We start from the raw sequence: 57,671 nt of genomic DNA, 5'->3' as shown, positions 1-57,671 counted from the left end.
TCCTTCGCCGGCGGCGCATCCTGCTTCTTCTTCAGATCCTCAGTGGTCTTCGCCTGCGCGGCCTGGAGATCGAGAAGCGTCTTCTGCAGGCCGGCGATGGCTGTCTTCAGCGCATCGATCTGGCGATTGGCAACATCCAGCTTTTGCTGATGGTCGAGGCTGAGCTTGGTGATCGTCTTCTGCAGGAAGTCGACATTGCTCTGGAGGCAGCTGGTGCGGCGCTCCATGGTTTTCTCGACCGTGCAGATCTCGATGCCGGGCACGTCCTGCGCGAGCACCGGCAGAGGCGCCAGCGTGGCGAGCAGCAACATTGCGAAACAAATTCCGGCGTTTCGAAGCAGCATGAAAGTTCCTCGGCCAGTCGATCACATCAATGTGCGCTGTTTGCGCGCTGCAGCGTGAGGCTACCACACTCGCACCGCATTCTCGCGTTGAGCTTGGGCCCGTTCCCCTGGGACGGGGAGCAGTGAACCGCATGCGGGAGAAGTGGGCGCTCTCCGCGGCTTTGTTTAGGGGAGATTTTTGGAATGGCAACGCGCGATAGACGTTTGGCGGAATTCGACGGCGCCGGAGAACCACCGCCGGGCCTGCCACTTGAAGTGCTGTGCGAGGATCACAGCGGGACGTATCAACTGCCGTTCGCCTGCCGCTATGTCGAAGGACGCTGGCAAAACCACGAGGCCGGGATTGCGGTGGAAGCAACCGTGATCGGCTGGCGCCTGCCGCGCCTGAAGCAGCGCGGGGCCGCCTGAAGGCGGTGTCTGTTTCAAAATGCGACGGGGCCGCGCTGCGCTTTAACCTTCGGAACGCGGCCCGAACGAATCACGTCCGAATCAGCCGAAGCGCCTTGTACGCACCTGTTCACGGCTAGATCTCGCTGCGGTTCGGCAGGCGCGCACAATATCTGCGCAGCCGGCCGGATCGCAGGCGCCTGTCGCCGGGTCCAAAGGTTAATTGTTGCAAGGGCATAGCGCCGCGGTCCGCAGCGGAGGGCCGCCGCCCTCGAAACAGGCAGGCCGTGCAACGCCTGCCTAATATTCGACCTCGAGCTCCTCGATCTCGGCCGGCTCCTCCTTCGCCGCCGCGACCCATTCCTGCATCTCGGGCATGGCCATGATGGTGTCGGCATAGGCCTTGAGCGGCGGTGCGAGCTTGACGTCATAGGTCACGAAGCGCGTTACGACGGGAGCGTACATCGCATCCGCCATGGTGCGCTTCTCGCCAAACAGGAAGGGACCGCCCGATTTCTCCAGGCAGTCGCGCCAGATGAACCAGACCCGGTCGATATCGGCCTGCGCCCGCGACCAGATCTTGAAGCCGGGAAAGTGCCCCTTCAGGTTGACCGGCAGCGAGGCGCGCAGCGTGGTGAAGCCGGAATGGATTTCGCCCGAGATCGAGCGGCAATGGGCGCGCTGGATGCGGTCGGCCGGCAACAGGCCGGCGTCCGGCATGACCTCGTTGAGATATTCGGCAATCGCCAGCGTGTCCCAGACCACGGCGCTCTCGTGCCGCAGGCACGGCACCAGGATCGAGGACGACAGCAGCAGGATCTCCGCACGCGCCGACGGATCGTCCGGCGCGGTGACGATCTCCTCGAAATCGAGCCCGGAGAATTTCGTCAGCAGCCAGCCACGCAGCGACCAGGACGAGTAGTTCTTGCTGCTGATGGTCAGTGTCGCCTTCGCCATAGAGCCCTTCCCTCACGCCTGGGCAACGCACCGCCGCGCGTGCGTGCCCGTGATCTGTGCCTACCCGACGGGGCGCAGCAAGCGACATGCCAATTTTCCGGGCGGTCCGGCTCCCGTCTGGCTTCGATATTGCATCACGACAGGAGGCAAGTGGGCGCTTCAGTATGATGTCGATGTATTATCAGGCTTTTCAGAACCACATGGACCTGACGGCGCCATGGCGCGCGGGGGCTTCGTCCGCACTCAAATTCCTCAATCTGGTGCCTCAGGGCTCATCGGACCAAGTGGTCGGCCGGCTTTCGGCCGCGCTGGAGCTGATCTCGCGCTCCACCCTCACCTATGACCGTCCCGCCTACGGCATCGACAGAGTCATGGTGGGCAACCGCGAGGTCGCGGTCAGCGAGGAGATCGCCTACGCGACGCCGTTCGGTTCGCTGCTGCACTTCAGGAAACACGGCGTGGCCGAGCAGCCGCGCATGCTGCTGGTTGCGCCGATGTCCGGACACTTCGCCACGCTCCTGCGCGGCACCGTGAAGACGCTGCTGCAGGACCACGACGTCTACATCACCGACTGGCACAATCCGCGCGACATCCCGCGCAGCGAGGGCCGCTTCGGGCTCGACGACTACACCGAGCACCTGATCGACTTCCTCGGGCAGCTCGGGCCGCGCCCGCACATGGTGGCGATCTGCCAGCCGTCCGTCTCCGCGCTCGCGGCCGCCGCGATCATGTGCGAGGACAACCATCCCTCGCGCCCGGCGACGCTGACGCTGATGGCCGGCCCGATCGACACACGGATCCAGCCGACCAGGGTCAACGAATTCGCCAAGAGCAAGCCGATCGAATGGTTCGAGCGCAATCTGATCAACTACGTGCCGGTGCAGTGCCGCGGCGCTCTGCGCAAGGTCTATCCCGGCTTCGTGCAGCTCACCGCCTTCGTCTCGATGAATCTCGAGCGCCACATCAAGCAGCATCTCGACCTCGCCAACCACATCGCCAAGGGCGAGAAGGAGAAGGCCGCGACCATCAAGACCTTCTACGACGAATATTTCGCCGTGATGGATCTGCCGGCCGAATTCTACATCGAGACCGTGCGCGACGTGTTCCAGGAGCATCTCCTGCCGCAAGGCAAGCTGATGCATCGCGGCCGTCCGGTGAACACCAGGGCGGTCAGCCGCATGGGGCTGATGACGGTCGAGGGCGAGAAGGACGACATCTGCTCGATCGGCCAGACGCTCGCCGCCCAGGACCTCTGCACCGGCGTACGCGCCTATCGCCGCGTCCACCACATGCAGGCCGGCGTCGGCCATTACGGCGTGTTCTCCGGCAAGCGCTGGAACAACGAGATCTATCCGCTGCTGCGGGATTTCGTGCACGTGAATTCGTGAGGCGCACGCCGCGGCGCACGAGAGCTACTCTTCAAGCTCGTATCGCGCTGGGCCACGCGATGATTTGCCCTGACATCACAAGGCGGTTGCGCCCGCTCTCCTTGGCGGCGTAGAGCGCCTTATCCGCGGCCGCTATCAACGACGTGAAATCAGCATTATCGCCGAACGACATATGTGTGGCGCCACCAATACTGAGGGTGACCTGCTTGGATGGCGGGTTGAGCGCGTGCAGGATGCCGAGGTCTTGAATCGCTTGCCGGATTCGCTCGCCGACCTGCTCGCACCCTCCCGTGTCCGTATTTGGTAGCAGCAAGGCGAATTCCTCACCACCATACCGAGCGGCCAAGTCTGCTGGTCGCCGGGCCTGTTCTGCCAGGACCCCGGCGACCGAGCGGAGACATGCATCGCCCGCCTGATGCCCGTACTGATCATTGAAACTCTTGAAATGATCGACATCCATCAGCAACAGTGACAGAGGCCTTCCTTCGCGCCTGGCTCGGTCCCATTCCGCCTCTAGCCGCTCGTCGAAGTGTCTGCGGTTTGCCAAGTCCGTCAGGCCATCCGAACTGGCGAGAGCCGCCAGCTTATCCTCCAGGTCCTTACGTTCGGTCATGTCGCGCGAGATCGCCACCACGCCGTTGATGTCTCCACTCTGCGCACTCCTGGCGACGCGCAGCGCGGTTTCGATCCAGACCTCGCCTTTCTCGCGATGCCGAGTGCGATAAGTGATTCTCGCCTCCTCGGCTTCGCCGTTCATCAACGCGGAGATCGTCTCCTCAACCCGCGCCAGATCCGCCGGATTTATGCCGGCGAGGGCCGACGTATCCACCAATTCGTTCGGAGCCCAGCCAAGGACTCGCGCGCTGGACGGCGACGTATAGAGAATCCGTCCATCGGCCGCTATACGCATGACCATGTCTCCCGACTGCTCCGCGAGGAGACGAAAATCCGCCTCCTTGGCGATCAGAGCAGCGGCCATCTTCTGCCGCATGTGCAACTGGCGCACCAGCCAAACCCCCGCAACAGCGAGCCCTCCTATCAGTCCCAGCACCGCAACCACGCGCGTCAGCGCCGCTTTGCGCCAGGGGGCCAAGACGTCGTCTTCCGATTCCGTCGCAACCACGACAACAGGGTAGCGACTGCTGAGTTGATAAAAGCTCAGACGCCGAACGCCGTCGAGAGGCGACGTGAAGTAGTAGACGTCCGCACTTGGCCGCTCGCGGAAATTCCTAAAAAGCGGTGCATTCGACAGATCGCGACCCGTATATCCGTTGTCCGGGCTACGCGCGAGGACAACGCCCTTCGCGGTCGCCAGTGCAATTGAGCCGTTCTGGCCAACGTCGAATCCGCGATAGAATTGTAAAAAATAGTCGACATCGATCGTGGTAAGAGCCACTCCGGCAAAACTGCCGTCAGGATGATCGAAGCGCCTTGACGCAGTGATGATCCATTGCCCCCCCGATCTGCTCCTCACTGGACCCCCAATGAAGGTTCCTCGCTCAGCCACGGCGCGATGATGCTGGAAATACTCGCGGTCGCTGTTGTTGAGTCCGGCGAAATCCACGGGCTCGCTGGTTGCCAGCCAGCGGCCGGTCTCGTCATAGACGAACACAGCTCGAATGCGGTTCGCGGCTTTGCGCCGGGAAAGAAAGGTCTGAATCTTCGCGATCGCCGCCGGGCTGGTCCCCTCGAGTTCGAGTTGGCCGACCAACACATTGAGAACGGTGTCCGCGAGTTCGAACGTATCGTCCGCGTGTTGCGTCACCGACCGGGCCAGATTGGCCACGTCTGTTTCGGAGCCCTTCAGCAGCGTCTGTCGCTGGGACCACTCCCGCCAGCCGCTGAGCGCGACAATCGCCAAGCAAGCGACCGCCACGAATGCGGAGGCCCAGAGCGTCAGACGCCCCTTCCGAAGATCGCTGCGGTGATCGATCAAGAGATGCTCCCTGCACCCTCAACCCCGTAAACGCCTTGGGCTAAAGGATGGTTGCTCGTTCCGCTTGTGATTTTTTGGGAGAACACCGGAAGGAGATTGACGGCATCGATGAGCGGCTTGACCGTCGATCGATAGCGCATGGACTGGTCCGGCGAGAAGGACAACACAGCAATCAACTCGGCGCGACGGCTTCGATTACTGTGCCGGCCACTCGGCCAAGGCCAGGTTCAGTAAAACTCGTCGGATGCAGGCTTCGAGCTCCGGCAAGAAGTGCAAAATCGTCTGTCCGCGGTTGAGGCCGAATGACCATGCTCTCTGCCGGCAGACGCTCGGTCGGCGAGACCGACGCGGGCTTCGCGCCGCCTGCAACAATGTGGGGCAACGGTGCGGCCATCAACCAGATGTTCTTAAGCATCGCCCTATTCACCGAGCACGCGACGACACCTTTCCGCTTCAGACGGGCGACGGTAAAGAGCTTGCGGATCAGCAGGTCTCGTTCAAGCGACTGCGGCAATTTGAACTGCACCCCGATGAGCCGGCCCCTTTGTTGCGCAATCACCGCATCGACCCATCCGACCTGCATGATGTGCACGCGCAGCGGTTCTCCGGCGCGAGGAAAGTCAATACCGGAGCCAAGCAGAACGCCGGCGCCAGAGAGGGAGATGTTGCTCACGCGTCCAGAAAGCTGCTCGCCGGTCGCGGTCTGGATCAAGATAGTTTCGTCGATGTCGAAACGCTCCTCGGTACGTCCCATCCGCGCCTGCAGCGAGGTCATGCAGACGAAGAAAAGCACGACGATGTTCACGACCGACCAGAAGGCGACCATCGGTAGAGCCGCCGGATGATCGATGATGCGCCATTCCGGGATCGTGTTCAGAACCACACCGACAACCGTCAACGCCATCAAGACCGCCGACGGCCAGAATATCTCCGCAGCGTAACTTGCGCGCCGCGCGGCAGCGCCCTTCGGCGTCACCCTGAACGCATGTCCCGCCGGCTTGACGAGAGTCCCCAGCACCGTCGGCAATATCTTGAAGCTCTGGATCGTCGCCGACACCTGAGCGGCGAGCGGAAAATGCACGTGCGGCGCGAACCAGGAGATGCCGCCGTTGAGCGCCAGGATCGCGGGGAACAAGTAGTAGAACACCGATTCGGGGGTGACATCGACGACAGGCGCCAAGCCGGTCCACATGAACACGATCGGAACCACCACGACCATGAGCGCCCGCAAGCCCAATGAGAGCCAATGCGTCGGAAAGAAGAGGAGCCGATGCATCAAGCCCAGTCCGGGGCCGAGCGGACCGGCGGCGAGGTACAGCGTCTGAATCGCGCCACGCGCCCAGCGTTGCCGCTGCACGAAAAAGGCATCAAGGCTTTCCGGCGCCAGTCCAATCGCCAGCGGCTCGCAGAGATAGCGGGTGACGTATCCCTTGCGCAGCAGGACGAGCGTCAGCAGGATGTCTTCCGTAATGGACTGGGTCGGCAAGGCATCGCCTACCGCGCGGAGTGCTGCGCGACGCGTGACGGAGTTGGACCCGCAACAAAAGGCACCATCCCAGCCGTCGCGCGCGGGCATGATGGAATCGAAGAAGAACCGTTGCTCGTCCGGCAGTCCCCTGTGCAGGCCGAGATTCGCCTGCATCGGGTCCTCATTGTAGAAGGCGTGCGGGATCTGAACGATTCCGACCTTTGGATCAGCGAAGAAGCCCATCGTGCGCATCAGGAAATTGCGCTGCGGCACGAAATCCGCATCAAAGATCGCGAAGAACTCGCCGCTCGTCTTGGTCAGGGCATGATTGATATTGCCCGCCTTGGCATTCAAATTGTCGGCGCGCGTGAGATAGCCGGCGCCCTTTTGCGTGCAGAGTGCCCTGAGCCAAGGCCTGCGACCATCATCCAAGACCCACACCTGGACGTTCGGATAGTCCAGGCACAGCGCGCCGGTGATCGTCTTTTCCAGCACCTCGAATGGCTCGTCGTAGGTCGGAATAAAGACGTCGACCGAGGGCAGCTCATCATCCGGCAGGCTGCGAAGCCGACGCTCGTGCTGATCTGCTTCGCTTCGGCGATCGGTCCTGCGAAGGAACGTCAGATAGAGAATGAACTGATCTGTGAAAGTCAGAAGCTCGACGAACAGACAGAACCAGATCCAGCCGACCTGATACCAGGTCCCGCTTGCCGGCAGCACTGTGGTGAAAATACGCCATTCGAGATAGTGGGCAACCACAAGCCAAACCACAACAAAGACCGCAAGACGCGCCCAAGGGCGCGCGACCGGAAAGGTCGGCGCCAACAGATACATCGCAGCAAAGATGCCCAGCATCGGCGCGAACAGCTGAGAGAGAGGCAGAGTCATGGCTTGCATGGAACATCTCGCTCACAGGAGCGATTGGTCGAGTTCCAGGCGAGCGGTCAGCCATTTCAACTTCGAGCTGACCAATCGTAGCAGGCCGTCGGCTCTGCGCTCGAAGCGCACCTCAGCCAATCGTCCGATATCGCAGGAGCCGTTGCGGTCGGCCGACGTCTCATTGGGCGGAAGCGATATCTCAATGGTAATGTTGCCCGGATCAGGCCGCGGCACCCGAGCCGCAAGCAGCCGATCATCGCCGTACGCGGCCGATCCGCGGACCTGCCGGATCTGGCCGCTCTTCCATTCGCGACTCCCAATCAGACGGACGGTAGCCGCATCTCCGGCCTTGATCTTCTCGAAATCGCGCTCGGGTAGTTCAACGACGATAAACCGGCGTTTGCAATCTGCGAAATCGAAGACCGACTGCCCTTCCGTGACCATCGAGCCCGGGCTGGCCGCGACCGACCAGACCACATGGGCTGCGGGCAAGGACAGATCGTAGTGATCGAGACGATCAAGTCGAGTGCGTTCCTCTGCAATTTCCGCGGCCAACTGCGCGGCACGTGAGCTGTTCTGCAACAGGTCTGTCTCGAGCTCCTGGCGGCGGAGGACAAGCCGCTCGCGCTGCTGCTGAGAATAGGGCACGTCGTTGGCATCGCCACGAAGATAAATGCCCTTGTCGGCCGCCCCCAATTCCGTCTTGAGGCGCCGCAGGCGTTCATCGGCCATCTGGCACCGCGTTGCGGTTGCCTCCTGCGAGGCCTGGGCCTCACCGGAGCGGATCTGCGAACTGATGCCGAGCTTCACGAGCCGCTCCATCCGGCCCGCGACATCGTTCCGCTGCCGCGCCTCAGCGAGACAGCCGCCTTTTTCAACTTCCGTTTCACCTATCTCGTGGCGCAGGCGCGCTACCATCCCCGAACGATAGTCCTCGCTTCGCTCGCGGAGCTTGCGATCGAGCTCGGCGATTTCCTCGAGTTGCCGGCGTGCGAGCTCGGCGCGTTTGGTGGACATGGCCAGCTGCTGATCAAGGTCCATGAGGTGCCGGCGATCCGGCGAACGCGCCTCGACCAGCGGCACCATCCGGGTGTGCTCGAAATATTCGCCCTTGCGTGGAAGATCTGACGAGAGCTGACCCGCCATCGGCGCAGTCACCCGCATGAGCTCGGCATTGACATAGGCGGAGGGGGCGATTCGGTAGGTCACATACGGCAACAGGGCCCATCCGCTGAGAGCGATGATCCCGAGCGCCAGGGACCGCCGAGCGATCCGGCTGCGAATGAAACGTTCGACATGCAGGCGAACCACGACTGGATCTCCAAATGGGCTTTGGTCGCTCCGCCTGCCCTTGCGAAGGCAAGCCTATCACCGCATGGCCCAGGTGTTTGCATGAAGCCTGCGCCTTGAGACAATGAGCAATCCGACAACAGCTGCTTGCCGAAATCAGGATTCGCCGCCGCAGCAGACTCCCCCTCGCAACCACGAGAAGCATATCTAGCTTTCACCACAGCAGGTTAAGACGTGTCAAAACCGGAGAACTACGGCTCGGGAATCGAGAACAAGATGCCGACCTATTCTGGCTTGAAGTCGGCGCGGCACTTGTACTGATCGAATGGCGGCGCGGCTAACGCCCATTCCTAAGCAGCTCTTTCGCTTCCGCGAATTCGGGAAGTCCATGCTCCGCCTCGAATTGAGCCACCACGGGCGCAAGCACTTCGGATAGCGTACGCGCTCGGCCATTTGTCTTGTACAGGCGTGCAAGTTCAAGAGCGCTGCGCAGCTCAAAGGTCTTGGTCTGCTGATGTTGTGCGATGTCCAGCGCCCGCTTGAGGGCGTCTTCGGCACTGGATTCGTCCGAAGGATTATGGCGCGATAAGAGTTTACCGCGGACACGATGCAGCTCGGCATCAAGCCAATGCTGGCCGGATTGTCCCGTCCCGGCGATCAATTCGTCCAGGATTTCCAGCCCGGTCTCGACGTCGCCTAAATCTGCAATCGCCAGGGCGACATGCATCCCCCAGAACGGTTCGCAGAGGTAGCAATCGTTCTCGTGCAGGAAGGTCCAGCCGTGACGCATGTCCGCCAGTCCGGTCATTCGGTCTCCCGCACGCCACTTGGCGAGGCCGTTCAGGTAGGTGCCGGCGGCCACGTACAGCGGCATCGTGTGGTCGCGCGCGAGACCGAGCGCCAGGATCGTCTCTGTCTGCTGCAACATGCCCCCGCATACTCCGTCGAACACAGCGCGATGAACCAGCGCATTGGCCTGGGACAGCGCCCGTTTTTCTCCCGGAGTACCCACCGCTTCCGCGGCGAGCTTGCGCGCACGAGCGATGTCGCCGAGCGGCCAGAGCACCAAAGCGAGAAATCGCATGATCACGAACGGGAGATCCAGCGCCGAAGCCCTGAAGGTCGCGGGATCCGGTTCGGCCCGATAGATCGCCAGCGCCCGCTCAAGATGCGTACGCGCGTTCAAATACTCGCCGGCGAACCAGCAGGTCACGCCCCCAGTCCAATGGGCCACGACGGCGGCCACCGGCGAGTCCGGCCGTCGCTCAGCGGCGCTCCTGATGGCATCCGCCAGATCCCGCATCGGAGCAAGTTCGCCATGGGTCAGGCAGGCATTGAAGAGGCCGGAATGGACCGGCGCAAGTTCAACGGGATCATCGATACCGGCTGCGAATTGTCGCGCGCGCGTCCATGCGGCGACCGTTTCCGGAGCGCTGTGGCCGAGGCTGCCCCGCAAGGCACGGCCATATGCGATTTGAAGATGCAGCCTGCTCATCATCCGGTGGGGCTCGCCAGGCAATTGATCGGCGATCGCGATGGCCTTGCCGAGATGCGCGATCGCCTCGGAATAGGCCGAGCGTTTCAACGCCTGCTGGCCCGCCTTGCGCCACCATTCGAGGGCGATCTCGCTCAGCCCCGCCTCGGTGAAGTGGTGCGCGAGAACTTCCGGCTCGGTCTCGGCGACGATTGGAAACTTGTCGCGCAGGACATCGCCAATCCGCGTGTGAAGCACCTGCCGTTTGCTCTTGAGCAGGCTCTCGTAGGCCGCTTCTTGAACAAGGGCATGCTTGAAACTGTAATTTGCTTCGGGCGGTGTCCCACGACGCAGCAGCAGTTCGGCCTCTTCAAGTTGTCCCAGCGCCGCGCCCAGCGTCAGATCGTCGCGTCCCGCCACGGTTTTCAGCAGCGCGTACGAGAAGTCGCGGCCAATGGCGGCTCCTATCTGGGCCACCTCCTTGACCGGAGCGAGCCGATCAAGCCGCGCCATCAGCGAATCCTGCAGCGTCGCAGGGATAGCAAGCGGCGGCAGCGGATTATTCAGGCGGTAGCGCCCGGCATCCTCAACGAGCAGCCCGGACTCCAGCACCATCTTGGTCAATTCCTCGACGAATAGCGGAATGCCATCGGTCTTGTCGATGATCTGCTCCATCATCTCGCGTGGCAGCTGGCGACCGACGACAATCTGCTCGACGAGCGCGCGCGTGTCCTGCCGATCGAGCCGGTCGAGCCGCAACAGACTGACGTTGGCGAGGCCCGACCAGGAGGGCTCGAACTCCGGCCGGGACGTCAAGAGCACAAGTATCGGCAGTCCCCTGATCCGATCGACCGCGAGATCGAACAGTTCAAGTGTCGTGGCGTCGGCCCAATGCATATCCTCGCAGATGATCAGCAGCGGCTGGCCTCGCGCCAGTCCCTCAAGCTGATCGAGAAGGGCGGCAAAAGTCTGCCGCCGCTGCTGCGCCGGGCTCAAGCCGAGGGGCGGGCAATGGTCGCCGGTGGGAATCGAAAGCAGAGCCGCAATGAGCGGTGTTGCCCGGGCGACCTGCTGGGTTCCTATTGCGAGCATTGCCTCGAGCTTGTCGAGTTTTTGATCCGCCGTGTCGTGCGAGCGAATTCCGGCGGCGCGCTCGAGCTGCGCGACGAAGGGATGAAGCGCACTATTGGTGTGGTAAGGCGAACACTGATATCGCACGCGACGGTGCAACCCCAACGAGGGGCTTTCCGACAGCGTTGCCACAATACGGGACTTGCCGATGCCCGCTTCGCCGGAAATCAATACGAACTGGCCCCGCCCCTGCCATGCCTCCCGCTGGCGCGAGAGGATGAACTCGATCTCGTTCTTGCGGCCGACAAAACCGATCGAGCGCGCGGCACGAACTGCCTCGAAGCGACTCTCGGATGCAGTCGCGCCTTCCACCGCCCAGACCGCGATGGGGTCTGCCATTCCCTTGACCTCCCGACGGCCGAGATTGCGCAGGGAGAACAGATCGCCAAGCAGCCGGCGCGTCGATGAAGCAACGACGACGACCCCCGGCTCCGCCAGACTCTGGAGCCGGGCGGCGAGGTTTGGTGTGTCGCCGATGGTTGCGTGCTCCTCCGACGCATCTCCGCTGATGAGGTCGCCGACCACCACAAGTCCGGTCGCAATTGCGATCCGCAGTTCAGCTTGTTCGTCGGTCCCTGTCTTGAGCTGGCGTATCGCGGAGATCATGTCGAGGCCGGCGCGCACCGCGCGCTCGGCATCATCTTCGTGGGCGCGCGGATAGCCGAAATAGACGAGTATTCCATCGCCGACGAATCTGGCTATCCTGCCATCATAAGCAGCAATCACGCTCGCGCAGGCAGCGCGATAGGCCCGGATCACCTCCCACATATCCTCGGGATCGAGACGCGCCGAGAGCGCAGTCGAGCCGACCAGATCGCAAAACATGACCGTGAGATGACGCCGCTCGGCGTCCTGAGGACGAGCGGGAGATGCGATCAACGCGGCCGGATCGAGGTCAGCGATAGCACGCAGCATCTTGCGGCGATGGCCGAGCAGGACTCCGAGCTTATCGAAGTCCTCATCCATCAGTTCGGGAAGGACGCCTATGTCGATCCCATTTTGGGCAAAGCGCTCCGCGTATTGCGCAAGCCCCAGCTTCTCGAGCCACTCCGCAATCTGCATTGGCTCCACCGATCGTGTGGTTAGCGGTTAGCAGAAGTTTTGGACCACGGCGCGCGGGGACAATATACCAACACCACCATGATGGCACGTCTTGTTTGTTGCGCGACAACTTAGGTTTCTCATTGCCGATATCACTTTCAAGTGGTGACGCTGCTCGATGCGAACGGCTTTGCTACCAAACATCGTCGGCACGCAGCATTGGACGGCGGAGGTTGCGATGAGTCGTGGCGGTCATTTCGAACCGAAACTGAACCAACACTGCGGCTTGTGCCGAACGGACGTTTTCCGCGACAGCGGCTCCTTCATTGCTCGCTGATTGGCGCTTCGTAGCTGCGAGCCATCGTGCCCGCCGCAACCTGCAGCGAAGAACCAATTACCCAGCAGCCGGCAACAAAGCCGATCAGGCCGTTTGGCAGATTCTGATCAAGGACAAGGATGCTGACGGACAGAGTTGCAGCGATTGCCGCGCCGAACGTGCCGGCCGCACTCATGATCTCTATCGGCTCGGAACCGTTCCACTCTTCCGAGATGCTCGATGTCGACCTCTGCGCGGGGGCATTGCCCGACAAATCAATCCCCATGTAATAGCCAAGAGCTCCGTAAGCCATCGTTATTAGGACGATCCAACCGCTTTCAAACAGACCGGCCTTCTGACGTAACAGGGTTGCTCCAACATAGAGGCCGCCAGAGGCCCCGACGGAGGCCAGCCCGATTCTTTCAAGAAGATGGGCCGATTTGATCAGACTGGAACGGGCGATCCGAAGATTGCCGACGCGCCTTGTTGCAGAAAAGGCGCTGAAAATTGCGCTGCTTATCTTCATAGGAGCTCCTTCTGAGTAAGTAGCAGCCTACCGGCCGACCCCGAACAGAAGCTGCGTGAGTTGCGCGATGCGCTTTCATTCCAATTTCTGAAGAATCTTTGCTGAGTGATGGGACTGGTTTTGCTCGTGAGCGAGACGGAACCAATCCAAAGCTGCGAGCATGTGGCTGCGCAGGCATTGCATCTCACCCGTGTTTCAAATGATCCAGGTGCGGCAATTTTCGTTGCGAGAGTGGTAATTCAGAAAGAGAGCGAGCGCGTATGAAGCGGTTCACACACGGTCCTCCCTGTCGCTCTATTCGGTCACAATTTCCGAAGGACGCATCTCATTTCGCGATAACGGACGGCGAACATGCTGGATCTGCAACGCGCGGTTGGTCAGCACGCTGCCCGCGTCTGGCCGAAATCAAAGATACGCGCATGGTTTCGTGAAGCTCGCAGCCTCAGCCCGACCACTCCTCGCCCCAGACCTGCACGACGTGGCCGGGCGACACTTCGCGATAGTGCCGCACCGGCGGCTGATAATCCGGCGCGCGGACCGGGCTTCTGATCTCGTCGTTGGAGGCTGGTCGCTGCGTGCCGCGGCGCGACGGATCGGGCACCGGCACGGCGGCCATCAGCTTCCTGGTGTAGGGATGCTGCGGATTGCCGAACACCGACGCGCGCGGGCCGATCTCGACGATCTCGCCGAGATACATCACGGCGACGCGGTGGCTCATGCGCTCGACCACGGCGATGTCGTGGGAAATGAAGAGATAGGCAAGGCCCATGCTGGCCTGGAGGTCGAGCATCAGGTTGACGACCTGCGCCTTGACCGAGACATCGAGCGCGGAGACTGCTTCGTCCGCGACGATCAGTTTCGGGCCGAGTGCGAGCGCGCGCGCGATGCAGATGCGCTGGCGCTGGCCACCGGAGAATTCGTGCGGGAAACGCGCCGCCATGTCGGCGGAGAGGCCGACGCGGACGAGCAGGTCGGCGACCTTGTCGCGCGCCTGCGACGCCGTCGCGAGCCCGTTGGCGAGCAGTGGCGCAGCGATCGCCGTTCCCACCGACATGCGCGGATTGAGGCTCGCGAACGGATCCTGAAACACGATTTGCATGTGCTTGCGGACATCGCGCAAAGCCCGGCCGTTCATGGCCAGCACATCCTGGCCATCGATCAGGACCGTACCGCTGTCCGGCTGCGTCAGCTTCAGGATGGAGCGTCCGGTGGTCGACTTGCCGCAGCCGGATTCGCCGACCAGCGCCAGTGTCTCGCCGGCGCGCAAGGTGAAGGAGACGTTCTCGACCGCATGGACGCGGCCCGAGACCTTGCCGAACAGGCCCGAGCGGATCGGAAAGCGCGTCGTGAGGTTTGAGACTTCCAGCAGAGGCCGCTCGGCGGGCGAGACCGTATCGGGCGTCTCGGCCGGCTCGTCCGACGTGCCCGTCACCTTGTCGACGATCGGAAACCGCATCGGCCGCATCCGCCCGTCCATCGAGCCGAGCCGCGGCACGGCCGCGAGCAGCGCGCGCGTATAGGGATGCGCGGGCGCGGCAAAAATGCGCGCGGTGGCGTCCGTCTCCACCGCCTGCCCGCCATACATCACCACGGTGCGGTCCGCGATCTCGGCGACCACGCCCATGTCGTGGGTGATGAAGAGGATCGACATGCCCTCCTCCTGCTGAAGTTCTTTGAGCAGTTCCAGGATCTGGGCCTGGATGGTGACGTCGAGCGCGGTGGTCGGCTCGTCCGCGATCAGAAGCTTCGGCTTGCAGGCCAGCGCCATCGCGATCATCACGCGCTGGCGCATGCCGCCGGAGAAGCGATGCGGGTGCTCGTGGAAGCGCGACGCCGCCGCAGGGATGCGGACGCGATCGAGCAGGCGGACGGTCTCCGCCTCTGCCGCCGCGCGCGACAGGCCGCGATGCTGGATCAGCGCCTCCGCGATCTGGAAGCCGATGGTGAGCACCGGATTGAGGCTCGTCATCGGCTCCTGGAAGATCATGGCGACGTCATTGCCGCGGATATCCTTCATATCAGCCTCGGGCAGCGCGAGCAGATCGCGCCCCGCCAGCATGACGCGCCCCTCGACCCGGCCGATCTCGCTCGGAATGAGCCGCATGATCGACAGCGCGGTGACGCTCTTGCCCGAACCGGACTCGCCGACGATCGCGACGGTTTCGCGGGCTGCGATGTCGAACGAGACCTTGCGAACGACGGGAATCCATTGCCGCTCGAGCATGAAGGAGGTGGTGAGGCTGGAGACGGAGAGTACCGCTGCCTGTGCTTCGGCAACGGCCTGATCAGATCTTTTTGTGCCGATGCTCATGCGATTGCCCTAATAGCCCCGCCTGCGATCGACCAGACCCGGCAGCTCCTCGCCCCGACGATGCCGCGCGATCACGTCGAGCACGAAATCGACGGCCGTATCGGGCGTGGTCATGCTGGCGTTGTGCGGCGTCAGCAGGATGCGCGGATGGCTCCAGAACGGGTGGCCTGCCGGCAGCGGCTCGGGATCGGTGACGTCGAGCACCGCACCTGATAGCGCGCCGCTGTCGAGGGCTGCGAGGAGATCGGCCTCGACGAGATGCGGGCCGCGTCCGACATTGACGAGCCCTGCCCCGCGCGGCAGGCGCGCGAACAGCTCGGCATTGAGAATGCCGCGCGTTTGATCCGTCAGCGGCAGCAGGCAGACGAGAATGTCGGCCTGCGCCAGAAATTCTGGCAAGGCATCGGCCCCCGCATAGCAGGTGACGCCTTCGATCTCGCGCGGCGAACGATTCCACCCAAGAAGCGGAAAGCCGAACGCCTTGAGCCGCTCCAGCACGGCCTGGCCGAGCTGGCCGAGCCCCATCACGCCGACGTGCCGGCGCCTGGCCGGCGTGATCCGGATCTCGCGCCAGACCTGCTGCCTCTGCTGGCTGATGAAATCGAGGAGATCGCGATGCAGGGCAAGCACGGCCATGGTGACGTATTCGACCATGGTCTCGGCAATGCCGGGCTCCAGCATGCGGACCAGCGGGATGTGCGCCGGGACTGTCGTGGTGTCGAACTGATCGACGCCCGCGCCCACCGAGAAGACCAGCTCGAGATTGGGAAAGGTCGTCGTGATGTCATCCGGCGGCACCCAGGCCACTAGATAACGCACCGCGGCGGGATCGCCGATGTCGGGCCAGAGCCGGAACGGCACATCAGGCGCGCGCTCCGCGAAGAAGCGCGCCCACTCGGCGCCGCGCACCATATTGGCCTTGTAGAGAACCGTCATGCCGCCCTCAGAACGGGCTGACTGGCGCGAGCCGGCGGCCGTCGATCATGCGCTTGTGGCTGTAGGCGGCCGGATCGACAAGCGGCGTCGCGCCGGTCACGAGGTCGGCGGCGAGCTTGCCGGCGGCGGGACCGATGCCGAAACCGTGGCCGGAGAAGCCGGTCGCGAGGAAGAAACCCGGCAGCGCGTGGACCGGCGAGATCACCGGAATCGTATCGGGCGTGCAGTCGATGGTGCCGCCCCAGGCTTCGGCGATCTCGATGTCCTTCAATTCCGGATTCGACTTGATCAGCGCCGCCAGCGCCGCATTGACCAGCGACATGTCGGGCGCGGGATCGCGCACGCGCTCGACCTCGAACGGCGATGGCTTGTCGAAACTCCAGCTGGTGCCGCGCATGAGCTGATCGAAGAACGATTTGCCGAACGAAAGCTTCAATCCGTTCTTGCGATGCTGATAGGTCGGCCAGAACGTGCGCGCGTAACGGAACAGGTCCGGCGACAGCTCGACCGTGCCGCGGTTGCGCAGCGCCAGCGTGAAGCCGCCGTCGAGGCGGCGGCGGATGCAGTAGAAATCGGTGCCAAGCGCGCCGGAGGTGATCTCCGGTCCCGGCGTGGTCCGGCACGCGGTGGCGTTGACGAGTCCGATCGGCAGCTCGATGCCGTGGCGGCGGCAGAACAGCGACGACCACGCGCCGCCCGCCAGCAGCACGGATTGCGTGCGGATGGTGCCCTTCTCGGTGACGACGGCGCTGACGCGCCCGCCAGTCGTCTCCAGCCCGCGCGCGGCGCAGCCCTGGTGGATGGTGACGCCGTGCTTGCGTGCGGCGGTGGCGAGCGCAGGGACGGCCATCGACGGCTCGGCGCGGCCATCGCTCGGCGTGTGCAGGCCGCCGACCCATGTGTCGGCGTTGCCGGGCATGCGCTCGGCGACCTCGGTCGGCGTCAGCACGGTGGAGTGAACCTGCATCTCGCGCGCGACCGCGGCCCAGCGCTCCCAGCTGGCGAGTTCGTCCTTGCTCTTGGTCAGGAACAACACCCCGGTTCGCCGGAAGCCGGCATCGACGCCGGCATCGTTCTGCATGTCCTCCCACAGAAGCAGCGCCTCGCGCGCGAGCGGGATCTCCTCGCGTGCGCGGCCTTGCTGGCGGCACCAGCCCCAATTGCGGCTCGACTGCTCGCCGCCGACATGGCCCTTCTCGACCAGCGCGACGGAGTGCCCCTTCTTCGCCAGATGATAGGCGGCCGAGACGCCGATGACGCCGCCGCCGATGACGACGACATCTACCTGCGCCGGCAGGCGTTCGTCGCTGTTGATGCGGTTGAGCGGCGGGGACATGGGGCACTCCTGGAGTTCAGTTCGAGCTCTTGCGCGTCAGAGGTCTTGCGCGTCACGGGATGTTCATTCGCGGATCGAGCGCATCGCGCAGGCCGTCACCGAGAAAGTTGAAGCTGGTCACCGCGAGCGTGATGGCGACGCCCGGCGCGATCGCGAGCCAGGGCGCGCTGGTGAGATAGATCTGCGCATTGTTGAGCATGTTGCCCCAGCTCGCCGCCGGCGGCTGGATGCCGTAGCCGAGATAGCTGACATAGGATTCGAGCAGGATCGCCTTGGCGACGTTGAGCGTCGCGGCAACCACTATCGGCGCGATCGCGTTGGGCACGAGCTCGCGGAACATGATGCGCAGGTTCGACGAGCCGAAGGCGAGCGCGGCGACCGCAAACTCACGCTCGCGCAGCGAACGCACCTGGGCTTCGACCACGCGGGCCACCGCCATCCAGGCCGTGGCGGCGATCAATATGGTGGTGGTGACGAGACCGGGCTCGGTCAGCGCTGCGAGGGCCAGCAGCAGGAAGATGGTCGGAAAGCACAGCACGGCGTCGACGAGCCGCATCAACACCGCGCCGACCGCGCCGCCATAGAACCCGGCAAAGGCGCCGACGACAATGCCGACCGCCATCGCGATCACCATCGCGACGATGCCGATCGAGAGCGAGACCCGCCCGCCCATCATCAACCGTGCCAGCACGTCGCGGCCGAGCTCGTCGGTGCCGAGAATATGCGCGCCGGAGAGCGGCGGCGCGAACCGCTTCATGATGTCGATGTAGGTGTCGTCGAACGGCAGCAGGTAGGGGCCGAACGTCGAACCGAGCACGAGCACGAGGATGATCAAGGCGCCCGCGAGCGCCAACCGATGCCGGCGAAAGCGCCGCCACGCGGCCTGGCCGGGCGCGAGCTGAACGGTGGAGAGGGCTGCGGTCGCCATCGCTTCAGCCCACCCGGATGCGCGGATCGACGACGGCATAGAGGATGTCTGCCAGCAGCGAGCCGATCAGCACCATCGTCGCCGAGAACATCAGGATGCCCATCACCACGGGATAGTCGCGGTAACCAATCGAATCCAGGAACAGGCGGCCCATGCCCGGCCAGGTGAACACGGTCTCCGCCACCAGCGCACCGCCCAGCAGCGTCGGAAACTGCAGGCCGGCGACCGTGATCATCGGCAGCAGCGCGTTGCGAAGCGCGTGCACCGTGAGAATGCGCCATTCCGGCATGCCCTTGGCGCGTGCAGTGCGGATGTAGTCCTGGTTGATGACCTCGAGCATCGAGGAGCGCATGAAACGGCCCCACATCGCGGTCTCGACCAGCGCCAGCACCATGGCCGGCGCGATCAGATGATGCAGCAGGTCGAGGAAGGAGCCGTCGCCAATGGTGTGCCGGTTGCCCGCCGGCAACCAGCCGAGCTTGACCGAGAAGACGTAGATGGTGACGAGGCCGAACCAGAAGGTCGGGATCGACAGCGCGATCATGGCGCCGACGGTGGCAAGCGTATCGAACAGCGAGTAGCGGCGTAGCGCGCCAAGGATGCCGATCCAGCAGCCGAGCAGCACGGCGATGATGGTCGCCTTCGCCATCAGCTCCAGCGTGGCGCCGAGATGCGAGGAGATCACCGACAGCACCGCCTCGCCGTCGCGATACGACTTGCCCCAATCACCCCGCACCATGCGGCCGAACCAGTCGAGATATTGGACCAGCAGCGGACGATCGAGGCCGAGCTGCCTGGTGACGCGGTCGAGATCCTCCTGCGTCATCTGGCTTGAGACGGCAAACTGCGACAGCGGCCCGCCGGGCGCCAGATGCAGGATGGCGAAGCCGATCCCCGAGACGATCACCAGCAGCATGATCGCCTGCGCCAGGCGATTGACGACGTAGCGGGCCATCTCAGGCGATCCGACCAGCCCGAGACATCAGGCCCAATACCATTCGCGGATGTTCCAGCAATTGATGGAGGTGTTGATGTTGGGACGGAAGCCTTGCAGCCCCTCCTTCACCCCCTCCGCAATGAAGCCCTGGAACAGCGGCAGGATCGCAAAATCGTTGCGGATCAGCTTCTGCAGATCGCCGTAGGTGGTCTTGCGCTGGGCGAGTTCGAACTGCTTGGCGCCTTCAGCGAGCAGACGATCCGCCTCCGGGCTTCTGTACTGATAGGTGTTGAAGCCGCGGCCGCCTTTGGCGGGAATGGCGCCGGAGCCGAAGCGCGGCGTCACGTCGGGGTCGCTGCCGAGCATGAAGTTCACCGACACCAGCACCGAGTTGAACTTCGACTGCTGCCAGAACTCGCCCCAGATCACCGCCGCCGGCATGTTGTTGACGCGCATCGCAGCGCCGATCGCACGCCAGTCCTGGATCAGGAGCTGCTGCGTCTGCTCGCGCACCGCATTGCCCGACGTCGTCGAGTTGGTGAATTCGAGCTTGGCGCCGCCCTTCTCGCGAATGCCGCCGGAGCCGCGAACCCAGCCCGCGGCGTCGAGCAGCGCGTTGGCCTTGGCAGGATCGTATTTGTGCTGCGGCAGACCCTGCTGGAACGACCAGGCCTGCTGCGGCACGAAGCTCTCGGTCGGCGTCGGCAGACCGTAATTCAGCGCGTCGATGATCGCCTGCTTGTTGATGGCGAGATAGAGCGCCTCGCGCACGGCACGATCAGTGAAAGGACCAAAATCCAGGTTCGGCGCGATATGCTCTACCGAGGAGGTCGAAGAGACGAAGATCTTGCGGCCCTTCAGCGTCTTTGCCTCCTGCACGAAGTTCGGCAGGATGCCTTGCAGGCCGGTGTAGTCGACCTGACCGGTGCGGAACTGGGTGTAGAGAACGGTCAGGTCCGGAATGTATTTGAAAACGACGCGTTCGACGTAAGGTCCTTTGCCATGATAACCGGTATGGGCATTCAGCTGGATGTGGTCGCCCGGCACGCGCTCGGCCCAGCGGAACGGCCCGGTACCGATGGGTGCGTTGTGGAACGGCGAGGAATTAGGATCGGACACCTTCTCGAGGATGTGCTTGGGCACGATGAAGGTGAGCGAGAGAATTGACATATATGGCGAATAGGGAGCCTCCATTCGCCAGTGGATCTCGTCGGGCGCGACGACCTTGATGTCCTTGACGAGGCTGTGGCCGACGCGGTTGCGGACGCGGAAATCGGGATTGTTGATCAGCTCGAGCGAGAACTTGACATCCTCGGCCGTGAACGGCGTGCCGTCGTGCCATTTCACGTCGCTGCGCAGCTTGATCTTCCACGTCAGGCCGTCGGCCGAGAGGCCGCCATTCTCGATGGTCGGGACTTCGCGGGCGAGGTCGGGAACGAATTTCCCGTCGGGCTCGATGTACCAGAGCGGCGAGAACACCTGCCACCAGATGCCCTGATCGACCTCGATGCCCGGCATCAAGGGATGAAAGACGGTCGGCTCCTGCGACAGCGCCGCGATCACCTGGCCGCGCGGCTTGTCCGGCGGATTGGTGGGACGTTCGGTCTGCGCGGAAGCGTTCCCTGAAAGCGTCCAGCCTGCGGCCGCGCCCGCGCCGAGCTGGAAGAATTGACGGCGATTCGGAATGCCGAGATGTCCTGCCCCAACGCCGAACTTGCCGGTGTCGTCCGCCATGACCCACTCTCCGTTTCCGCACGCGGCACCGTCTCCCGCGCCCCCGAGACCCCGGCAAAGGGACAGGAGTGGGCTTTAGTGCTTCTAAATTTTTCTCCCAAAAGTTCATCACGACTAAATACAGCTGTCAATCGCATTGCTAGAATGCGCCAGCTTTTCACTCTGACTGAAGGCGCGGGGCTCGATCCCCGACGCTGAGATGATGCATGGGAGAGCGACATGGATGGTCGCGGCGACACGAACAGTCTGAAGGACGCTCCGACGACCGAGGCCGAAGATGCGGTCGACCAGCGCCTGGGTGAAACAGTGCGGCTGCTGCGTCAGCGCGCCGGCCTCTCGATCCAGGACGTCGCCAACAAGACCGGCCTGTCGACCGGCATGATCAGCCAGCTCGAACGTGCGCGCGCGATGCCGTCGATCCGCACGCTGCGCCTGCTCTCAATCGCGCTCGACGTTCCCATCTCCTATTTCTTCGAGAGCAGCGATCCTGCCGAAGCGCCGCGCTACACCGTGCGCAAGAACGCCAGGCGGCTGCTGCGGCTCACCGCCAGCGGCGTCGTCAAGGAAGCGCTGACGCCGGAAGGCAAAGGCCAGCTCGAGCTCTACGAGCTCACGCTCAACCCCGGCGCCTCCTCCGGCACCGACTTCCTGCAGCACACCGGCGAGAAGGCGGGCTACATTCTCTCGGGCAGCCTGCGGCTGTGGCTCGACAACCAGGCCCATGTGCTGGAAGCCGGCGACAGCTTTCGTTTTCCGAGCATCGTGCCGCACATGTTCGACAACCCGACCCAGCAGGTGGCGCGCGTGATCTGGGTGACGACGCTGCGCCAGACCGACTCGCCGGCGGGTTGAGTCCGGCATCAAGGTCTGGCGAGACGGATCTAGCTCATCCTTCGCCGCAGCGTGGCTGACGGCGTCTCGCCGAATTTCTCGCGGTAGGCGCCGGCCATGCGGCCGAGATGGGTGAAGCCGAGATCGAAGGCCATCTCGGTGATGGAAACATCGGGTGCGGCTTGCGCGAGGCGCGCATTGAGGCCGGCGAGGCGCATGTCGAGCAGCATCTGCGAGATCGACACGCCGAAGTGACAGCGGAAGCCGAGCTGCAGCGCGCGGATGCCGATGCCGGAGGCGCAGGCGAGCTGCGCGAGGTCGAGCGGCTCGCCGGCATGGTCGGCAAGGTGATCGCGCGCGGCGCGCAAGGCGCGCGGCAAACGCTCGGCCTGCCCCGAAAACGTCTGAATCGCATCCGACAGGCCATGCCGCTGCCGGTTGAGCAGATGATCGAGCAGCGCTTCGCGCCAATCGGCCATCGCGGCCGGCGAGAGCCGGCCTGATGGCCCGAGGCGCTCGGCGAGCGTCATTAGCTCGGCGAGCCTCGTCTGCAGGGCCCGCCCGGACGGCGCATCCAGCTCGATCACCGGATCGAACTCGACCACCCCGGTCGCCCTGCCCGACAAGGCCGCGGCGCGCTGCTCGACCATGCGGCGATCGAGCAGCAGGATCGCCTGCGCACAATCGCTCCACATCATCCGGGTCGGAATTGTCGGCGACAGCAGCGACGCGATCCGGTCCGGGGCCGCATCGAGCTCACGACGACCGGCACGAATGCGGGCGCTGCCAGCAAGCGGGACCTGCACCAGGAAGAAGCGCTCGAGGCAGCCCGGATCGATGCTGACCGCTCCGCCATAGGCGACGTAGTTGATGGAGAAGCCATCGAAGGCCGCGCAATTGTGCCGGGCCGAGAAGCCGGCCGCGCGCGCCTGTGTCGGCTTGAGATCATGCGGGCAGAAGATGCGCCCGATCTGCTCGGCCGCCTCGTCGACGTCATCAGTGGTGACGCGGGCGAAGGCCGCAAGCCGTTCGGCTGCAGAGGCTGTTGCGCTCATTTCCAGCTCGGCTGCGGACATCGTCGACCATGCTTCGCGCCCGGAATTCCTTTAAGCCTATAATAGTTCCGCGGGGGCGAAAAGGGCCGGAGCTCGCAAATTCGTCGTGCTGCATGGCAATAGGTTCATCCGGATTCGTTTAGCGGATAGACAGGCGGTCCGTCCTCGGACGATGCTCCGTCCCCGCCGGAATCCATGAGGAGCAAGCCATGACTGCACTCGAAAAAGGCATCACCGCGAACGGGAAAGGCTACGGCGGCAAGAGCTGGAACATCCTTGGCCAGGTCTATTTCCCCAAGGCCGTCACCGACTCCACTTTCGCGTTCGAGACCAACAGCGATCCCGGCCAGTTCGTGCCGGTGCATATCCATCCGACCCAGGACGAGTTCATCCTGGTGCAGGAAGGCACGCTCGATCTCAAGCTCGACGGTCAATGGGTCAAGGCCCATGCCGGCGACCTCGTGCGCATGCCCCGCGGCATTCCGCACGGCTATTTCAACAAGTCCGACAAACCGTGCCGCGCGCTGTTCTGGGTCTCGCCGATGCAGAAGCTGGAGGCGCTGTTCAACCAGCTGCACAATCTGACCGACCCGGCCGAGGTCGTGCGCATCTCGGCGCTGCATGAGGTCGACTTCCTGCCGCCCGAGGCCAACGACTAGCGGTCGCCGCTCCCTCCACTTGCATCTGCTTGCAGCCTGGCCGGCCGCACCGTGCGGCCGAACGCGGTCGCTTGCGTGCCAAACACATCGAGCAAACCCATGGTCAGCCCAAAACATGTCTGCGTGATCGGCGCCGGCGTCTCCGGCCTTGCCGCCGCGAAAGCATTCTCCACCCGAGGCCACCGCGTCACCATCGTCGAGCGCAGCTCAGATCTCGGCGGCGTCTGGGAGCCGGCGCGCTCCTACCCCGAGGTGCAGACCCAGAGCCCGAAGGAGCTCTACCGCTACACCGACCGCGCCATGCCGGATGCCTATCCGGAATGGCCGACCGGGCCGCAGGTCCACGCCTACCTCGCCGATTATGCCAAGAGTTTTGGCCTCGAGCGCATGCTGCGGCTCAACACCGAAGTCGCCGGCATGGCGCGCCGTGCCGACGGCAGGCCGGGATGGACGCTCGCCTTGAAGGACAAGAACGGCACGACCACGAGCGAGGATTTCGATTTCGTCGCGGTCTGCACCGGGCAGTTCAACGAGCCGCGCGAGCTGCATTGCCCCGGCGAGGACGGCTTTCTGGCGCAGGGCGGCCAGATCCTGCACTCGTCGACATATGGCGATCCGACACTGGCGAAGGGACGCCGCGTCGTCGTCCTCGGCGGCTCGAAGTCCGCGACTGACATCGCCGTGAATGCGGTGAAGTCAGGCGCGCGCGAGGTCACCATCGTGATGCGTGAGCCGGTCTGGCGCATTCCCTATTTCATCGGCGGTCTCGTGAACTTCAAGCGCATCCTCTACATCCGCGCGCAGGAGGAGATGTTTCCGGGCTGGGGCATCAGCGCGATGGGGCGGCTCGCGCACCGCATCGCCGCGCCGCTGGTCTGGGCCAATTGGCGCGGGCTGGAGAGTCTGCTCAAGGCGCAGCTCAAGCTCGGCCGTTGCAACATGGTGCCGAAGGAGCGGATCGAGGACGGCGTCAACTGCTCGGTGCCCATCGCAACGCCGGGCTTCTACCCGATGGTCGCCGACGGCCGCATCAAGGCCGTGTTCGGCACGTTCGACCATTATGAGGGCGACAGCATCGTGATGAGTGGTGGCGAGCGCGTGGGCGCCGACGTCGCCGTGCTCGCGATCGGCTACAAGCTCGGCGTGCCGTTCCTGCCCGAGGCCTACCGGCAGAAACTGGTCGATACCGACGGGCAGTACCGGCTCTATCGCCTGATCGCCAATCCGGATCTGCCCGAGCTCGGCTTCGTCGGCTTCAACTCCTCGTTCTGCACCGTGCTCTGCGCCGACCTCGCGGCGAACTGGCTGGTGCGTTATGCCGACGGCCAGCTCGCGAACCAGCCGACGGCACAGGCGATGCGCGACAACATCGAGATGATGCTGCACTTCAAGCGCGTCGAGCGGCCGGCCGCGGGCGTCTATGGCGGCCTCTGCGTCGCCCCTTATCACTACCGCCATTTCGACGAGCTGATGGCCGATATCGGCGCGAAAAACCAGAAGCGCGGCGGACTCGCGGGCCGCTTCCAGCCGCCGGATGCGGATGCTTACGCCAAGTTCCTGGCGACGGCGCCGGACTACCGGGCGGCGTGAAAGGAGAATTGCGGCGGCTCGCCTCCGACGTCTACGATCTCGCTGGCCATCGAATCGACGGGAACCAGCCATAGGATCGGCCATGGGATCGAGACGACTTGCCGCCGCGGCCCTTGCGGCTGTTGCCATCTTCGGCGCGGTGCCCACCGTTGCGCAGAAGGCGGCGCCGACGCCACAGCAATCGGAGGCGCTCGCGGCTTACGAGCGCGCGCTCGGCGACTTCAAATCCATCCTCACTGAGCGGCGGCGCCAGATCGAGGCGAAGGAGCCGCTGCCGAACCTGCCGGGACAGGCGCTCTATCTCGCGCGCGTCGCTGTGATCAGCAGCTACAAGGACCTCACCGACGTCATGCCGTCGCGGATCGGCCGGCCGAACAAGTTCGAGATTCCTCCGGCCTATTTCGATGCCGAGATCGAGCCGCTGGTCGAGGAATACGGCAGGCTCTTCGACCTCATGGAGGCGCCGCCTGCCAACGCGCAGAGCTCGCCGACGCCGTTCGAGGACGTCGTCGATCTTGCGGTCGCGATTGCGCGCGCGAAGGGCCTCGCTCCCGAACACGCCGAAGCTGCCGGGCGGATCAGCCTCGGGCTGTTCTTTGCGGAGACCAACGGCAAGCAGAATGTCCGCAATGCACGCTCGAACACCTATATGGGCAGCTTCCAGACAGGCCCCTCCGAAGACCGCAACGGCCGGCGGAAATGGGAGAAGATCAAGGGCGACGTAGCTGCGATCGACCCGGGCTTGAGCGCGCGAGACGACAAGGAGGAGGCGCGTGCCCGCGGCACCGATCAGCGCTTCAACCACTGGACCAACGTCCGCAACGGGTTGATGAACGCGCACTCCGATCTGTTCCGCGAGATTCCGGGTATCGTCAAGACGCTGCCTGATACGATCGACCAGATGAAGCTTTTCCAGCTGATCCAGATCGTTCCAACCCCGACGCGGTCCGCGCTCAAATCGGGCGATCTCCTGAATTACCGGGTGTCAAGCCCCAGAATCATGGGATACCTGCGCAACAACAGCATCTTTGCCTTCGGACAGGCCGACCGGGCAAAGACCTCGGCGAGCTACCGCGAGATCTTCGCCGCGATGTGGCTGTTCAACCGGAAGTTCGAGAAAGCGATAGCGAAATACGCCGAGATCAAGCCGCGCTGAGGGATCGTTGCAACCGCCGGTGGAGGTTGTAGTCTCGCGGCCTCATCGGCGACACTGGACTGTTTCATGCGCATTCTCATCCTCGGCGGCAGCCAGTTTCTTGGGCGCGCGATAGCAAGCCATGCTTGCGCGGTCGGTCACGACGTGACCTGCGCCGCGCGCGGACTCGCGGGGCCGATCGCTACGGGTGCGCGCTTCATGCAGATCGACCGCGACCTGGCCGACGGACTTGGGCCACTCACGGGCGAGACGTTCGACGCCATGGTCGATGTCTCGCGTCATCCCGGCCAGGTCCGTCGCGCAGTCGCCGCGCTGAAGCGGCCGGGCGTGCATTGGACCTTCGTCTCGACGATCAGCGTTTATGCGGACAACCGCATCCCGGGGCAACGCGCCGACACGGCGCCGCTGCGCGAGCCTGTTGCGGGAGAGATCGAGCACAGCACCGAGGCGATCTACGGCGCAGCCAAGGTCGCCTGCGAACAGGCGGTCGGCGATGACGCCTTCATCTGCCGCGCCGGACTGATCGCAGGCCCCGAGGACCCGACCGGACGGTTCGCCTATTGGCCGGCGCGGCTTGCGCGCGGCGGCGAGGTGCTGGCGCCGGGATCGCCGGAGGATGCGGTCCAGTTCATCGACGTGCGCGATCTCGCGCAATGGATCGTGCATGCGGCAGAGAGCGGTCTCGTCGGCATCTATGACGGGATTGGGCCGATCCGCACGCGCGGCGGATTCCTGAGCGAATGCGCATCCGCGCTGAACGCGTCCTGCACCTTCACCTGGATCGATCGCGCCTTTCTGGAAGCGCATGACGTCAGGCGTTGGGCGGGCCCGCGGTCCTTACCGATGTGGCTGCCATTGCCGGACTACGCCGGCTTCCTGACGCGCGATACCTCGCCGGCACGCGCGGCCGGATTGACCTCGCGACCGCCGGGAGACACCGCGCGCGATACGCTTGATTGGCTCCGCGCCAACAACGGGCCAGTCGTCGGTCTCACTGCCGAAGACGAGAAGGATGTCCTGGCGGCGTGGCATGCGCGCCAGCCCTAGGTGCGGACGGGCCAATCGTTCGCCGGTGAAAAGCGCCTTGTCGTGACAAATCTGTCAAAGGCCACACTGCCGTTTTCGGTGCAAGACCCGTGACCGCCATGGCTATGGTGTTCCACGACTGCCTGTTTGTTGGTAGCCTGCCGCACCGACAGACAGCAATCGGGGACCACCGAATGACGCGCGCCAATCCCGCATCTCCCGCACGACGCAATGGAGCAGCGAGGAAACATATCGGTCGGGCACTCGCCGCAACCGCGGCATTGGCTGCGCTCGCCGGCTGCGAGGACAAGAACACGTTCGTGGCGCCGCCGCCGCCCAAGGTCGACGTCGCGACGCCGGTGCAGCGTCCGGTGACGCGCTACATCGAGGCCACCGGCAACACGGCGCCGATCAAGAGCGTCGATCTCGTCGCGCGCGTGCAGGGCTTTCTGCAAACGATCGACTATCAGGACGGCACGTTCGTCAAGCAGGGCACCCAGCTGTTCACGATCGAGCCTGAGACCTACAAGCTCAAGCTCGAGCAGGCGCAGGCGGCCGAAGTCGGCGCGCAGGCTTCGCTCCGGCAGGCGGAGGCCGACTACAAGCGACAGGCCGAGCTGGTGCAGCGCCAGGCCGTCTCGCAAGCCACGCTCGATAATTCCACCTCCGCGCGCGACAACGCCCAGGCCAATCTGCAGCAGGCCCAGGCCAACACCAAGCTCGCCGAAGTCAATTACGGCTACACCAAGGTCACGGCACCGTTCGACGGCATCGTCAGCGCGCACATGGTCTCGATCGGCGAGCTCGTCGGCGTCTCCTCGCCGACCCAGCTCGCCACCATCGTGGCGATGGACCCGATCTATGTGAACTTCACCGTCAACGAGCAGGACGTGCTGCGCATCCGCGCCGAGGCGACCCGTCGCGGACTGACGCCCGCGGACATGAAGCACTTCCCGATTCAAGTGGGGCTGCAGACCGATACCGGCTACCCTCATGAGGGCAAGCTCGACTACGTCTCGCCGACCCTCAACCAGTCGACCGGCACGCTGGCCGTGCGCGGCCTCGTTCCCAACGACAAGCGGGTGCTGCTGCCTGGCTATTTCGTCCGGGTCCGCGTGCCCTTCGACCAGGAGAAGAGCGCCCTGCTCGTTCCCGACACCGCGCTCGGCAGCGACCAGGGCGGCCGCTATCTCCTCGTCGTCAACAGCGACAACGTCGTCGAGCAGCGCAAGGTACAGATCGGCCCGGTCGACAACGGCCTGCGCGTGATCGAGAGCGGCCTGAAGCCAGAGGATCGCGTCGTGACCGCGGGGCTCTTGCGCGTCATCCCGGGCCAGAAGATCGACCCGCAGGTGACGAAGATCGAGCAGACGCAGGCCTCGAGCAAGTAGGGGCTGCCAGCCATGATCTCAAAGTTCTTCATCGAGCGGCCGGTCCTCTCGAACGTCATCGCGCTGTTGATGATCCTGATCGGCGGCGTCGCGCTGTTCAATCTCGCCATCGCGCAATACCCCGACGTGGTGCCGCCGACCGTGCAGGTCACCACGCGCTATCCCGGCGCCAGCGCCAAGACCGTGATCGATACCGTGGCGCTGCCGATCGAGCAGCAGGTCAACGGCGTCGAGGACATGCTGTACATGCAATCCTACAGCGGCTCCGACGGCACCTACACGCTGACCGTGACCTTCAAGATCGGCACCGACCTCAACTTCGCGCAGGTGCTGGTGCAGAACCGCGTCTCCAGCGCATTGTCGCAATTGCCGCAAGCCGTGCAGAACCAGGGAGTCACCGTGCAGAAGCGGTCGACCTCGATCCTGTTGTTCGTGACGCTCACCTCGCCGGATGCGAGGTACGACAGCCTCTACTTGAGCAACTACGCCACCATCAACATCCGCGACGAGCTCTCGCGCCTGCCCGGCGTCGGCAACGTCACCGTATTCGGCGCCGGGCAATACTCGATGCGGATCTGGCTCGATCCCAACCAGCTGCAGGTGCGTGGCCTGGTGCCGCAGGACGTGATCCAGGCAATCCAGCAGCAGAGCCAGCAGGTCGCCGCCGGTCAGGTCGGCGCGCCGCCGACGCCGCCGGGACAGGCGTTCCAGTACACGCTCAACGTCAACGGGCGGCTGGACGATGCCGGCCAGTTCGAGAACATCATCGTCAAGACGGGCACGAGCGGCGACGTCACGCGGGTGCGCGACGTCGGCTGGGTCGAACTCGGCGCGCAGACCTACAGCCAGATCTTCTCGCTCAACAAGCAGCCCGCGGTCGGCATCGGCGTGTTCCAGTCGCCGGGCGCCAACGCGCTGCAGGTCGAGCAGGCCGTCGAGAAGAAGATGGCGGAGCTCGCCAAGCGCTTCCCCGAAGGCATCAAGTACGACACGCCGTTCGACACCACCAAGTTCGTCGAGGCCTCGGTGCACGAGGTCTATATGACCCTGATCGAGGCCGGCCTGCTGGTGCTGGTCGTGATCCTCATCTTCCTGCAGGACTGGCGCGCGATGCTGGTGCCGGCGACGACCGTGCCTGTCACCATCATCGGCGCCTTCGCCGCGATGGCGGCACTCGGCTTCACCATCAACATGTCGACGCTGTTTGCGATCGTGCTCGCGATCGGCATCGTGGTCGACGACGCCATCGTCGTGGTCGAGGGCGCCGCCCACAACATCGAACAGGGCATGAACGGCCACGACGCCGCGATCCGCGCGATGGACCAGCTGTTCGCGCCGATCGTCGGCATCACGCTGGTGCTGATCTCGGTGTTCCTGCCCGCTTCGTTCCTCGCCGGACTGACCGGGCGCATCTACTCGCAATTCGCGCTGGTGATCGCCGCGACCGCCCTGCTCTCCGCCATCAACGCCGCGACCTTGAAGCCGACGCAATGCGCGCTGTGGCTGCGGCCGGCCGTGCCGCCGGAGCAGCGCAATTTCTTCTATCGGGGCTTCAATGCGGTCTACAACCGCGTCGAGCGCGGCTACACAAGGCTGATCACGTTCCTCGTGAAGCACGCCACCATCTCGGTCGCGTTCGCACTGCTGATCATCGCCGCCAGCGGCTATGGCCTGTCGCGGGTGCCGACCGGCTTCCTGCCGATCGAGGACCAGGGCTATCTGATCGCCGCGGTGCAGCTGCCCGACGGCGCCGCGCTGGAGCGGACGCAGGCCGTGCTCGACAAAGCGAGCGGGCTGATCAAGGACACGCCCGGCGTGGCGCAGGTCATCACCATCGCCGGCATCTCCGCGCTCGACAACAGCGCCAGCCTCGCCAATGCCGGTGTCGCCTACATCATCCTGAAGGATTGGGACGCGCGTAAAGGGCCCGGTGAGGATCTGCGCTCGCTGGTCTTTGGCCTGAACGACAAGCTCGCTGATATCATGGAGGCGCGCACCATCGTGTTGCCGCCGCCGCCGATCCAGGGCATCGGCAACGCCGCCGGCTTCTCGATGCAGGTCGAGCTGCGCGACGGCAACAGCGATTTCGCCAAGCTGCAGGCCATCACCGGCGCGATGGTCACCAACGCTCAAAGCCAGAGCGCGCTGCAGCGCGTGCAGTCCTCGTTCCGCTCCTCGGTGCCGCAATTCAACGTCGAGATCGACCGCATCAAGACCCAGACGCTGCACGTGACGACGGATCAGGTGTTCTCGGCGCTGTCGACCTATCTCGGCTCGTCCTATGTCAACCAGTTCAACAAGTTCGGCCGCGTGTTCCAGGTCTACACCCAAGCTGATCCCGCGTTCCGCGTCACCGAGCGCGACATCGCCAACATGCAGGTGCGCAACTCGAACGGCGACATGATCCCGCTCGGCACCGTCGCCAAGATCACGCCGGCCACCGGCCCGTCGCTGATCAGCCTCTACAATCTCTATCCGTCCTCGACCGTGATCGGCCTGCCGGCGCAGGGCTATTCGTCGGGCCAATCGCTGAAGCTGATGGAGGAAATCGCGGACAAGACGTTGCCGCCGGGCACCGGCTATGAATGGACCGCGATGTCGTATCAGGAGAAGGCGGTCTCGAACCAGATCTACTGGGTGTTCGGGCTCGCCATGCTGCTGGTCTATCTCGTGCTCGCCGGCCAGTACGAGAGCTGGTACGCGCCGATCTCGGTGATTCTCGCCGTGCCGCTGTCGCTGCTCGGGCCGATGCTGATCCTCTCCGCTCTCAAGATCGACAACAATCTCTATTGCCAGATCGGCCTGATCCTCTTGATCGCGCTCTCGGCCAAGAACGCCATCCTGATCGTGGAGGTCGGTCTCGAGCTGCACGGCCGCGACGGCAAGCCGATCATCGAATCCGCGATCGAGGCGGCGCGCGCCCGCTTCCGCCCGATCCTGATGACCTCGTTCGCCTTCATCCTCGGCGTCGTCCCGCTGGTGCTCGCCACCGGCGCCGGCGCCAGCGCGCGCAAGTCGATCGGCATCACCGTGTTCTCGGGCATGCTGGCCTCGACCTGCCTTGCGGTGCTGTTCGTGCCGGCCTTCTTCGTCGTGGTGCAGCGTTTCGAGAACTGGCGGTCGTCGAAGAAGAAGCCGCAGGCGGTGGCGGAGGTGAAGCCCTAACCCTGCTCCGCCGGCGCCTGCCGCGCCTCGCCGCTCGAGACCAGGAGCACCGAGACCTTCGACTGTCGCAGCACTGCATCGGCGACGCCGCCGAAGGAGAGATGGTCGGCCTGGATCCGGTCAACGCCCATGACGACGAGGTCGACGTCGGTGGTGTCGATCTCGCGCAGAATCGCCGCCTCCGGCGCGCGGTTCACGCGCAGGGTCGTGGTGATGTCGACGTCGTAGCGGGCGGCGAGATCGCTGGTGTCCTTGAGGATGCCTGTCTCCTGGCTCAACCCGCGCGAGCGACCGCGCTGCGCACCCTTGTCGCGCGTCGTCGCTACATAGACCACCCGGAGCGAACCTGAGCCGGCCTGCGCCAGCGCCACGGCGACCTCGGCACCGCGCTTGGAGACGGCGCTGCCGGACACGGGAACGAGGATGTTGAGCGCCTCGGGCATCGGCTGTTTCAGGTGCTTGCCCTTGGCGGCCACGATCGCAAGCGGTCCTTCGAACTTCGCGGCAATATCCTCGACCTTGCGATCGAAACGGTCCTTGGTGGCGGCGACCTTGGCGATGCCGACGACCAGGAGATCGAAGCCCTTGCGCGCCTCGTCGGCAATGGTCTCGCCAAGCTCCGCGCGCCTGGTGCGGCTGATGACATCGACGCTGCCGGCATCGTTGTCGCTGTTGGCGGAGACGGTTTCGGCCGCCTTCTTCACCACGGCTTCGTGGCTCACTTCCTCGCCGCGCCCCTTCTCTTGTTCCTCGGCGCGCTTGCCGATATGCAGCACCGTGATCGGCAGGCCGCGCATGCCGGCGATCAGTCCGGCGACATGCGCGGCGAAGGTGGCGTTGACGCTATCGTCCACGGCGAGCAAGGGACGTTCGAGATTGGCGACGAAGCCGCGCCTCTCGAACTCCTCGCGCTCCAACCGCTCCTTCTCCTCCGCGCTCATCGGCAGCCTGGCCAGCGCCGCGCGCAGCATCGGCGGCATCGCCATCGTCGTCACGATCGCCATCGTCACGATCATCGTGAACAGGTTCTGGCTGAGCACGCCGATCGACAGGCCGATGGTCGCGATGATGACCTCGGTCGAGCCGCGCGCGTTCATGCCGCTGGCGAGGGCGAGCGACTCCCTCCCGTTCAACCCGCCCACGGTGCCGCCGACGAACGCGCCACCGAACTTGCCGACGCTGGCGATCACGACGAGCAGGCCGGTGAGCATCAGGAGGTTGGGATCGCGCAGCACCGTGAGATCGGCGCTGAGCCCGGCGAGACCGAAGAACACCGGCATGAAGAAGCTTGAGATCAGCCCGCGCAGGCGCTCGTCGATCTGCCGCGTCAGGATCGGCGATTCCCCGACCAGGATGCCGGCGACGAAGGCACCTAATACGGTGTGGACGCCGATCAGATGCGTGATCATCGCCATGACGCTCATCAGCAGCAGGATCACGGAGATGACCGCGGCCGCGCTGACGAGATTGTCGTTGGCCCAGCGGATCAGCTGGAACACCAGGCGGCGGCCGATGGTGAAGCTGACCGCGAGGAAGGCGAGCGTTCCCAGCACCGACTTGGTCACGGAAGCGATGTCGAGCGAGCCTTGCGAAGCGAGGCTGAAAATGACGGCGATGATGATCCAGCCGATGGTGTCGTCGATCACGGCGGTCGCGACGATGATCTGCCCGACGTTGCGGCGCATGAAGTTCATCTCACGCACGACGACCGCGACGATCTTCACCGAGGAGATCGACAGCGCCGTGCCCATGAACAGCGACGCCACCAGGCGCTCCTGCGGATTGGGCAGCAGCGCATCCGGCAGGAACTCGCCGAGTGCGAAGCCGCAGGCGAACGGCACGACGATGCCAGCGATCGAGATCGCGATCGCGGCCCTGCCCACCTTCCGGACCAGCTTGAGGTCGGTTTCCATGCCGGTCAGCAGCAAAAGCAGCAGGATGCCGAACTGGGCGATGCCGGCGATCATCGCCTTCTGCTCGGGCGTGTTGGGAAAGATCGCGGCTTGCGCCTCGGGCCAAATCCAGCCGAGCAATGACGGCCCCAGGATGATGCCGGCGAGCAGCTCGCCGATCACCGAGGGTTGGCCGATGCGCATCATGATCTCGCCGAGGCCGCGACCAACCGCGATCAGCAGGACGATCTGCGCCACCAGCAGGAATTCGGACGGGCCGGCCGATTTGCCCGCTTCGGCGCCGGCCGCAATGGTGGTGAGGATGAGCGCCGCGGGGACGAGGCCGACCGGCCGGAGCAAGGTCCACAGCATGCAGGCGTCATTTCCCCTTTACCCGGCCCCGCTGTCGGGGCCACGGGGATAGAACCCGCGGGAGGCGGCGGGAGTTCCTGCCGCGCACGACGGGACGGAGGGGGCAAAAACGCCAAACGCGAAAACAACCCCATGCACAGTAGGGATGCCGTTGAAAACTTTCGAAAAATTCGGCTTTGCCGAAACGGCTTGCTCCGTCGGGCAAAACACTGGCAGAATGGCATCGTGGGTGGCATGGCGAGGGTGCCTCCTCATTCTCCGTCATTCCGAGCGCAGCGACTTGTCCGCCGAAGCCTTGGCGAAGGCGGAAGCAATCCAGAATTTTTCCGCGGCGGCAATTTGGATTGCTTCGTCGCAAGGGCTCCTCGCAATGCGGTGGAGAGAGTCTCCCTCACACCACCTGCGGCGTGCGGATCTCGCGCGGCAGGATCAGCGCGGCGGCGATGGCGAGCAGGCAGAGGGCGGCGAAGGCGTGCAGCATGGTGACGAATCCGCCCCGCTCATAGAGCCAGGCGACCAGACCGACGGAGGCGCCGGCCGCGGTGAAACCGACGAAATAGCGCACGGCATAGGCGCGCGAACGCCACTCTTCCGTGGTGTATTTGCCGACCATGGCGTCGTTGACCGTCACCTGCCCGAACGCACCCATGACGATGCCGATCGAAACGACGATCAGCGGCAGGTTGGACAGGCTCGCGGCCAGATACAGGAATGGCGCCAGCATGAAGGAAAGTGGCAGCGCCACCGTCTTCAGGGAGTAGCGGTCGAGCAGCCGGCCGATCGTGTACTGCGTCATCGCGCCGAACACGTAGACGCCGGCGGCGATGACACCTAACAGAGCCGGGCTCTTGGTCAGGTCCGCAAGGCGCTCGGCGAACAGCTTTGGCAGCGCCACGGTGACGGCGTTGAAGGTCGTGGAGATCGCGATCACCACGATCAGCAGCGCCAGGATCACGCGCCACATGTCCTGCCTGGCCACCCGCGCCTGCGCCGCCGCTTGCTTCGAGCCCTTGCGGTCCTCATGCACGACGCTCAGCGCGAAGGCGATGCCGATCAGGACCGTAACCGCGCCAGGAACGATGAACGCAAAACGCCAGCCGAGAAATTGGCCGATCACGCCGGTGACCAGGGCCGACGACGCCACGCCGAGATTGCCCCAGACGCCATTGATGCCCATCTCGCGGCCGAGCCGGTCGGCGTAGGACACGATCATGGCGGTGCCGACGGGATGATAGATCGACGCAAAGATGCCGATCGCAAGCAGCGCCGCGCCGAGCTGCACGGGGGTCTGCACGAAGCCGACCGCGATCATCGAAAGGCCGATGCCGACGAAGAAGATCAGCATCATGTGGCGGCGGCTCCAGCGATCGCCCAGCCAGCCGGTGAGCAGCGAGCCGGCGCCGAAGGCAACGAAGCCCGGCGTCGCGTAGGGCAAGAGTTCCGAATAGGCCATGCCGAGCGCCGGGCCCATGATGATGACAGCGGCGGCGAAGATCAGCATCGAATAATGGTCGATGAAATGACCTGCGTTGACGAAACCGATGACCCGACTGGGGCTGTTCATTCCCGAATCCTCTCCTGCTCCGAAATGAGTTATATGTCCTCCCCATGACGGGATGCTGCCAATGACTGTCTTGGAAACGCCAATCCTGCGGGAGGTCCGGAGCAACCACCGCTCGCCCGCGGGCGTGCACCTGGTCGCCCGCGACTATCCCAAGGGGATGCGGATCGATCTGCACATGCACCGCGAGGCGCAGCTGATCTATGCGGCAAAGGGCACGATGCAGGTGACGACGCCCGCCGGACGCTGGCTGGTGCCGCCGGACCGCGCGGTCTGGGTGCCGGCCGGGCTCGAGCATGCCATCGACCTGCTGGCCGACATCGAGATGCGCACGCTGTATTTCGACCTGTCCTGGCTGAAGCGCGAGCAGCGCTATGACGGCCTGACCAGGGAATTCGTGGTGCGGGTGTCGCCGCTGCTCAATCAGGCGATTCTCGCGCTGTTCGACGGGCGCAACACCGAAGAGCGCACCGAGCTCCTGGTGCGCCTGGTGATGCTGGAATTGCACCAGGCCGAGGATTCCGCGACCTTCGTGCCGCTGCCGCGCGAAGCGCGCTGCCGCCGCGCGGCGATGATCGTGCTCGACGATCCCACCGGCCTGCACGACATCGACACGCTGGCGCGCGCGGTCGGAACCTCCGCGCGTACGCTGTCGCGGCTGTTTTCGAGCGAGACGCAGCTGAGCTTCAAGAGCTGGTGCCAGCGCGCGAGGATTGCGGCGGCGATCGAGCGGATATCGACGGATGCGAGCGTGTCGGTGAAGCAGCTCGCGACCCAGCTCGGCTATGCCAGCGTGCCGGCGTTCTCGGCCGCATTCCGCCAGGTGACGGGTCGGACGCCGACGGAGTTTGCAGCACACGCGGTGTCGTCGCCCGGCTTGACCGGGCGACCCAGTACGCCGAGACGGCTCGGCTAGAATCGAGAAGCTGCGGCGTACTGGATGCCCCGGTCAAGCCGGGGCATGACAGCGCGTTGGAATGAGCACTGCCCGGCATATCATCGACCCGTTCCGGCATGCCCTCATTCTCCAAACGCACGGCGAAGCGAAAGATGCCGCATTCGCCTGCTTGATTGTGATCGGCTTGCACCCAAATCCCGTGTAAGCTTGCCGCATCGCACAGACCTGATACGAAAGCCCCGATGGCCAACGCCTTCTTCTCCGACCTGCTTGCCACCATCTCCGAGCGCGGCCGCACGTTGCTTCGCCGGGGGGACGCCGCCGATACCAAGCATGATGCCGACGGACTGCTCGAGCTCTGCGATGCGCTGCTGTCGGGCCGGGGCGAAGCCTCGGGCACGGCGATGGCGCGCGAGGTGCTCGACATCTACCGGGAGCTGGACGCTGCGGGACGCCGCGCCTTCTTCGAGGGATTGGTGCGCGATTTCGGTCCCGACCGGGAGCGCCTGTCCAAGGCGATCGAGACATGGCGGGCCGCGCCCAGCGACGAGGACGCAAGCTCGCTGCACTTCGCTTCCGAGCCGCGCCGGCAGGAGCTGATCCGGCGGCTCAACCGCGCGCCCGGCGGTACCGGCGATCTCGTCAACATGCGCGCCGATCTGCTCGGCATGATGAACGGGCACACCGATCTCGCCGCGCTCGACCGCGACGTCTCGCATCTTCTTTCTTCGTGGTTCAATAGGGGGTTTCTCGTGCTGCGCAGGATCGACTGGTCGACGCCGGCCAACATCCTCGAAAAGATCATCCGTTATGAGGCCGTGCACGAGATCTCGGACTGGGATGATCTGCGCCGCCGCATCGATCCGGTCGACCGGCGCTGCTACGCCTTCTTCCATCCTGCGATGGTGGACGAGCCCTTGATCTTCGTCGAGGTGGCGCTGACCGAGACGATCCCCGGCGCGATCCAGCCCCTGCTCGCAGTCGACCGCCAGCACCTGCCGATCGAGCGCGCGCGCACCGCCGTGTTCTATTCGATCTCCAACACCCAGCGCGGCCTGGGCGGCATCTCCTTCGGCAGCTTCCTGATCAAGCAGGTGGTGGAAGAGCTGCGCCGCGAGTTGCCGAAGCTCGACACCTTCGTCACGCTGTCGCCGGTGCCGGGCTTCATGGCCTGGGTTAAGCAGGACAAGGATCTGCCGCTGTCGGACGAGGACCGCGAGGTGCTGAGGCGCCTCGACGATCCCAGATGGTTCGAGAGCCCGGAGACGGCGGCGCTGCTCCGCGCCGTGCTGGAGCCGCTCGCGGCGCACTATTTCCTCAAGGCGCGCACGCCGAAGGGCAAGCTGATCGATTCCGTCGCCCGCTTCCATCTCGGCAACGGCGCTCGGCTGGAGCGCATCAACTGGCTGGGCGACCTCTCGCCCAAGGGAATGCGCGAGTCCGCCGGCGTCATGGTCAACTACCTCTACCGCCTCGATGACATCGAGAAGAACCACGAGGCCTATGCCAATGACGGCGAGGTCGTGGCGTCGAGCGCGGTGAAGAAGCTGCTGAAGGGCGAAGGGCGAAGGCTGCTGGATATGCGGCTGTCGTAGGGGGCGGACGCTTACCACATCGTCATTGCGAGCACAGCGAAGCAATGCCGCCGTGGAAAGATTCTGGATTGCTTCGCTGCGCTCGCAATGACGGAGTGTGGGGCGACAGCTGGCGAAACCCAACGACCGCCCGCTGCAGGCTCGGACGACGACCGGATGACTTCCGCTCCCTCCCCGTCGTTGCGAGGAGCCCTTTGCGACGAAGCAATCCAGACTGCCTCCGGGGAGAGATCCTGGATTGCTTTGCTACGCTCGCAATGACGGAGGACGTGGCAGCGGCTCGCCGAATAGCCGCAGATCTCCTGCCGGTCAGATCAGCGTCTAGTACAAATCGTCCCAATTCGGATTGAGGCTCTCAATGAGCGCAAGCTTCTTCGCCCGGCTGCCACCTTTGATCTGCTTCTCGCGCACAATCGCGTCGGACATGGTCGCGTTCAGCTCGTACCAGACGAGGAGCTTGCAGCCGTACTTCGATGAAAAACCCTTTACCAGTCCTTCGCGATGCTCGAACGCGCGGCGCGGCGGATTGGAGGTGACGCCCGTGTAGATCGTTCCGTTGCGACGATTGGCGAACATGTACACGCAGGGTTGCTTCATAATCGTACTCGGCTGAGGACAGCTTCTACAATAGCACAACCAGGAGATGACTACGAGGCTTTCGCCAGCGTCATTGCAAGGGGCCGTTGCGACGAAAGCAATCCAGACTGCCGAAGCGGAAAGACCCTGGATTGCTTCGCTGCGCTCGCAATGACGGAGTGTGTGGCGACAGCTCGCGCAATTCGGCACATTGGGCTGCGGGCCAGACGCCCGCGAGCGGCCAGTGGCTCCTCCACCGTCATTGCGAGGAGCTCTTGCGACGAAGCAATCCAGACTGCCTCCACGGAAAGATTCTGGATTGCTTCGCTGCGCTCGCAATGACGGAGTGTGTGGCGACAGCTCGCGCAATTCGGCACATTGGGCTGCGGGCCAGACGCCCGCGAGCGGCAGTGGCCCCTCCACCGTCATTGCGAGGAGCTCTTGCGACGAAGCAATCCAGACTGCCTCCGCGGAAAGATTCTGGATTGCTTCGCTGCGCTCGCAATGACGGAGTGTGTGGCGCGGACGTCGCGCTCCAACGACACTCCTACTCCGCCAGCGCCTGCATCTCCTTGTAGAGATCGGACTTGCCTTCGAAGCCGATGCCTGCAAGCTCGGGCATGGTGATGTGGCCGTTCTCGACGCGGACGCCGTCGGGGAAGCCGCCATAGGGCTGGAACAGGTCGGGATAACTTTCGTTGCCGCCTAAGCCGAGGCCGGCGGCGATGTTGAGCGACATCTGGTGGCCGCCGTGCGGGATGCAGCGGCTCGGCGACCAGCCGTGGGTCTTCAGCACCTCCAGCGTGCGCTGGTATTCGCACAGGCCATAGGACAAGGCGCAATCGAATTGCAGCCAGTCGCGATCGGGGCGCATGCCGCCGTAGCGGATCAGGTTGCGGGCGTCCTGATGGCTGAACAGGTTCTCGCCCGTCGCCATCGGGCCCGGATAAAATTCGGCGAGCGCGGCCTGCAGCGCGTAGTCGAGAGGATCGCCGGCTTCCTCGTACCAGAACAAGGGATAGTCGCGCAGCATCTTGGCGTAGGCGATGGCGGTCTCCAGGTTGAAGCGGCCGTTGGCGTCGACGGCGAGCTGGGCGTCCTTGCCGATCTCCTTCAGCACCGCCTCGATGCGCCTGCGGTCCTCGGCGATATCAGCGCCGCCGATCTTCATCTTGACGACGTTGTAGCCGCGATCGAGATAGCCGCGCATCTCAGCCCGCAGCATCGAGAGATCCTTGCCGGGATAATAATAGCCGCCGGCGGCGTAGACGAAGACGCGCGGATTGGCTTTGACGCCGTGACGCTCGGCGAGCAAGCGGAACAGCGGCTTGCCGGCGATCTTCGCCACCGCGTCCCACACCGCCATGTCGATGGTGCCGACCGCGACCGAGCGCTCGCCATGGCCGCCCGGCTTCTCGTTGGTCATCATCGCGGCCCAGACCTTGTCGGGGTCGAGATTGTCGCCGGCCGCGTCGAGCAGCGACTTTGGATCGGCTTCGACGATGCGCGGAGCAAAACGCTCGCGGATCAGGCCGCCCTGCCCGTAACGGCCGTTGGAGTTGAAGCCGTAGCCGACGACGCGCTTGCCGTCGCGGACCACGTCGGTGACGACGGCGACGAGGCTGGTCGTCATCTTCGTAAAGTCGATATAGGCGTTGCGGATTGGCGAAGAGATCGGTTTTGTAATTTCGCGGACGTCGACGATGCGGACGGACATGGGGTGGCTTTCAGTGGTTATTATCGTCATTGCGAGGAGCGAAGCGACGAAGCAATCCAGACTGCCTCGACGGAAAGATTCTGGATTGCTTCGCTTCGCTCGCAATGACGAGGGAGAGAGTGTGCGCCCCTCGCAATGACGCGGAGAGAGCGAGGCGCGCTCGGCTCAAACTATTTCTTATCCCGGAAATACGGCTCGACCGGACCGTGCACCTTAATGGTCAGCGGGTTGCCGTGGCGATCCTTGGCGTTCCCTGCGGTGACGCGGACCCAGCCTTCGCTGATGCAGTATTCCTCGACATTGGTCTTCTCGATGCCCTTGAAGCGGATGCCGACGTCGCGCGACAGGATCTCCGCGTTGTAATAGGGGCTGTTCGGGTCGACCGACAGGCGGTCCGGAAATTCGTCGCTCATGATTGTCTCGCTCACAACAGTGTTTCGATTTGATTGCGCAATCCTTCGGGCCGGGCGGTCGGCGCGTAGCGCGCGACCACGCGGCCCTCACGGTTCACCAGGAATTTGGTGAAATTCCATTTGATGGCGGCGCCGAGAAGCCCGGACTGCTGGCGCTTCAGGTATTCGTACAGAGGATGCGCCTTCGGCCCGTTGACGTCGATCTTCTCGAACAGCGGAAAGGTGACGTCGTAATGGGTCGAGCAGAATTCCTGGATCTCGCTCGCCTGCCCCGGCTCCTGCGCGCCGAACTGGTTGCAGGGAAAGCCGAGCACCGAGAAGCCGCGCGGAGAGAGGTCGCGATGGAGATCCTCGAGGCCGCGATATTGCGGCGTGAAACCGCATTTGCTCGCGGTGTTGACGATCAAGAGCACCTGCCCCTCGAAACGCCGCAGGGCGACCTCCTCGCCGGCCAGCGAGTTGGCCTTGAAGTCGTAGATGGCGGTCATCGCTAGCCCACGGGATCGATCGGCGATGGCGGCACGCCGCCGGCCTCGATCGCTTCGCCGGCGAGCAGGCACAGATCCTCGCGATAGCGGCCAGAGACGATGTGCACGCCGACCGGCGCCCTGCCGACGAGACCTGTGGAGACCACGAGGCCCGGCAATCCCATGAAGGGAATCGCGATCTGCGGCAGCTGCGCTTCCCAGACCCGCTTGAAGGAATCCTCGTCCTTGCGGTCGAGATGGTCGGGGAACGGCAATTCGCCGGAGACCGGCGTCAGCAGCACGGCGTATTTTTCGAAGAACAGCATCCAGTCGCGGGTCAGCGTGGCTCGCCGGGTCAGCGCCTTGGCGTAATTGGCCTGATCCATCGGCGTGACCCTGGCGCGGTTGCCGCGCAGGCAGGCCAGTGCGCCGGGATCGCCCTCGCGCTCGGCCATCTCCAGCTGCGCCTCATAGCCGTCACCGAGCCAGAGCTTGATCTGCCATTCCACCGCTTCGCGCATCGGCGGCGTGTCCTCGATCACATCGACGGTCCAGCCGGCGCGCTCCAGCCGCTTGCCGGCATCGCTCACCGCGGCCTTCACCTCCGGTGCGGTGGCAAGCCCACCCGGATTGAGGCACAGCGCAGCGCGCTTGTCCCGTGCGGGTCCTTGCAGCGGCACCGGCGCGAACCAGGGATCGCGGATGTCGCGGGCCGACATCGCTTCAAGCGAGATGCGCAAATCGTTGACCGTGCGCGCCAGCGGGCCCGAGACCGCCATGATCTGCGGACCGATCGGGCGCTCCGGCAGCGCCGGGTTGAAGGCGGGAATGCGTCCGAGCGTCGGGCGCAGACCGTGCACGCCGCAGGCATAGGCGGGATAACGGATCGAGCCGGCGATGTCGGTGCCGTGCGCGATGTGGCCGATGCCGGCCGCGACCGCCGAGCCGGCGCCGCCGGACGAGCCGCCCGGCGTCAGCGAAGCGTCGCGGGGGTTCTTGGTGTCGCCGTGGATGAGATTGGTGGTGAACCAGCGGTAGGAGAAGGCCGGGCAATTGGTGCGGCCGAGCAGGATGGCGCCCGATTTCCGGAAATTGGCGACCACCGGATTGTCCTCGCGCGCGATCAGGTCGCGCTGCAGCTTGAGGCCGTTGGTGGTGGCAAAGCCTTCCTGGTCGACATTGGCCTTGATGGTGACGGGCACGCCCGCGAGGACGCCGGGGTCCTCGCCCCGGCTAATTGCGGCATCGACGGCATCGGCCTGCTTGAGCACGTCATCCGGCCGGTGGTCGATCACCGCGTTGAGCTGGGGATTGACGGCATCGAGCCGCGCGAGACCGGCCTTGGCGGCCTCCCTGGCGGAGACTTTTTTGGACCTGACGAGGGTGGCGAGGTCGGCGGCCGACAGGCGCCAGAGATCTTGCATGGCTTGCTCCGTATGACAGGCGTCTTTTAGCGCCGGGAACGCGGCAAAGCCATGCGGATTTCGCGGGGGTGAAAGGCGGGTTTTGCGCCGGGCGTTGCCTCATTCTCCGTCATTGCGAGGAGCCCTTGCGACGAAGCAATCCAGGCTGCCTCCGGGGAAGGGATTCTGGATTGCTTCGCTACGCTCGCAATGACGTGGAGAGAGCGGTGAGCCCGTTACCCTACCGCGTCCGGCTAATGCCTCGTCGCGGACTGGTCCGGCATGTCGAGCAGCGCTTCGGTGAAGGGAAACTCCAGCACGATCTCGCCGTCGGCGTCGGTGACCTCGATGACGGCCTCCAGCAGCGCCGGCTGGGTTCCTTCCGACTTCACGACCTCAAGGATCATCTGGCGCGCGACCTCCCAGGCGCGATCGGGGTTGCGCAGGTCCTCGCCGTCAGGATCCACGATCAGTTCGTCGCCGATGCGGGTGTTGAAGAAATATCTGGGCATGCCTGATCCAATGGGGTCGTCTGTCGCCGATGAGAAGCCGGTCCTTACTCACAACTGGTTTATCCCGACAGGGATCACGACCTATCGGCAATTTTGCGTATCTGATCCGCTCATCTTTGCGGCCGCAATACGCCATCTTTGCAGTGCAACAATTCCCGCCGCCTACTACCTAGGTCGGGAAAATTTCACTGGCGAACTTTGCCGTCCGCACTAATTTGTCCAATGGGCGGATACGTCCGAATTCGCGAAAATGGAGAGCCAAATGGCCTGGAAAGCCCCTAAGATCGTCGAAGTGCCCTGCGGCATGGAAATCAATATGTATGTGAGCGCCACCCGCAAGTAAGCGGCTGGTGGAAACGCGTTCTGCGCAGGTGGTTCTTTCGGTCACGATACGTTTCCGGCAGAGAGAAACCTTGTCCGAAACTGTCTTGGCCTGAGATCCACCTCGCCAATGCGCCTCCAGGAGACGGATCATGCTTCGCGTCGTCGTCCTGGGCGCCGGGGCCGGCGGCGGAGTTCCGCAGTGGAATTGCGGCTGCGAAGGCTGCCGCGCGGCTCGTGCGAAGGGACAAGAGCTGTTTCGAACCCAGGCTTCGGTCGCCTTCAGTGGCGACGGCGAGCACTGGTTCCTGATCAACGCCTCCCCCGATCTTCGCCAGCAATTGAACGCCACGCCGCAGCTGCACCCAAAGGTGGGCGCGCTGCGCCACACGCCGATTGCGGGCGTGATCTTGACCAACAGCGAAGTCGATGCGGTGGCCGGCCTGCTGTCGATGCGCGAAGGCTCGCCCTTCACGATCTATGCGCACGAGAAGGTGCTGGCGATCCTCAGCTCCAACAGCATCTTCAACGTGCTGAACGAGAAGAACGTGCGGCGCCAGCCGATCGCGATCCGCGAGCCGTTCGAGCCGCGGCTGCCCGACGGTGCGCGCTCAGGGCTCGAGGTGCTGCCCTTTGCCGTGCCGGGCAAGTCGGCGTGGTATCTCGAAGGCAAGGCGCATCCGGGCGGCGAGAGCGGCGACGGCGACACGCTGGGCCTGAAGATCACCGACAAGGCCACGGGCAAGTTCTTCTACTTCATCGCGGCCTGCGCCGAGGTGACCGACGCGCTCAAGGCCGAGATCGACGGCGCTTCACTGGTGTTCTTCGACGGCACCGTCTGGCGCGACGACGAGATGATCAGGGCTGGCCTCGGCCACAAGACCGGCAAGAGCATGGGCCATGTCGCGATGTCCGGCGAGGACGGCGCCATCGCCCGGCTGGCCGATCTCAATATCGACAGGAAGCTGTTTCTGCATATCAATAACTCGAATCCGGCGCTGCTGCCCGGCTCGCCCGAGCGCAAGCTCACTGAGGAGGCGGGCTGGCAGATACCCGCGGATGGAACGGAGATCGTGCTGTGAACGCCGCATCACTGACTGGAATGACCGCACTCTCGATCGGCAAGGACTTGAAGCTCAACTCCGCCGAGGAGCTGGAGGCAACGCTGCGCCACATCGGCGCCACGCGTTATCACAGCCTGCACCCGTTCCATAAGCTGCTGCATGGCGGCAAGCTGAACAAGGGCCAGGTGCAGGCGTGGGCGCTCAACCGCTACTATTACCAGAGCACCATTCCGATCAAGGACGCGGTGGTGATCTCCCGCTTCCGCGACCGCGCCACGCGGCTGGAATGGCGCCATCGCATCGAAGACCATGACGGCGACGTCGGCAGCGAAGGCGGCATCGAGCGCTGGATCAAGCTGACCGAAGGGCTCGGGCTCGACACCGCTTACGTCGAATCCACCGAAGGCATCTTGCCGGCGACGCGCTTCGCGGTGGAAGCCTATGTGCACTTCTGCCGCGAAAAAAGCCCGCTGGAGGCGATCGCCTCCTCACTGACCGAGCTGTTCGCGCCCAACCTGCATGAGGAGCGCATCGCCGGCATGTTGGAGCACTACGACTTCGTCAACCCGGATATCATGAGCTACTTCAAGCGCCGCCTGACCCAGGCGCCGCGCGACGCCAATTTCGCGCTCGATTATGTCAAGAGGCACGCCACGACGCCGGAGCAGCGCGCGCAGGTCTGCAACGCGCTGATCTTCAAGACCAACGTGCTGTGGGTGCAGCTGGATGCGCTCCAGCATGCCTATGTCGAGGGCCACATTCCGCCGGGCGCGTTCGTGCCCAAAGCGAGCTGAGGATCAAAGCGATGGCCGGGCCGCGGAACATCAGCGTCAGCGAGGCGAGCCGCCCCGTGCTGCCGCGGCATGCCAAGCTGAAATACGACGAGACCCGCAAGGTCTGGGTGATCCTGGCGCCGGAACGGGTGCTGGCGCCGGATGAGATCGCGGTGGAGGTCTTGCAACTCTGCAACGGCGAGCGCAATGTCGGCGACGTCGCCGATCAGCTCGCCGCAAAGTACGCAGCGCCGCGCGAGGCGATCCTGGCCGACGTCATCGCCATGCTGCAGGATCTCGCAGACAAGGGCTTTCTCACCGAGATCAGGGAGAAGACGTCATGAGCGACGTGACCATCCCGCCCAGCGACAGCCTCGCGGTGCTGGAGAAGCAGCGCTCGACGGCGGAGACGTTCGGCATTCCGCTCGCGGTGCTGCTCGAGATCACCCATCGCTGCCCGCTGCAATGTCCCTATTGCTCCAACCCGGTCGAGCTCGACCGCTCCGGCAAGGAGCTGACGACGGACGAGTGGAAAAAAGTGCTGAGCGAGCTCGCCGAGATCGGCGTGCTCCAGGTGCATTTCTCCGGTGGCGAGCCGACGGCGCGGAAAGATCTCGTCGAGCTGGTCAAGCATGCCAGCGACGCCGGGCTCTACACCAATCTCATCACCTCGGCCGTGCTGCTGACGCGCGAGAGGCTCAGCGATCTCGCAGATGCCGGGCTCTGCCATGTGCAGATCTCGTTCCAGGGCATCGAGGACGGCCTCGCCGATCGCGTCGCCGGCTACAAGGGCGGCCACCGCAAGAAGCTCGAGGTCGCGAAATGGACGCGCGAGCTCGACCTGCCGCTCACCGTGAACGCGGTGATGCACCGGCAGAACCTGCACCAGTTGCCCGACATCATCCAGATGGCGCTCGATCTCGACGCCGACCGGCTCGAGGTCGCCAATGTGCAATATTACGGCTGGGCGCTGAAGAACCGCGCCGCGCTGATGCCAACCGTGGCGCAGCTCGATGAGTGTACCCGCCTCGTTGAGGAGGCGCGCGAGCGGCTGAAGGGCCGACTGACCATCGACTACGTGGTGCCGGATTATTACGCGCTGCGGCCGAAGAAATGCATGGGCGGCTGGGGCCGGCAGTTCTTCAACATCTCGCCCGCCGGCAAGGTGCTGCCCTGCCATGCCGCCGAGAGCATCACCGGGCTCGATTTCGAATCGGTGCGCTCCAACCATTCGATCGCCTGGATCTGGCAGAACTCGGAGGCCTTCAACCGCTATCGCGGCACCGGCTGGATGAAGGAGCCGTGCAAGAGTTGCGAGTTCCGCGAGATCGATTTCGGCGGCTGCCGCTGCCAGGCCTTCGCGCTGACCGGGGACGCCGCCAACACCGACCCGGCCTGCGCGCTGTCGCCGCTGCACGAGACCATCTTCAAGCAGGCGGAAGCCGAGGCCGCAGGCGACACCAGCCGCTTCCTCTATCGCAACTTCGCCGGCGGCACCCTGGAATCCGAGAATGACGCCTGACGCCGACGCGGGCACAGCGGCCAAACGCACTGATCCCTTTGCGCCGCTGACCTCCGATATGCTCGACGTCGGCGACGGCCATGAGCTCTATGTCGAGAGCGTCGGCCGCAGCGACGGCATCCCCGCGGTCTATCTGCATGGCGGGCCCGGCAGCGGCTGCCAGCCCGACCATCGCCGGCTGTTCGATCCCGACCGCTTCTGCGCCGTGCTGTTCGACCAGCGCGGCTGCGGCCGCAGCCGGCCCAAGGGATCGCGCGAGCACAACACCATTGCGCACCTTATCGCGGACATGGAACAGATCCGCGAAAAATTCGGCTTCGAACGGTGGATGGTGGTCGGCGGCTCCTGGGGCGCGACGCTGGCGCTGGCTTATGCAGAGGCGCATCCCGAGCACGTCTCGGGCATAGCGCTGCGCGCGACGTTTCTCGGCACGCGAGCAGAAGTCGAGACGGCCTTCACCTCGCGCCTGTCGCAATTCCATCCGGCGCTGTACGAGGATTTCCTCAGCGTGCTGCCGCCAGAGGAACGCGACCGGCCGGTGGATGCCTATTGGCGCCGCATCCTCGATGCCGACCCTGCCGTGCATGGCCCGGCGGCGAAGGCCTGGCACGACACCGAGCGCGTCTTGTCCGAGCACAAGCCGGCACGGACGCGGCTCGACCTCGCCGGGCTGAACGTCTGGCGCACATTGCCGGCGACGCCGTTCATGGAAGCGCATTATTTCATCAACGACAGCTTCATGAACGAGGACCAGCTGCTGCGGGACGCGGGCCGGCTCGACGGCATTCCCGGCATGATCGTGCAGGGGCGCTATGATCTGTTGTGTGCTCCCGCGACAGCGCAGGCCCTTGCGAACGTATGGCCCGGTTCCGAGCTTCGCATCGTGGAAGAAGCCGGGCATTCGCTCTATGATGGCGGCGTGAGGGACGCGGTCATGAAGTCGATCGCGGACCTTGCGTCGAAGATCGGGCGATGAGAGGACAAGAAGAATGCCGCTCGCCGGAAAGGGCATGCTGCTGACGTCGATGAACATCGACGCTGCGGACGAGGCCGATTTCAACCGCTGGTACGATCGCGAGCATCTGGAAGAGCGTGTCGCAATCGACGGATTTCTCGAAGCGCGGCGCTATGTCGCGCATGCCGCCAACCCCAAATATCTCTCGCTGTACTCGACCGAAACGCTCGGCGTGCTCGACAGCCCCGCCTACCGGGCGCGCCTCGCCGACCAGACCGAATGGTCGCGGCGATCCATGGCGCGCTTCAGGGACATGCTGCGCGTGGTCGCGCGCATCACAATCAGCAAGGGTACTGGCCGCGGCGCGTCGCTCGGCCTGGTGCGGCTGCGGCCGACGCCCGACAACGCCGGTGCGTGGCGTGATGCGCTGCAAGAAAAGCTGGCGCCGCAGGACCGCGACGGCATCATCTCGATGCACCTGCTCGAAAGCGAGCCGGAATTGTCGGGCGCAACGGCGGGAATTCCGGCGGTGCGCAACGAGGGCGCGCGCGACTGGTTCGTGCTGATCGACGGCACGCATGTCAATGCGGTCTCCGCCGTCATCGCAGAGCGCTTCACCGGCCCGGCTGCGGCGCCCTTCCCGCTCCCCATCTCCGTCGGCACCTACTGCCTGATGTGGGATCTCGCGAAAAGCGACATCGCGCGTGACTAGCCTCGCGCAATCGTGCCTAAAGCCCAGCTAGTTCAGGCGTTTGGGATCGCCTCGCTCGATTTCATTCACGTACTTTCGGGCTAGCTGCCTAGTCTTCTGGCTGGCCCATTTTGAATCCCTGACGTCCGAAAGCAGGTCTTTCAAGGTCGCTTTTTCTGCTGCCGCAAGGAACGGAATCCAAACCATCGCCAAATCAGTCCATTCGCCTGATTTGGCTCTCAGTGCGGACCCGATGAGTTTGGCGAACGGAAAAGGCGTCGCTGCGCTTGCGCTGTGAGCTATCCGGTCGAGCGCAGCCTTTACCTCGGAGAAGGGTCGCTCGAGCAACAGCCATGCTCGATAAAAATCGTTGATTTCCTCGAGACGAAACTCTCGAACGTCGGCCCTTATTACCCAAGCGCCCGCCTTCGGTCAGGGCGATGCTCATCCCGATATTAATCTCGAACTCAGCTGACACAGATCGATCCATCACGCGCCCTCGCGAGCAGAGATAATTGAGTCCCGGATTGCATCACCCGACACTTGGACTTCGCAGAGATACAGCAACGCCGCACTCATTCGCAGACGCAACATGCTGCACCGCACGCACATCTCGTGCCGGCGTTAATGCTGTGCACGCGTAGCTCCCATGAAAGCGGTGACGCGCGCAAATTTGCCGTTGTACTTCGGAACGGTTCTAATAAGCTAACCCAATGACGTCATTCAGAAACCAGATCAAAGCGCGTTAAGCGCTCGCCAAGCTCAAACAAAAAAGGCCGCGGGGTCTTCGGACCTGCGCGGACAGGGTAGGAATGAAACCGACCGACATCGCGGCCCCCGACTACTTTCACAAAGTGGTCGATTGCCAATGGGCCTGTCCTGCGCACACCCCGGTTCCCGAATACATCCGACTGATCGCCCAAGGCCGCTACAGCGATGCCTACATGATCAATTGGAAATCGAACGTGTTTCCCGGCATTCTGGGACGCACCTGCGATCGTCCCTGCGAGCCGGCGTGCCGGCGCGGACGCGTCGAGGAAAACCCTGTCGCGATCTGCCGCCTCAAGCGCGTCGCCGCGGATTTCAAGGACGACATCAGGCAGCGGCTGCCGAAGCCCGGGCCGAAGAACGGCAAGCGCGTCGCGCTGGTCGGCGGCGGTCCCGCTTCGCTGACGGTGGCGCGCGATCTCGCGCCGCTCGGCTATCACTGCACCGTGTTCGATGCCGACCCGGAAGCCGGCGGCATGATGCGCACGCAGATCCCGAAATTCCGCCTGCCCAATTCGGTGATCGACGAGGAGACCGGCTACATCCTGGGTCTCGGCGTCGAGTTCAAAGGCGGCCACCGCATCGACAGCATGAAGGCGCTGCTTGCCGAGAAATACGACGCCATCTTCGTCGGCTCCGGCGCGCCGCGCGGCCGCGAGCTCGAGCTTCCCGGCCGGAAAGAGGCCGCCGCCAACATCCATATCGGCATCGAATGGCTGGCCAACGTGTCGTTCGGCCATGTCGACAAGATAGGCAAGCGCGTCATCGTGCTCGGCGGCGGCAACACCGCGATGGATTGCTGCCGCACCGCGCGCCGGCTCGGCGGCGAGAAAGTCACGGTGGTCGTGCGTTCCGGCTTCGACGAGATGAAGGCCTCGCCCTGGGAGAAGGAAGACGCGATCCACGAGGATATCCCGATCCTCAACTACATGGTCCCGGTGGCCTTCAAGCATGTCGCCGGCAAGCTGATCGGCGTCACCTTCCAGCACGTCAAAGCCGAATACGACGCCAAAGGCCGCCGCAATCTGGTGCCTTCGGGCGATCCCGATCAGACCATTCCCTGCGACGACGTGCTGGTCGCGGTCGGCCAGGAGAACGCCTTCCCCTGGATCGAGCAGGATTGCGGCATCGAGTTCGACAAATGGCACATGCCGAAGGTCGATCCGAAGACCTTCGCCTCGACCAATCCGAAAGTGTTCTTCGGCGGCGATGCCGCGTTCGGCCCGAAGAACATCATCTGGGCGGTCGCGCACGGCCATGACGCCGCGCTGTCGATCCACAAGATGCTCTCGGGCGAAGCGGTCGACGAACGGCCGCTGCCGGAGGTGCAGATCTCCTCGCAGAAGATGGGCATCCACGAATGGAGCTATGACAACGACATCTCGCCCGACAAGCGCTATAAGGTACCGCATCGCGACAAGGTCGTTGCGCTGAAGGACATCCGCGCCGAGGTCGAGCTCGGCTATGATGTCAAGCTGGCGCTCGGCGAAGCGCATCGCTGCCTGAACTGCGACGTGCAGACCGTGTTCTCGACCTCGCTCTGCATCGAGTGCGACGCCTGCGCCGATATCTGCCCGATGGATTGCATCACCTTCACCAGTAACGGCGAGGAAAGCGATCTGCGCCAGCGCCTGAAGGCGCCCTCCGCGCATCCGGACCAGGACCTCTACGTCTCCTCGGACCTGAAGACCGGGCGGGTGATGGTGAAGGACGAGGATGTCTGCCTGCATTGCGGGCTGTGCGCCGAGCGCTGTCCCACCGGCGCCTGGGACATGCAGAAATATTTCATCGAGATGACCCACGCAGGTTCGACATGTCCGACAAAAAGCCGATCAGCAGCGTAAACGACTTCGTCGTCCGCTTCGCCAACGTCAACGGCTCGGGCTCGGCCAGCGCCAACGAGATGTTCGCGCGCGCGATCCTGCGCCACGGCGTGCCTGTCAGCCCACGCAACATCTTCCCCTCCAACATCCAGGGCCTGCCGACCTGGTACGAGGTGCGCGTGACGGAAGCCGGCCATCTCGGCGCACGCGGCGGCGTCGACATGATGGTGGCGATGAATCCGCAGACCTGGGACAAGGACGTCGCCGGCATCGAGCCCGGCGGCTATTTGTTCTACGATTCCACCAAGCCGATGCCGTCGACCAAATTCCGCGACGACATCACCGTGATCGGCGTGCCGCTGACCGCGATCACCAACTCGACCTATACCGATCCGCGTCAGCGACAGCTGTTCAAGAACATCATCTATTTGGGCGCGCTCAGCGCGTTGCTCGACATGGACCCCAAGCTGATCGAGCAGCTGATCGGCGAGCAGTACAAAGGCAAGGAGAAGCTGCTCTCCTCCAACGTCCATGCGCTGCATCTCGGCCGCGACTGGGCGCTGCAGAACCTGAAATGTCCGATTGGGCTGCGCGTGAAGAAGTCCGACAAGGTCGGCGACCGCATCTTCATCGAGGGCAACAGCGCCGCCGCGCTCGGCGCGGTCTATGGTGGCGCCACCGTGTGTGCCTGGTATCCGATCACGCCGTCCTCGTCGGTGGCCGAGGCTTTCACCGCCCATTGCAAGAAGTACCGGCACGATCCTGAAACGGGCAAGGCGAAATACGCGATCGTGCAGGGCGAGGACGAGCTCGCGTCGATCGGCATCGTGATCGGCGCGTCCTGGAACGGCGCCCGCGCCTTCACGGCGACCTCCGGCCCCGGCATCTCACTGATGACGGAGTTCATCGGCCTCTCGTACTTTGCCGAGATTCCGGCCGTGATCATGAACATCCAGCGCGCCGGCCCCTCCACGGGCATGCCGACCCGCACCCAGCAATGCGACATCATCGCCTGCGCCTATGCCTCGCATGGCGACACCAAGCATGTGCTGCTGTTCCCCGAGGACCCGGCCGAGGCCTTCGAGTTCGCGGCCGCCGCCTTCGATCTCGCCGAGCGGCTGCAGACGACGATCTTCCTGATGCTCGATCTCGACATCGGCATGAACCACCGGCTCTGCCGCCCGCTGAAGTGGGACGATGCCAGGCAATATGACCGCGGCAAGGTGATGACGGCGGCGATGCTGGAGGAAGGCCGCGACTTCGGCCGCTATCTCGACGTCGACGGCGACGGCATTCCCTACCGCACCTATCCCGGCACGCATCCGACCAAGGGCTCCTACTTCACCCGCGGCACGTCGCGGGACCGCTATGCGCGCTACTCCGAGGAAGGCACGGTCTACGCCGACAACATGCAGCGCCTGATGCGCAAGTTCGAGACCGCGCAGGACCTCGTGCCGCGTCCGCTGCAGGCCAATGCGGAACGGCCGACCAAATATGGCGTGATCTATTTCGGCTCAACCTCGCCGGCGATGGACGAGGCGATCGGCCTGCTGGAAGCGCGCGGGCATCAGCTCGACCGCCTGCGCATCCGCGCCTTCCCGTTCCATTCCAGCGTGGCCAGCTTCCTCGCCGAGCACGATTTCGTATACGTCGTCGAGCAGAACCGCGACAGCCAGCTGCGCCAGCTCATCGTCAACGAGAACGGCATCGATCCCGTCCGGCTGGTGCCGATCGTGCATTACGACGGCACGCCGATCACCGCCCGCTTCATCGCCAAAGCCATTGGCGACCACCAGGACCACCTCAAGGTGACCCCGCTCCGCAAGGCCGTGTCATGACCTACATCGCAAAGCCCAGATTCCATCATCCAGGCCTGAAGAAGAACGCGCTCGGCTACACGCATCGGGACTACGAGGGCAAGATCTCGACGCTGTGCGCGGGCTGCGGCCATGATTCGATCACGGCCTCGATCATCGAAGCGTGCTACGAGCTCTCGATCGAGCCGCATCGGGTGGCGAAGATCTCCGGCATCGGCTGCTCGTCGAAGACGCCGGACTATTTCCTCGGCAATTCGCACGGCTTCAATTCCGTGCACGGCCGCATGCCATCCGTGCTGACAGGCGCCAACCTCGCCAACCGCGAGCTGATCTATCTCGGCGTCTCCGGCGATGGCGATTCCGCCTCGATCGGTTTCGGGCAGTTCGCGCATTCGATCCGGCGCGGCGTCAACATGACCTATATCGTCGAGAACAACGGCGTTTACGGCCTGACCAAGGGCCAGTTCTCGGCGACCGCCGATCGCGGCTCGAAGAGCAAGAAGGGCGTCACCAACACCGACAACGCCATCGACCTCGTCGCCATCGCGCTGCAGTTAGGGGCCACCTTCGTGGCGCGCTCGTTCTCCGGCGACAAGAGCCAGCTGGTGCCGCTGATCGCCGCCGCGATCGGCCACAAGGGCGCGTCCTTCATCGACGTGATCAGCCCCTGCATCGCCTTCAACAACCATGCCGGCTCGACCAAGAGCTTCGACTATGTCCGCGAGCACAATGACGCCGTGAACCGGCTCGACGTGCTGGTCGGCCGCGACCCGATTGCGGTGGACTACGCGCCCGGCACGGTGCAGGTGGTCGAGCAGCACGACGGCAGCAAGATCGCGCTGCGCAAGATCGATGCGGATTACGATCCGCACGACCGCCTGGGCGCCCAGACCTTCCTAGCAAGGCACGCCGCCAAGGGCCAGATCGTCACCGGTCTTCTGTACGTCGACCCTGAGGCCGAAGACCTGCACGAGCATCTCAACACGGTCGAGACGCCGCTCAACGCGCTGGAGGCGGACACGCTCTGCCCGGGCTCGGCGGTGCTGGACAAGATCAACGCCAGCCTGCGGTGATCATCTTCGCGCTGATGCCGCCGGCCTAACGCGTATCGTGATCTTCTCCGACACGACGGGTGGTTCGAACGGATAGTGCTTGGCGTCGCCAAGCACCAGTTGCAGCGTGTGCGTGCCCGGCGGAAGCTCGAGAAACGTTTCGGTTTGTCCGGCTCCGAAATGCAGATGGGACTTGTCCTGCGGAATCGGCTCCTTGGCATCAATGGGGTCTTTCACATCGATCAACAGATGATGGTGGCCGGCATTGTGGTAGTCGTCACCGGCATGCGTCACGCCCATGTTGCGCAGGCCGAACCGGACCCAAAACCCACCACGGATCTTCTGGCCGTCATACGGCGAGATGAAATAAAGCTTGGCGTCCTTTGGCGCAGTTTTGCCTTGCGGATAGGCCGCGCCGGGGAGCAATGCGATGGCGGCCGCGAGCGCGATACAGGAAACGATCTTCATCAAATTGACTCCAGTACCTACGGACTGAGCGCGATCCGGAATCCATGCGTGGGGTAACGGACGCCGGTGTCGTATCCACCGCGGTTTGACGGCCGCACATATCTCGAATCGTTCTTCCAGGAGCCTGAGCGCAGGACATGAGAGCCGCAGTCAGGGCTAGTCCACGCCGAGCCGTCGCTGGGCGCGCCCTGATACGTCCGGTGCCAGCAGTCTGCGACCCACTGATCGATGCCGCCGCCCATGTCGTAAAGCCCGAATGGATTGGGCTTGAAACTGCCGACCTTGGCCGGCTGCTCGGCCGCAAGTTCACCGCAATCCTTGCAGCCGGCCATGCCCGGCTGCAGCTTGTCGCCCCACCAATATTTGGTCTGTGTCCCGCCGCGTGCCGCATATTCCCATTCGGCTTCGCTCGGAAGCCGGTAGGGCTTCTTTGTCGCCTGCGCGAGCCAGGCGACATATTGCTGCGCATCGGTCCAGCTCACATTGCTGACCGGGGCATCGTCCTTGCCAGTGGCCGTGAATCCGCACGCCTTGGCGGCAGCGCATTCGTTCCACTCCTGCACCGTTACCGGATATTTTCCGATCGAGAACGGCTTGATCGTGACCTGATGGACGGGTCGTTCGGTCGGATCGTCATTGCTTCCCATCGCGAAGCTGCCGCCACGAATGGCGATCATTTCGGGTTCCCGGACCGGCGTTGCCGATGGGCTGGGAGCCGGAGCCGGAGTCGGGGCCGAAGGCGACGAAGCCAATGACGGAGAGGGTTGCGGCGTCTGCTTCGCCGCCTCGCTCGGCAATGGCTGAGGAACCGGTGAGACGACCGGAGCGGTGGGCGGCGCGGCAGCCTGCTCGCCGATCCTGCCGGGCTGCGCCAGCAAATACCAGAGCACGCCGGTGGCCATCATCAGCACTGTAATGGCCAGCAAAAAGATCAGCGCGTTCTCACGCCGGCTTCTTGTCTTGCCGACCGCATCAGCGTCCGGCAGCACACGATACACGCGCACCGGATCGGTGATGTTCTTGACCTTGCGGTCGCCGAGCGACTCATAGCCGCATACGATCTTGTGTTTGATCTGCTCGTAGATCGCGCCGGATATGAAGACCTGCCCCGGCTCCGCGATGCCCTCGATACGCGTGGCGATGTTGACGCCGTCACCGTAGATGTCGTCCGGCTCCACGATGACGTCACCGAGATTGACTCCGATCCGATATTCGAGCCGGGAATGCTTGGGAATGGAGGCGTTGCGGCCGACGAGATTCTGCTGGATGACGATGCTGCATCGAACGGCTTCCACGGGACTGTCGAATATGGCGATGAAGCCGTCGCCGGTCGTCTTCACCAGACTTCCATGGTGCTCGATGATGCTGGGCTGGATGATGTCGCGCTCGATCCGCTTGACGCGGGCATGCGTGCCTTCCTCGTCGGCCTGCATCAACCGGCTGTAGGAGACGATATCGCCGACGATGATCGCGGCGAGACGGCGAGGCATTCCGCTGTGCGGCGGCGGCTCGTCGGGATTTCCGGGTCTGAAGTTGCGAATTTCGCCCATGCAGGGGACTCCACAAACTTACAAGGCAGCCCCAGCCTACGACCGCCAAAGGCGATCGTCTGTGAAGGCTATCACATTGACGAACCGAGACAATGTCGCAGCGATTGCAGGCTTCAAGTTCCGAAGAGCCGCCCGCTTCACCGCTTGAACCTTCTCGAGCCCATCAGTGACTAAGGCGGAGCGTGAAGCGAGTTGCGCGAATCCGCACCGCGACCACCGCTCGAGCGGCTTGCGACGGTTGAACGCGGGTCACCAATTCTGCGTCTAACAGACAGCAGCTCTGTCCTGCTGCGACGAAATTGTGGTGTGCGCGAGGCCCTCATGAAGCTCGTCATCCTTGCTGCCCTCACTTTTGCTGCGCTGACCAGCGTGGGCCGCGCCGAGGAAGTCGACGATATCCGCGAGGCCAGCAAGGCCGAGGCCGAGACCTTCAATACGCGGATGTATGCGAAGCCTCCCGGCGACAAGGCCTATGCCTGCTTCGTCCGCCGCTACGATGCCGACCATCTGGCGCGGCATCCGAAGCAGAAGGTCGCCGCGATGAAGCTGCTGATCTCCGCGGAATTCGACAAGGAGGACAAGGAGCTTCACCATTCCTTCCGCCTTGGCTTCAGGTACCGTCACCGCAGCGGCGATTTCGACTCCAGCGGCTCGTGCAACCACGCCGTATTCACCAGGAGCGGCGACGAGGTCCGCCTCGGCTGCGGCGTCGACTGCGATGGCGGCGGCATCGGCGTTGCGCTCTCCAAGGACGACAAGTCCGCGATCGTCCGGCTCGAACGTGTCAGGGTCTGGCAGAACAACAAGCCGGACGATGACGCCGAGCATTCGCTGACGGCCGGCGCCGACGACAAGATTTTCCGCCTCGACCGCGCCGACAATCGCGAGTGCGCCTCGCTGGTGACCGACCGCAAGGAACTCGCGGCGCTGCGCCACAAATGATATGCCTGCGTAAATTCGGACTTCGTCGAGGAGATCGCCATGAACCGTCGGAACATCCTGTGGAGCGCCGTCTCGGCACTCGGTGCGGCGCTTGGCGTCTCCAGCGCGAAAGCCACCACCGCCACCGCGCCGTCGAACAAGCTCAAGGTGGCCTATCACCTCAGCGACGCCGAGAAGGTCCATTTCGTGCTCGGCAATATCCAGAACCACATCGACGGCGTCGGCGGCCCCGAGCACGTGACGATCGCGCTGGTGATCCACGGCCCGGCGCTGAAGGCGTTTCACTCGGCGCAGGCCAACCCCGACGTCAGCAAGCGCGTCGGTGAC

General features: G+C 64.1%; 48 protein-coding genes (2 of these 48 only partly in view). 23 read left to right on the top strand and 25 right to left on the bottom strand.

Going from position 1 to position 57,671, the window contains the following annotated elements; translation table 11 throughout:
* Positions 1 to 344, bottom strand: the 5' portion of a protein-coding gene (locus I6F12_RS01285) for a hypothetical protein (protein WP_036028535.1). 13 nt of this gene lie to the left of the window's left edge; the window shows 344 of its 357 coding nt (coding positions 1-344); the start codon lies at positions 342 to 344; the stop codon falls past the left edge of the window.
* 183 nt (positions 345 to 527) lie between these two features.
* Between I6F12_RS01285 and I6F12_RS01280 the strand changes: the two genes are divergently transcribed.
* Positions 528 to 752, top strand: a complete 225-nt coding sequence (locus I6F12_RS01280) for a hypothetical protein (RefSeq protein ID WP_036028537.1) — start codon at positions 528 to 530, stop codon at positions 750 to 752.
* Positions 753 to 1,031: 279 nt separating this feature from the next.
* On the opposite strand, the gene I6F12_RS01275 is transcribed toward I6F12_RS01280, so the two are convergent.
* On the bottom strand, positions 1,032 to 1,688 hold the full coding sequence (locus tag I6F12_RS01275; protein WP_036013147.1) for a glutathione S-transferase family protein: 657 nt from the start codon (positions 1,686 to 1,688) through the stop codon (positions 1,032 to 1,034).
* Positions 1,689 to 1,852: 164 nt separating this feature from the next.
* On the opposite strand from I6F12_RS01275, the gene phaZ reads away from it, so the two are divergent.
* On the top strand, positions 1,853 to 3,076 hold the full coding sequence (gene phaZ / locus I6F12_RS01270) for a polyhydroxyalkanoate depolymerase (RefSeq protein WP_225155323.1): 1,224 nt from the start codon (positions 1,853 to 1,855) through the stop codon (positions 3,074 to 3,076).
* 31 nt (positions 3,077 to 3,107) lie between these two features.
* Here phaZ and I6F12_RS01265 read toward each other — a convergent pair whose 3' ends face one another.
* The 11 genes from I6F12_RS01265 to I6F12_RS01215 form a co-directional block, all read right to left on the bottom strand.
* Complete coding sequence (locus I6F12_RS01265) at positions 3,108 to 5,012, bottom strand: diguanylate cyclase (protein WP_225155322.1); 1,905 nt, start codon at positions 5,010 to 5,012, stop codon at positions 3,108 to 3,110.
* A 172-nt stretch (positions 5,013 to 5,184) separates the two neighbouring features.
* Positions 5,185 to 7,377, bottom strand: a complete 2,193-nt coding sequence (locus tag I6F12_RS01260) for a glycosyltransferase (protein ID WP_225112146.1) — start codon at positions 7,375 to 7,377, stop codon at positions 5,185 to 5,187.
* Between the two features lie 12 nt (positions 7,378 to 7,389).
* Positions 7,390 to 8,670, bottom strand: coding sequence for an HlyD family secretion protein (locus tag I6F12_RS01255; protein WP_225112145.1), 1,281 nt, complete (start codon positions 8,668 to 8,670; stop codon positions 7,390 to 7,392).
* A 316-nt stretch (positions 8,671 to 8,986) separates the two neighbouring features.
* On the bottom strand, positions 8,987 to 12,316 hold the full coding sequence (locus I6F12_RS01250) for an adenylate/guanylate cyclase domain-containing protein (RefSeq protein WP_225155321.1): 3,330 nt from the start codon (positions 12,314 to 12,316) through the stop codon (positions 8,987 to 8,989).
* 302 nt (positions 12,317 to 12,618) lie between these two features.
* Positions 12,619 to 13,137 carry a hypothetical protein gene (locus tag I6F12_RS01245; RefSeq protein WP_225155320.1) on the bottom strand — a complete coding sequence of 173 codons (519 nt, stop codon included), beginning with the start codon at positions 13,135 to 13,137 and terminating at the stop codon, positions 12,619 to 12,621.
* Positions 13,138 to 13,579: 442 nt separating this feature from the next.
* Complete coding sequence (locus I6F12_RS01240) at positions 13,580 to 15,448, bottom strand: ABC transporter ATP-binding protein (RefSeq protein ID WP_225155319.1); 1,869 nt, start codon at positions 15,446 to 15,448, stop codon at positions 13,580 to 13,582.
* 9 nt (positions 15,449 to 15,457) lie between these two features.
* Positions 15,458 to 16,384 carry a glyoxylate/hydroxypyruvate reductase A gene (locus tag I6F12_RS01235; RefSeq protein ID WP_036013135.1) on the bottom strand — a complete coding sequence of 309 codons (927 nt, stop codon included), beginning with the start codon at positions 16,382 to 16,384 and terminating at the stop codon, positions 15,458 to 15,460.
* A gap of 7 nt (positions 16,385 to 16,391) precedes the next feature.
* Positions 16,392 to 17,720, bottom strand: coding sequence for an FAD-binding oxidoreductase (locus I6F12_RS01230; RefSeq protein ID WP_225155318.1), 1,329 nt, complete (start codon positions 17,718 to 17,720; stop codon positions 16,392 to 16,394).
* Between the two features lie 52 nt (positions 17,721 to 17,772).
* Positions 17,773 to 18,648, bottom strand: a complete 876-nt coding sequence (locus I6F12_RS01225) for an ABC transporter permease (protein WP_225112139.1) — start codon at positions 18,646 to 18,648, stop codon at positions 17,773 to 17,775.
* Positions 18,649 to 18,652: 4 nt separating this feature from the next.
* Complete coding sequence (locus I6F12_RS01220; protein WP_225155317.1) at positions 18,653 to 19,603, bottom strand: ABC transporter permease; 951 nt, start codon at positions 19,601 to 19,603, stop codon at positions 18,653 to 18,655.
* A gap of 27 nt (positions 19,604 to 19,630) precedes the next feature.
* Complete coding sequence (locus I6F12_RS01215) at positions 19,631 to 21,319, bottom strand: peptide ABC transporter substrate-binding protein (RefSeq protein ID WP_057026065.1); 1,689 nt, start codon at positions 21,317 to 21,319, stop codon at positions 19,631 to 19,633.
* 219 nt (positions 21,320 to 21,538) lie between these two features.
* Here I6F12_RS01215 and I6F12_RS01210 point away from each other — a divergent pair, with 219 nt between their 5' ends.
* Positions 21,539 to 22,171, top strand: coding sequence for a cupin domain-containing protein (locus tag I6F12_RS01210; protein ID WP_057026064.1), 633 nt, complete (start codon positions 21,539 to 21,541; stop codon positions 22,169 to 22,171).
* 29 nt (positions 22,172 to 22,200) lie between these two features.
* On the opposite strand, the gene I6F12_RS01205 is transcribed toward I6F12_RS01210, so the two are convergent.
* Positions 22,201 to 23,226, bottom strand: a complete 1,026-nt coding sequence (locus I6F12_RS01205; RefSeq protein ID WP_225155316.1) for an AraC family transcriptional regulator — start codon at positions 23,224 to 23,226, stop codon at positions 22,201 to 22,203.
* 188 nt (positions 23,227 to 23,414) lie between these two features.
* On the opposite strand from I6F12_RS01205, the gene I6F12_RS01200 reads away from it, so the two are divergent.
* From I6F12_RS01200 to I6F12_RS01175, 6 genes are all read left to right on the top strand, one after another.
* Entirely contained in the window at positions 23,415 to 23,864 is a 450-nt protein-coding gene (locus I6F12_RS01200; RefSeq protein ID WP_225155315.1) for a cupin domain-containing protein, read from the top strand.
* A gap of 99 nt (positions 23,865 to 23,963) precedes the next feature.
* Entirely contained in the window at positions 23,964 to 25,454 is a 1,491-nt protein-coding gene (locus tag I6F12_RS01195; protein ID WP_225155314.1) for an NAD(P)/FAD-dependent oxidoreductase, read from the top strand.
* 82 nt (positions 25,455 to 25,536) lie between these two features.
* A complete protein-coding gene (locus I6F12_RS01190) occupies positions 25,537 to 26,610 on the top strand; it encodes a hypothetical protein (RefSeq protein WP_225155313.1) in 1,074 nt (357 codons plus the stop codon).
* Positions 26,611 to 26,676: 66 nt separating this feature from the next.
* On the top strand, positions 26,677 to 27,657 hold the full coding sequence (locus tag I6F12_RS01185) for an NAD-dependent epimerase/dehydratase family protein (protein WP_225155312.1): 981 nt from the start codon (positions 26,677 to 26,679) through the stop codon (positions 27,655 to 27,657).
* Positions 27,658 to 27,830: 173 nt separating this feature from the next.
* A complete protein-coding gene (locus I6F12_RS01180; RefSeq protein ID WP_225112132.1) occupies positions 27,831 to 29,027 on the top strand; it encodes an efflux RND transporter periplasmic adaptor subunit in 1,197 nt (398 codons plus the stop codon).
* A gap of 12 nt (positions 29,028 to 29,039) precedes the next feature.
* Positions 29,040 to 32,192 carry a multidrug efflux RND transporter permease subunit gene (locus I6F12_RS01175; RefSeq protein ID WP_225155311.1) on the top strand — a complete coding sequence of 1,051 codons (3,153 nt, stop codon included), beginning with the start codon at positions 29,040 to 29,042 and terminating at the stop codon, positions 32,190 to 32,192.
* Here I6F12_RS01175 and I6F12_RS01170 read toward each other — a convergent pair.
* The gene (locus tag I6F12_RS01170) at positions 32,189 to 34,456 is read right to left on the bottom strand and encodes a cation:proton antiporter (RefSeq protein WP_225155310.1); all 2,268 of its coding nucleotides are present in this window, start codon (positions 34,454 to 34,456) and stop codon (positions 32,189 to 32,191) included. The genes I6F12_RS01175 and I6F12_RS01170 overlap by 4 nt on opposite strands.
* 391 nt (positions 34,457 to 34,847) lie before the next feature.
* Positions 34,848 to 36,020, bottom strand: coding sequence for an MFS transporter (locus I6F12_RS01165; RefSeq protein ID WP_225155309.1), 1,173 nt, complete (start codon positions 36,018 to 36,020; stop codon positions 34,848 to 34,850).
* A 61-nt stretch (positions 36,021 to 36,081) separates the two neighbouring features.
* Here I6F12_RS01165 and I6F12_RS01160 point away from each other — a divergent pair, with 61 nt between their 5' ends.
* Together I6F12_RS01160 and I6F12_RS01155 are read left to right on the top strand one after the other, a co-directional pair.
* The gene (locus I6F12_RS01160; RefSeq protein ID WP_036027245.1) at positions 36,082 to 36,933 is read left to right on the top strand and encodes a helix-turn-helix transcriptional regulator; all 852 of its coding nucleotides are present in this window, start codon (positions 36,082 to 36,084) and stop codon (positions 36,931 to 36,933) included.
* 224 nt (positions 36,934 to 37,157) lie between these two features.
* Positions 37,158 to 38,510, top strand: a complete 1,353-nt coding sequence (locus I6F12_RS01155) for a malonyl-CoA decarboxylase (RefSeq protein ID WP_109144743.1) — start codon at positions 37,158 to 37,160, stop codon at positions 38,508 to 38,510.
* A gap of 321 nt (positions 38,511 to 38,831) precedes the next feature.
* Here the strand turns inward: I6F12_RS01155 and I6F12_RS01150 are convergent, their stop codons facing one another.
* From I6F12_RS01150 to I6F12_RS01125, 6 genes are all read right to left on the bottom strand, one after another.
* The gene (locus I6F12_RS01150; RefSeq protein ID WP_225155308.1) at positions 38,832 to 39,107 is read right to left on the bottom strand and encodes a GIY-YIG nuclease family protein; all 276 of its coding nucleotides are present in this window, start codon (positions 39,105 to 39,107) and stop codon (positions 38,832 to 38,834) included.
* 526 nt (positions 39,108 to 39,633) lie between these two features.
* The gene (tarD, locus tag I6F12_RS01145; protein ID WP_225155307.1) at positions 39,634 to 40,803 is read right to left on the bottom strand and encodes a D(-)-tartrate dehydratase; all 1,170 of its coding nucleotides are present in this window, start codon (positions 40,801 to 40,803) and stop codon (positions 39,634 to 39,636) included.
* Between the two features lie 170 nt (positions 40,804 to 40,973).
* On the bottom strand, positions 40,974 to 41,216 hold the full coding sequence (locus I6F12_RS01140) for a DUF3297 family protein (protein WP_036007363.1): 243 nt from the start codon (positions 41,214 to 41,216) through the stop codon (positions 40,974 to 40,976).
* A gap of 11 nt (positions 41,217 to 41,227) precedes the next feature.
* Positions 41,228 to 41,704 carry a glutathione peroxidase gene (locus tag I6F12_RS01135; RefSeq protein ID WP_036007360.1) on the bottom strand — a complete coding sequence of 159 codons (477 nt, stop codon included), beginning with the start codon at positions 41,702 to 41,704 and terminating at the stop codon, positions 41,228 to 41,230.
* A 2-nt stretch (positions 41,705 to 41,706) separates the two neighbouring features.
* Positions 41,707 to 43,107, bottom strand: coding sequence for an amidase family protein (locus tag I6F12_RS01130; RefSeq protein ID WP_036027256.1), 1,401 nt, complete (start codon positions 43,105 to 43,107; stop codon positions 41,707 to 41,709).
* 233 nt (positions 43,108 to 43,340) lie between these two features.
* Positions 43,341 to 43,598, bottom strand: a complete 258-nt coding sequence (locus tag I6F12_RS01125; RefSeq protein WP_036007354.1) for a hypothetical protein — start codon at positions 43,596 to 43,598, stop codon at positions 43,341 to 43,343.
* A gap of 262 nt (positions 43,599 to 43,860) precedes the next feature.
* On the opposite strand from I6F12_RS01125, the gene pqqA reads away from it, so the two are divergent.
* The 7 genes from pqqA (at position 43,861) to I6F12_RS01090 (ending at position 48,945) form a co-directional block, all read left to right on the top strand.
* Entirely contained in the window at positions 43,861 to 43,941 is an 81-nt protein-coding gene (gene pqqA / locus I6F12_RS01120; RefSeq protein WP_007595659.1) for a pyrroloquinoline quinone precursor peptide PqqA, read from the top strand.
* 130 nt (positions 43,942 to 44,071) lie between these two features.
* Positions 44,072 to 45,001, top strand: coding sequence for a pyrroloquinoline quinone biosynthesis protein PqqB (pqqB, locus tag I6F12_RS01115; RefSeq protein ID WP_225155306.1), 930 nt, complete (start codon positions 44,072 to 44,074; stop codon positions 44,999 to 45,001).
* Complete coding sequence (pqqC, locus tag I6F12_RS01110; RefSeq protein ID WP_036027260.1) at positions 44,998 to 45,777, top strand: pyrroloquinoline-quinone synthase PqqC; 780 nt, start codon at positions 44,998 to 45,000, stop codon at positions 45,775 to 45,777. The genes pqqB and pqqC overlap by 4 nt, the downstream gene beginning before the upstream one ends.
* 11 nt (positions 45,778 to 45,788) lie before the next feature.
* Positions 45,789 to 46,100, top strand: a complete 312-nt coding sequence (gene pqqD / locus I6F12_RS01105) for a pyrroloquinoline quinone biosynthesis peptide chaperone PqqD (RefSeq protein ID WP_057026049.1) — start codon at positions 45,789 to 45,791, stop codon at positions 46,098 to 46,100.
* Positions 46,097 to 47,278 (top strand): pyrroloquinoline quinone biosynthesis protein PqqE, encoded by a 1,182-nt coding sequence (gene pqqE / locus I6F12_RS01100; RefSeq protein ID WP_225112124.1) that lies wholly within the window; start codon positions 46,097 to 46,099, stop codon positions 47,276 to 47,278. Before pqqD ends, pqqE begins: the two co-directional genes overlap by 4 nt.
* Complete coding sequence (gene pip, locus I6F12_RS01095) at positions 47,268 to 48,254, top strand: prolyl aminopeptidase (RefSeq protein WP_225155305.1); 987 nt, start codon at positions 47,268 to 47,270, stop codon at positions 48,252 to 48,254. Before pqqE ends, pip begins: the two co-directional genes overlap by 11 nt.
* Positions 48,255 to 48,267: 13 nt before the next feature.
* Positions 48,268 to 48,945: a DUF4286 family protein gene (locus I6F12_RS01090; protein ID WP_036007320.1), complete on the top strand. Its 678-nt coding sequence runs from the start codon at positions 48,268 to 48,270 to the stop codon at positions 48,943 to 48,945.
* Between the two features lie 27 nt (positions 48,946 to 48,972).
* On the opposite strand, the gene I6F12_RS01085 is transcribed toward I6F12_RS01090, so the two are convergent.
* Entirely contained in the window at positions 48,973 to 49,272 is a 300-nt protein-coding gene (locus I6F12_RS01085) for a hypothetical protein (RefSeq protein WP_225155304.1), read from the bottom strand.
* 464 nt (positions 49,273 to 49,736) lie between these two features.
* Between I6F12_RS01085 and I6F12_RS01080 the strand changes: the two genes are divergently transcribed.
* The 3 genes from I6F12_RS01080 to I6F12_RS01070 are packed head-to-tail and all read left to right on the top strand — an operon-like array spanning position 49,737 to position 54,405.
* Positions 49,737 to 51,536 carry an FAD-dependent oxidoreductase gene (locus I6F12_RS01080; protein WP_225155303.1) on the top strand — a complete coding sequence of 600 codons (1,800 nt, stop codon included), beginning with the start codon at positions 49,737 to 49,739 and terminating at the stop codon, positions 51,534 to 51,536.
* Positions 51,506 to 53,353, top strand: coding sequence for a 2-oxoacid:acceptor oxidoreductase subunit alpha (locus I6F12_RS01075; RefSeq protein WP_225112121.1), 1,848 nt, complete (start codon positions 51,506 to 51,508; stop codon positions 53,351 to 53,353). Before I6F12_RS01080 ends, I6F12_RS01075 begins: the two co-directional genes overlap by 31 nt.
* Positions 53,350 to 54,405 carry a 2-oxoacid:ferredoxin oxidoreductase subunit beta gene (locus I6F12_RS01070; RefSeq protein ID WP_225155302.1) on the top strand — a complete coding sequence of 352 codons (1,056 nt, stop codon included), beginning with the start codon at positions 53,350 to 53,352 and terminating at the stop codon, positions 54,403 to 54,405. The genes I6F12_RS01075 and I6F12_RS01070 overlap by 4 nt, the downstream gene beginning before the upstream one ends.
* Here I6F12_RS01070 and I6F12_RS01065 read toward each other — a convergent pair whose 3' ends face one another.
* Both I6F12_RS01065 and I6F12_RS01060 read right to left on the bottom strand, forming a co-directional pair.
* Positions 54,406 to 54,852: a DUF4399 domain-containing protein gene (locus tag I6F12_RS01065; protein WP_036007306.1), complete on the bottom strand. Its 447-nt coding sequence runs from the start codon at positions 54,850 to 54,852 to the stop codon at positions 54,406 to 54,408.
* A gap of 17 nt (positions 54,853 to 54,869) precedes the next feature.
* Entirely contained in the window at positions 54,870 to 56,402 is a 1,533-nt protein-coding gene (locus I6F12_RS01060; RefSeq protein ID WP_225155301.1) for an SUMF1/EgtB/PvdO family nonheme iron enzyme, read from the bottom strand.
* A 321-nt stretch (positions 56,403 to 56,723) separates the two neighbouring features.
* On the opposite strand from I6F12_RS01060, the gene I6F12_RS01055 reads away from it, so the two are divergent.
* Both I6F12_RS01055 and I6F12_RS01050 read left to right on the top strand, forming a co-directional pair.
* Positions 56,724 to 57,344, top strand: a complete 621-nt coding sequence (locus I6F12_RS01055) for a hypothetical protein (protein WP_225155300.1) — start codon at positions 56,724 to 56,726, stop codon at positions 57,342 to 57,344.
* Between the two features lie 39 nt (positions 57,345 to 57,383).
* Positions 57,384 to 57,671: the 5' portion of a DsrE family protein gene (locus I6F12_RS01050; RefSeq protein ID WP_225155299.1), read on the top strand. The gene runs 162 nt beyond the window's last position; only the first 288 of its 450 coding nucleotides appear in the window; the start codon lies at positions 57,384 to 57,386; the stop codon falls past the right edge of the window.

Source organism: Bradyrhizobium sp. IC4059, assembly GCF_020193615.1.
GTDB lineage: Bacteria > Pseudomonadota > Alphaproteobacteria > Rhizobiales > Xanthobacteraceae > Bradyrhizobium > Bradyrhizobium yuanmingense.
Note: the sequence above shows the minus strand (reverse complement) of the source record. Positions and strands in the feature narration are given on the sequence as shown.

What these genes read in the sequence shown, in the direction of transcription:
- I6F12_RS01280 (WP_036028537.1), top strand. Translation starts at nt 528, where the DNA reads ATGGCAACGCGCGATAGACGTTTGGCGGAATTCGACGGCGCCGGAGAA.
- I6F12_RS01275 (WP_036013147.1), bottom strand. Translation starts at nt 1,688, where the DNA reads ATGGCGAAGGCGACACTGACCATCAGCAGCAAGAACTACTCGTCCTGG.
- phaZ (WP_225155323.1), top strand. Translation starts at nt 1,853, where the DNA reads ATGATGTCGATGTATTATCAGGCTTTTCAGAACCACATGGACCTGACG.
- I6F12_RS01260 (WP_225112146.1), bottom strand. Translation starts at nt 7,377, where the DNA reads ATGCAAGCCATGACTCTGCCTCTCTCTCAGCTGTTCGCGCCGATGCTG.
- I6F12_RS01250 (WP_225155321.1), bottom strand. Translation starts at nt 12,316, where the DNA reads ATGCAGATTGCGGAGTGGCTCGAGAAGCTGGGGCTTGCGCAATACGCG.
- I6F12_RS01245 (WP_225155320.1), bottom strand. Translation starts at nt 13,137, where the DNA reads ATGAAGATAAGCAGCGCAATTTTCAGCGCCTTTTCTGCAACAAGGCGC.
- I6F12_RS01240 (WP_225155319.1), bottom strand. Translation starts at nt 15,448, where the DNA reads ATGAGCATCGGCACAAAAAGATCTGATCAGGCCGTTGCCGAAGCACAG.
- I6F12_RS01235 (WP_036013135.1), bottom strand. Translation starts at nt 16,384, where the DNA reads ATGACGGTTCTCTACAAGGCCAATATGGTGCGCGGCGCCGAGTGGGCG.
- I6F12_RS01230 (WP_225155318.1), bottom strand. Translation starts at nt 17,720, where the DNA reads ATGTCCCCGCCGCTCAACCGCATCAACAGCGACGAACGCCTGCCGGCG.
- I6F12_RS01225 (WP_225112139.1), bottom strand. Translation starts at nt 18,648, where the DNA reads ATGGCGACCGCAGCCCTCTCCACCGTTCAGCTCGCGCCCGGCCAGGCC.
- I6F12_RS01220 (WP_225155317.1), bottom strand. Translation starts at nt 19,603, where the DNA reads ATGGCCCGCTACGTCGTCAATCGCCTGGCGCAGGCGATCATGCTGCTG.
- I6F12_RS01215 (WP_057026065.1), bottom strand. Translation starts at nt 21,319, where the DNA reads ATGGCGGACGACACCGGCAAGTTCGGCGTTGGGGCAGGACATCTCGGC.
- I6F12_RS01210 (WP_057026064.1), top strand. Translation starts at nt 21,539, where the DNA reads ATGGATGGTCGCGGCGACACGAACAGTCTGAAGGACGCTCCGACGACC.
- I6F12_RS01205 (WP_225155316.1), bottom strand. Translation starts at nt 23,226, where the DNA reads ATGTCCGCAGCCGAGCTGGAAATGAGCGCAACAGCCTCTGCAGCCGAA.
- I6F12_RS01200 (WP_225155315.1), top strand. Translation starts at nt 23,415, where the DNA reads ATGACTGCACTCGAAAAAGGCATCACCGCGAACGGGAAAGGCTACGGC.
- I6F12_RS01195 (WP_225155314.1), top strand. Translation starts at nt 23,964, where the DNA reads ATGGTCAGCCCAAAACATGTCTGCGTGATCGGCGCCGGCGTCTCCGGC.
- I6F12_RS01190 (WP_225155313.1), top strand. Translation starts at nt 25,537, where the DNA reads ATGGGATCGAGACGACTTGCCGCCGCGGCCCTTGCGGCTGTTGCCATC.
- I6F12_RS01185 (WP_225155312.1), top strand. Translation starts at nt 26,677, where the DNA reads ATGCGCATTCTCATCCTCGGCGGCAGCCAGTTTCTTGGGCGCGCGATA.
- I6F12_RS01180 (WP_225112132.1), top strand. Translation starts at nt 27,831, where the DNA reads ATGACGCGCGCCAATCCCGCATCTCCCGCACGACGCAATGGAGCAGCG.
- I6F12_RS01175 (WP_225155311.1), top strand. Translation starts at nt 29,040, where the DNA reads ATGATCTCAAAGTTCTTCATCGAGCGGCCGGTCCTCTCGAACGTCATC.
- I6F12_RS01170 (WP_225155310.1), bottom strand. Translation starts at nt 34,456, where the DNA reads ATGCTGTGGACCTTGCTCCGGCCGGTCGGCCTCGTCCCCGCGGCGCTC.
- I6F12_RS01165 (WP_225155309.1), bottom strand. Translation starts at nt 36,020, where the DNA reads ATGAACAGCCCCAGTCGGGTCATCGGTTTCGTCAACGCAGGTCATTTC.
- I6F12_RS01160 (WP_036027245.1), top strand. Translation starts at nt 36,082, where the DNA reads ATGACTGTCTTGGAAACGCCAATCCTGCGGGAGGTCCGGAGCAACCAC.
- I6F12_RS01155 (WP_109144743.1), top strand. Translation starts at nt 37,158, where the DNA reads ATGGCCAACGCCTTCTTCTCCGACCTGCTTGCCACCATCTCCGAGCGC.
- I6F12_RS01150 (WP_225155308.1), bottom strand. Translation starts at nt 39,107, where the DNA reads ATGAAGCAACCCTGCGTGTACATGTTCGCCAATCGTCGCAACGGAACG.
- tarD (WP_225155307.1), bottom strand. Translation starts at nt 40,803, where the DNA reads ATGTCCGTCCGCATCGTCGACGTCCGCGAAATTACAAAACCGATCTCT.
- I6F12_RS01140 (WP_036007363.1), bottom strand. Translation starts at nt 41,216, where the DNA reads ATGAGCGACGAATTTCCGGACCGCCTGTCGGTCGACCCGAACAGCCCC.
- I6F12_RS01135 (WP_036007360.1), bottom strand. Translation starts at nt 41,704, where the DNA reads ATGACCGCCATCTACGACTTCAAGGCCAACTCGCTGGCCGGCGAGGAG.
- I6F12_RS01130 (WP_036027256.1), bottom strand. Translation starts at nt 43,107, where the DNA reads ATGCAAGATCTCTGGCGCCTGTCGGCCGCCGACCTCGCCACCCTCGTC.
- I6F12_RS01125 (WP_036007354.1), bottom strand. Translation starts at nt 43,598, where the DNA reads ATGCCCAGATATTTCTTCAACACCCGCATCGGCGACGAACTGATCGTG.
- pqqA (WP_007595659.1), top strand. Translation starts at nt 43,861, where the DNA reads ATGGCCTGGAAAGCCCCTAAGATCGTCGAAGTGCCCTGCGGCATGGAA.
- pqqB (WP_225155306.1), top strand. Translation starts at nt 44,072, where the DNA reads ATGCTTCGCGTCGTCGTCCTGGGCGCCGGGGCCGGCGGCGGAGTTCCG.
- pqqD (WP_057026049.1), top strand. Translation starts at nt 45,789, where the DNA reads ATGGCCGGGCCGCGGAACATCAGCGTCAGCGAGGCGAGCCGCCCCGTG.
- pqqE (WP_225112124.1), top strand. Translation starts at nt 46,097, where the DNA reads ATGAGCGACGTGACCATCCCGCCCAGCGACAGCCTCGCGGTGCTGGAG.
- pip (WP_225155305.1), top strand. Translation starts at nt 47,268, where the DNA reads ATGACGCCTGACGCCGACGCGGGCACAGCGGCCAAACGCACTGATCCC.
- I6F12_RS01090 (WP_036007320.1), top strand. Translation starts at nt 48,268, where the DNA reads ATGCCGCTCGCCGGAAAGGGCATGCTGCTGACGTCGATGAACATCGAC.
- I6F12_RS01080 (WP_225155303.1), top strand. Translation starts at nt 49,737, where the DNA reads ATGAAACCGACCGACATCGCGGCCCCCGACTACTTTCACAAAGTGGTC.
- I6F12_RS01075 (WP_225112121.1), top strand. Translation starts at nt 51,506, where the DNA reads ATGTCCGACAAAAAGCCGATCAGCAGCGTAAACGACTTCGTCGTCCGC.
- I6F12_RS01070 (WP_225155302.1), top strand. Translation starts at nt 53,350, where the DNA reads ATGACCTACATCGCAAAGCCCAGATTCCATCATCCAGGCCTGAAGAAG.
- I6F12_RS01065 (WP_036007306.1), bottom strand. Translation starts at nt 54,852, where the DNA reads ATGAAGATCGTTTCCTGTATCGCGCTCGCGGCCGCCATCGCATTGCTC.
- I6F12_RS01060 (WP_225155301.1), bottom strand. Translation starts at nt 56,402, where the DNA reads ATGGGCGAAATTCGCAACTTCAGACCCGGAAATCCCGACGAGCCGCCG.
- I6F12_RS01055 (WP_225155300.1), top strand. Translation starts at nt 56,724, where the DNA reads ATGAAGCTCGTCATCCTTGCTGCCCTCACTTTTGCTGCGCTGACCAGC.